Here is a 56,197-nt window from a genome sequence, read left to right on the forward strand (position 1 = left end):
TGCTGATGCGCGACGGCCGGCTCGAGCAGGTGCTCGCGCCCGGACGTCACCGCCTGTTCGATCCCCTGCATCAGCTCAAGGCCGAGCTGTTCAGCGTCGTGCGGACCGAATTCCCCGCGGATCGCTTCGCGGTGATCAAGGCCGCGCGGCCCGATCTGGCCGAACAGCTGTTCGAGGCGATCGAGACCCGCGCGAACGAGATCGCGATCGTCAGCCTCGACGGCCGTCCCGTGCAGCTGATGACGCCCTGGCAGACGCGCGTGTACTGGAAGGTCGCGACGTCGGTCGAGGTCGAGCGCATCGACGTCACCGGCGATCCCAGGGTCACGGCACGCCACCTCGCGATGATCCAGCCCAACCGGGCCGGTGTCATCACCGAGGCGGTGGTCGAGAACCACGAGGCCGGTCTGCTCACGGTCGAGGGCAAGCTGGTCGAGCGGCTCGCGCCCGGCCGGCACGCGTTCTGGATCGCGGGCCGCAAGATCGAGGTCAGGCGCCTCGACCTGCGTCCCCAGGCGGTCGAGATCACGGCGCAGGAGATGCTGACCAAGGATCGCATCGCGCTGCGCGTGACGCTGACCGCGTTCCGCCGGATCGTCGATCCCGAGCGGGTCGTGGCCACGGTGCCCGACGTGGATGCGTGGCTGTACCGCCTGGTGCAGTTCGCGATCCGCGAGGCGGTGGCCGGTCGCACGCTGGACGAGGTGCTGTCTGCGAAGGCGGCGCTCGATACGGAGCTTCGCGACTATGTCCGCGACCGTGTCGCGGACAGCGGTGTCGAGGTCACCGAGCTCGGCGTGAAGGACGTGATCCTGCCCGGCGAGATCCGCGAGCTGGTCAACAAGGTGGTGGAGGCGGAGCGGGTGGCGAAGGCCAACCTGATCCGCCGCCAGGAGGAGACCGCGGCAACGCGTTCGCTCCTGAACACCGCCAGGCTGATGGAGGAGAACCCTCTGCTGCTGCGACTCAAGGAGCTGGAGTCGCTCGAGCGTCTGGTCGAGAAGGTCGGCCGCATCGACCTGCATGCGGGCGAGGGTCAGGGCCTCGATGCGCTCCTGACCAAGCTGGTCCGCCTCAAGACGCCCGAGACCGCGTAAGACAAGAAGGGTCGCCCACGGGCGGCCCTTCGATTTTTTCGCCCGGACGGACCGCCGGCACCCGTACGAATGTTAACGTGCAGACGGCTGTAACGGGGCACCGCCACGGCACAATTCGCATGTCCTGCGCCACGCCGCAAAACAGAGGTGCCTCCCCGGGCAGATTGGGATAACGTTTGCGCACCGTGGTCCATTCGGCCAGCCGTCAACCCGTCGGTGAAGCCAATGCAGCAGATTGCGGAATGGCTCGAGAAGCTGGGACTTGGGCAATACGCGCTGCGTTTTGCCGAGAACGGCATCGACCTTGGCGTTCTTCCCGAATTGACGGATGAAGACTTCGACAGGCTCGGCGTCCTGCTCGGCCATCGTCGCAAGATGCTGCGTGCGATCGCCGACTTCAATCGAGCCGAACTGATCGCCGCGCCGGTTTCGCCGCACGATGCCGAGCGCCGCCACCTCACCGTGATGTTCTGCGACCTGGTCGGCTCGACGGCCTTGTCGGCGCGTCTCGATCCCGAGGACATGTGGGAGGTGATCCGCGCCTATCGCGCAGCCTGTGCGCAGGTGATCACGACATATGACGGCGCCGTTGCCAGATTTATCGGCGACGGCATCCTCGCTTATTTCGGCTATCCCCGTGCCCACGAGGATGATGCGGAGCGCGCGGTGCGTGCCGGCCTCGATGTCATCGCCGCAATCGGCAAGCTCGAGACCCGCGCGAAAGAGGGCGTTGCGGTTCGGATCGCGATCGCGAGCGGGCTCGTCGTGGTCGGCGACCTCGTCTCCGGCAGCGCGTCGGAGGAGCAGGCGCTGGTCGGCGATGCGCCGAACATCGCGGCGCGGCTGCAGAGCCTGGCGGAGCCGGGCGTGGTCGTCGTGGCGGCCTCGACCCGGCGGCTGCTCGGCAATCTGTTCACGCTGCGCAACCTCGGCCGCCGCGAGGTCAAGGGCATCTCCGAGCCGATCGCGGTGTGGGCCGTCGAAGGCGAGCCGGCATCGGAAAGCCGTTTCGAGGCGGTGCGCACCGCGCGCTCGATCGGCTTCGTCGGCCGCAAGGCAGAGATCGAATTTGCGTTGTCGCGCCAGCAACTGGCGTGGCAGGGCCAGGGCCAGGCGGTGCTGGTATCGGGCGAAGCGGGTATCGGCAAATCGCGCATCGTGGCGATGCTCTCCGACAGCCTGGCGCCCGGGACACACCGCCGTGTGCGGTATCAATGCTCGCCCTATCACACCAACAGCGCGCTGCACCCCTTTGTCGCCCAGCTCGAGCGTGCCGCCGGCATCAGGTCGGAGGATGCGCCGGAGCAGAAGCTGGACAAGCTTGAGGCCATGCTGGCGCTCGGCACGCAGCACGTGCCCACCGTGACACCGCTGATCGCAGCGCTGCTGTCGATCCCGACCGGCGAGCGCTATCCGCCGCTCGGCCTCAGCCCGGCGCAGCAGCGGCGGCAGACATTCGCAGCGCTGCTCGACCAGCTCGAGGGCCTCGCCCGGCAGCAGCCGGTGCTTGTCGTCTGCGAAGACGTGCATTGGGCCGATGCCACGTCGCTCGAACTGCTCGACCTCGCGGTCGACCGGATCAGGGGACTGCCGATCCTCATGCTCATGACGTTCAGGCCGGAGTTCGAGCCGCCATGGGCGGGGCTCGCCAATGTCAGCCTGCTGCGGCTCGATCGGCTCGACCGGCAGGACACGCGCGCGCTGATCGAGCAGGTGACCGTCGGCCGGTTGCTGCCCGGCGAGATGATGACGCAGATCGTCGAGCGGACGGACGGTGTCCCGCTGTTCGTCGAGGAGCTGACCAAGATGGTCATGGAGTCGGGGCTGCTGGTCGAGAATGCCGGGCGCTACCGCCTCGACAATCCACTGCCGCCGCTGGCAATCCCGGCGACGCTGCAGGACTCGCTGATGGCCCGGCTCGACCGGCTGGCGCCGGTCAAGGAGGTGGCGCAGATCGGCGCGGCGATCGGCCGTGAGTTCTCATATGCACTGCTGCGCAGCGTGGCCGGGCGCGATGATCTGACGCTTGCCGCGGCGCTTGTCCAGCTCGAAGAGGCCGAGTTGCTGGTGCGCCGGGGCGTGCCGCCGGATGCAAGCTACAGCTTCAAGCATGCGTTGGTTCAGGAAGCGGCTTACGAGAGCTTGCTCAAGAGCCGCCGGCAATTGCTTCACAAGCATATCGGCGATGTGCTGCGCGACAAGTTTGCCGAGATGGCCGAGATCGAGCCGGAAGTCGTTGCCTACCATTTCACCGAGGCAGGGCTCGGCGAGACCGCGCTGGCGTGGTGGCGCAAGGCCGGTCAGCAGGCACTGAAGCGCTCGGCCTATTGCGAGGCGATCGCGCATCTCGGCAAGGCGGTCGCCATCGCCGATGAACTGCCCGACGAGCCGGATCGGATGATCGGCCGGCTCCATCTGCAAATCGCCTACGGCCGCGCGCTGCGGGGCAGTCTTGGGCACAGCGCCCCCGAGACGGTCGCCGCCTGGACGCGCGCCCGGCAGTTCGCCTCTGACATCGATGATCCAATCGAGCTGGCGCCGATCCAGTCGGGCCTCTTCAACGCCTGCTTGACCCACGGCGAGCTCGCGCCGATGCGAGAGTTGGCGGAGGCGATCATGGGCGCAGCGGAGCGGCATCCGGACTCGCCGGTGGCGACAATCGTCGCGCGCTGGGCCAGCGGGGTGACCTCCTGGTTCGCGGGCGAGTACGTGAATGCGGGCATCCATCTCGAGCAGGCCTTCGCGGCCTATGCGACCGAGCCGGATCCGGCAACCTTCAAGGCGTCGACGCTCGACTTGCCGTTCGTCATCATGAGATTTCTCGCCCTGGTGCTTTGGCCGCGTGGCGAGATCGATCGGGCCCTGCAGCTCGCGGGCGCAGCGGTGAACGTCGCCGGGAAACAGCGCGCGCTCGCGCGCGCCAATGCGCTGGTTCACAAGGCCGTCTTCGACGGGTTGTGCGGCAGCAGGTTGCGCCAGACCGAGACGATCCTTGCCCTGGGCCTGGCGCAGGATCATACGATGCCGCTCTATGTCGCCGCCGGCACTTATCTCAATGGTCTGGAGAAGTGGCGTGCCGGCGGCCGGGCCGCAGGTCTCGCGGAGATGCAGCGTGGCTGGACGTTGCTTCACGAGAACGACTGCTACCTCTGTGAACCGTTCTGGGGATTGCAGATTGCCGTGGCGCATGCGGAAGCCGGGCAAGTCGATGCCGGGCTCGACATCATCGACGAGTTGATCGACGCGACGGAGCAGTCCGGGCAGCACTGGCTGGATGCAGAGCTATACCGCGTGCAGGGCGAACTGCGGTCGCGCCGCAACAGCTCTGACATGTCCGGCGCCGAGGACGCCTTCCGCCGCGCCCTCGAGATTGCGCGAAGGCAGCAGACCAGGACGTTCGAGCTGCGCGGTGCGCTGGGACTTGCACGTCTTTACAGCCGCAGCGGCCGGGCAGGGGAGATATCTCAATTGCTGGCGCCGGTGCTCGCCGGCTTCGATCCGGCGCTCGATCTTGCCGAGATCAAAGACGCGCAGGAATTGCTCACGCAGGCGCATCGGTGGCCGGACCGCCACTCGCGCACGTCTTGACGGGTGCCGCCGCAGCGGCGCGGTCACACCGCGTCCGCCCCGCGCCTGCGCAGGTGGTGAAAGAGAAGGTTCGGATGTCGCGCGCGGCGCGAGCGATGCGAAACTGGAACTGTTGAGTTCCCGAAGTTCTACGGTGCGACGATGCGCATTTTGCTATTGCGTCCGGCGGCGCATTTGCATCTAACTTTAAGGACGCTGCTGCGGAGAATTCCGCCTTGCGGTCAATCGTTTGGAATTTGTTTTTGATCCTGTGTTCGAGTGAGTAAGCTGTGCGACCGTTGACGTTCCCGCAGGTGAGCATTTCCAGTGGAACTCGTAATCGCCTTCTCGCGACATTGTCGCCGGCGGATCTGGACCTCCTGAAACCGGAACTTGAGACTGTCGCGCTCGAACAGGATGCAGTCCTGGCGCGCGCCGGTGACGAGATCGACTACGTCTTCTTTCCTCACAGCGGCGCGATCTTGTTGATGATCGACATGGCGGATGGGCAGACGGTCGCGACCGGCGTAGTCGGATGCGAAGGGGCCGTGGGCAGTCTTTCGGTTCTCGGAGCCTCGCCGTCGGGCATTACCGCCGTCGTTCGTGCGGCTGGTACCGCCTCACGGATCCCGGCGGCGCGCTTTCATGCCGCTTTCGGCCGCAGTCCCGGGATTCGACAGGCGATCCAGAAGCACGTCAGGTCGATGCTGATCCAGTTTCAGCTCGGCTCCGCCTGCAATGCGCTCCACCCGGTCGAGGCGCGGATGGCGCGCTGGCTGCTTCAGCTTCGCGACCGCGTCGACAGCGACGTCCTCCCGCTGACCCAGCACGCGCTGTCGCAAATCCTCGGCGTACGACGAACGACGGTGACCTTGCTGATGGGCAATCTGCGCAAGCGCGGTGCGATCAGGTCGGATCAACGAGGCCGGATCGAGATCGACCAGGCGCGGCTCTTGGCCGCGGCGTGCGAATGCCATCGCGTCATGCGTCTCGAGGCCGAGGAGATCTTCTCGGGCGACACGGTTCGAACGCGCGGAATGGCGCCGGCCAACGATCCGCGCATCCCGGAAATCGAGGCTGATGACGCCGTGTAAGCGCGTTCCAGGTGCGATCAGCTTCCCGGCCGCCGATCAAGCTCCCGTGTGGGGGAGGATACCCTTTCGAGCTCCGCAATCTCGCGCAGCACCTTTGCGGTCTCGCGCAACTCATTGCGCTTCGGGCCCGGCTTCAGCCGTCGTGCCTCATCGAGAAAGTCCTTGGCCTGCAGCAGCCAGGCTGACGTTTCCGTCGAGATCTGCACATGCGCCATGGTGTCCCTCCATCGCGGTCGTCAATAGTGGTGGCCATTGTCAGGCCGGCGAACCGCCGCCGCGGCGTCGCCGCACGCGGATGCTCGGCTCGTCGACCCAGGCGTCCCGGGCAAACCAGGCGTGATCCGCGCGGCAAAACGGACAGGGCGTGCGCGCGAAGAACACGGTACTGCGTCGAAAGCTCTCGCGATCGGTTTTGATTCCGGTGGAAATCGCGTGTCCGGTTTGCGGACATCTGACCATCACCATGCCCATGAGCGCCTCCCTCCCATATTGCCTTTTGCTTTTTGCCTTTTGCCTTGCAGAAATAGTCCGGCCGGTTGGATTGGCCCCAGATCGGTGCGCGGGGTAGTTGGGGGGCATCGCGCACCTGCGGCGTTTGACGGAGCATCGGCAGTGGGGGCTGCACGCTCTCGTCACTGGGCTTCTTCCAACCGGCCAGGTCCCTCCTTGAACGAATCCTCGATTTGACTCCAACGCCGCTTCTTCAGGCGGCTTGGCAGAGAACCTCTTCGTTTTCGCCCACCGCACAGCCTCCCTCGCAAGTGAGAGCATTCTCCGCAACGCTTGCCCGCGTCACGGGAGCTGACGCTCCGTGCTCGATTCAGATTTTTGAGAGTGAAGTTCGATCTCGTCCCGAGCTTACTGTGCGGGACGAAGGCGACAGTGTCGGTTCGGTTTGCGACTCTCGCACGAATTTTTTTTTGAGATTGTCAACTCAGACCAACGTATATTTACGGAGAGTGTTGTGCATAACGTGCATGCTGAGAGCCGCCTGAGGCCCCTGCATCAGCGTGAGGTTGTGCAAAGTATCCGCATTGGCCGCGCTGCAGCTCGCCCCAAACAAAAACCCCGGCATCGCTGCCGGGGTTCTGCATTCCGTTTTCGCTGAGCGAGATCCCGGCTCTGCGGTGCACCGCTTTGCGCTGCACCGCGTCCGGGACGACTTCGTCGCCTTAGAAGTCCATGCCGCCCATGCCGCCGCCCGGAGGCATCGCGGGGCCGCCAGCGTTCTTCTTCGGCAGCTCGGCAACCATCGCTTCCGTGGTGATCAGGAGCGCGGCAACCGAGGCAGCGTTCTGGATCGCGGTGCGGACGACCTTGGTCGGGTCGATGATGCCCTTCTTGACGAGGTCGGCATAGTCGCCGGTCTGGGAGTCGAAGCCGTAGTTGTAGGCCTTGTTCTCCAGAATCTTGCCGACGATGACCGAACCGTCTTCACCGGCGTTGATCGCGATCTGGCGAGCGGGAGCCGACAGCGCCTTGCGCACGATCTCGACGCCGGTCTTCTGGTCGTCGTTCTTGGTGCGCAGGCCCTTGAGCTGCTCGGACGCACGGAGCAGGGCGACGCCGCCGCCCGGGACGATGCCTTCCTCGACAGCCGCGCGGGTCGCGTGCATCGCGTCATCAACGCGATCCTTGCGCTCCTTCACCTCGACCTCGGTCGCGCCGCCGACGCGGATCACCGCGACGCCGCCTGCGAGCTTGGCGAGACGCTCCTGCAGCTTCTCACGGTCGTAGTCCGAAGTGGTCTCCTCGATCTGCGCCTTGATCTGGGCAACGCGGGCGTCGATGTCGGCCTTCTTGCCGGCGCCGTTGACGATCGTGGTGTTCTCCTTGTCGATCATCACCTTCTTGGCGCGACCGAGCATCTGCAGCGTGACGTTCTCGAGCTTGATGCCGAGGTCTTCCGAGATGGCCTGGCCGCCGGTCAGGATCGCGATGTCCTGCAGCATGGCCTTGCGGCGATCGCCGAAGCCCGGAGCCTTGACGGCCGCGACCTTCAGGCCGCCACGCAGGCGGTTGACGACGAGGGTGGCGAGGGCTTCGCCTTCGACGTCCTCGGCGACGATGACCAGCGGCTTGCCGGTCTGCACCACGGCCTCGAGCAGCGGCAGCAGCTCGTTCAGCGACGAGAGCTTCTTCTCGTTGATGAGGATGTAGGCGTCGTCCATCTCAACGCGCATCTTGTCGGCGTTGGTGACGAAGTAGGGCGAGATGTAGCCGCGGTCGAACTGCATGCCCTCGACGACGTCGAGTTCGGTCTCGAGCGACTTGGCTTCCTCGACCGTGATCACGCCCTCATTGCCGACCTTCTTCATGGCGTCGGAGAGGAACTTGCCGATCTCGGCATCGCCGTTGGCCGAAATGGTGCCGACCTGGGCGATCTCCTCGTTCGAGGTGACCTTCTTCGAGTTCTTCTGGAGGTCCGCAACGACGGCTTCGACCGCGAGGTCGATACCGCGCTTGAGGTCCATCGGGTTCATGCCGGCGGCGACCGACTTGGCGCCTTCCTTCACGATCGCAGCCGCGAGCACGGTCGCAGTGGTGGTGCCGTCGCCGGCCGCGTCAGCGGACTTGGAGGCGACTTCGCGCACCATCTGGGCGCCCATGTTCTCGAACTTGTCCTCGAGCTCGATCTCCTTGGCGACGGTGACGCCGTCCTTGGTGATGCGGGGAGCGCCGAACGACTTTTCGAGCACCACGTTGCGGCCCTTCGGACCGAGGGTGACCTTCACCGCGTTGGCGAGGATGTCGACGCCGCGCAGCATCTTGTCGCGCGCCTCGACGGAGAATTTGACTTCTTTAGCTGCCATCTGAATTTTTCCTTGAGAGATTTAACCTGGGAGGGAGGGAGGCGCTTAGGCCGCCTTCTTCTTGGAAGCGGGGACGTCGAGGACGCCCATGATGTCGCTTTCCTTCATGATCAGCAGGTCTTCGCCGTCGATCTTGACCTCGGTGCCGGACCACTTGCCGAACAGCACGCGGTCGCCGACCTTGAGGTCGATCGGGATCAGCTTGCCAGCTTCGTCGCGGCCGCCCGGGCCGACGGCGGTCACTTCGCCCTGCGAGGGCTTTTCCTTGGCGCTGTCCGGAATGATGATGCCGCCAGCAGACTTCTCTTCGGCGTCGATACGCTTGACCACGACGCGGTCGTGAAGCGGACGGAATTTCATGCAGTCCTCCTAAACATTTGTAGATGCTGTAGATTTTTGGAGAGTTAGCAGTCCAATCCAGCGAGTGCCAGACTGGCTGGGCAGGAGATAGGCCAAGCCTTGGCGGCGGGCAAGTGCCTCTAGCAGAAAAATTGGCACTCGTGAGTGCCGCCTGCCAAAAGGATGCCGAGATCATTTCGGCATCCTTAATGCCGCCCGGAAGAGGTCGCCGGGGCTATTAGCAGATGCGGTAAGCTGCTGCCAACGCAAGAAATTTCAACAACCTATTAAACATTTGGGCTTGAGATGGGTTAGTCGCGTGCGTCACATTTCTCTCATGTGAGCGCATCCATTGCCGGTGGTCCGGCGGGGGAGGTCGGCCACCACGTGAATGCGCTCCGTCACAGGAGGTTGGCATGGTCTCGCGAGTTGGTGGGGTTGTTTCCGACGATTTCCGGAAGCAGTTGCTGGGGTACGGGCTGACGACGGCGCAAATCCTCTATCGGATGCCGGATCACCCCTCGTTGCTGCAGACCTATGTCTGGCAGAACTACGACCTGTTTCCGAAATTCCCGGCGCTGCAGGATTTCCTCGCGTTCTGGCAGGCGAAGCTCGAAGGCCCGCTGTTTTCGGTGACGGTGGCGCATTCCAAGCTGGTCAAGCCGGCCGAGTTGCGTGCCGTCGACGGCGTGTTCCGGCTGCATTGATCCGCAAAGCGGCGGGGCGCGGCTTGCGCCTTTGCTCGCCTCGCGGCGCGCGACTTGTGTTAGCCTTCGTCTGTCACAAGAAGACGGGAGGCGAACAATGGCCAAGAAGACGGCATCAAGATCGGCAGCCAAGACCGCGGTGAAGAAGAAATGGTCGGGGCTCGGCGCCGGCGCCAAGAAGACGTCCGCGAAATCGTCCGCGCGCAAGACCATCAAGTCGAAAGGCCGCGTCTCGGCGGCCAAGAAGAGCGCGCCGAAAGCTGGAACCAGGGCACGGCCGAAGCAGCGCGTCGCGATCAGTCATCACCGCGAAGAGGACTTCAAGGCCGACGGGCTGCGCGCCTACGCCAAATACCGCGACCTCGGCATCGCCGCCGCCTCGCATGGCCTCGCGCAGGCACACGTCATCCGGCTGCAGGGACCGTGCAATCCCGATGAAGTGTCGAAGCTGCACTTCCACGACGTCGATTTCCAGATGGTCTATGTGCTCAAGGGCTGGGTGAAGACCTACATGGAAGGCGAGGGCGAGACGCTGATGCAGCAAGGTAGCGCCTGGACCCAGCCGCCGCGCATCCGGCACATGATCCTGGACTACTCCGACGACGTCGAACTGCTGGAGGTGATCCTGCCGGCTGAGTTCAAGACGGTGGAGCTGAAAGCGTAGGCTCTAGCGCAGTCGTCATGGCCGGGCTTGACCCGGCCATCCAGCTTGCTTCGAAAGATTCTGCTTGGTCGATGGATGTCCGGGTCAAGTCCGGGCATGACGATTTTCCAGGCCGTGTACCCATAAAACCGTCAGCGTGACTCTACGTCCGCTTTGCCCCGATAGCGACCAAGTTCGTGCGGCAACGCAAGATGTCGCGATGGGCCAGACCCAGACATTCAGGCAGCTTTATTTTCCGCGCGAAAACGTCACAAATCCATTCCGGTTCGGCATTTTCACCTTTTGCAGTGTCTGCGCATCCATGGTGTCGTTGTCTGCAATGATGCCGTTGAGGTTCAGGATATAAGCGACGACCGCATAAACTTCGTCATTGGTCAACGACTTCGATTCGTTATATGGCATCGCTCGCCGCACATAGTCGAAGACTGTCGTGGCATAGGGCCAGAAGCTTCCCACGGTTTTGACCGGAGGCTTGTCACCGGGAAGCGTTCCTTGTCCGCCCACGAGCTGATCGTTGGGCTTCCCGGCTCCTTTCTCGCCATGGCAGGCGGTGCATTTTGCCGCGTACACGGCTTCACCTTGCTTTGGGGTCCCGCTGCCAGGCGGCAAGCCGACGCCGTCTGGACCAATGCTGATGTCCCAAGAGGCAATTTCCTCCGGTGTTGCCGCCCGTCCGAAGTTTGGGCTTTCAGCCGCGAATGCGACGGCCGAAGCCATGGCAAGACCTGAGGCGGCGACGAGGAGAGCGCTACGCGTAGACATGCTTCACCTCGCCTTTGTCGGAAACGGCCCACGTCGTGATGGCGTTGGCGTGATAGATCGTCCGGTTGCCGCGCGCGGCGATCATCTTCTCGCGCGTCGGCTGCACGTAACCAGACTCGTCGGTGGCGCGGCTTTGCAGGACGGCTGGCCCGCCATTCCACCGCCACGGCATGCGGAAGCGCGTCAACGCCTTCGATAGCACTGGCGGCTGCAGCGCCGCGTTTGCCCAGCTTTTGCCGCCGTCAGCCGAGACCTCAACCTTGGTGATCTTGCCATAGCCCGACCAGGCAAGGCCCGAGATTTCATAAAGGCCGGGCTCCTTCATAGTTAGCCCTGGTGAAGGCTGCGTGATCACCGACTTTCCTTCCTGGGGAAGCACAAACTGAAGGGATTTCCCGTCGGGCAAGGTGATCGTGTACTTCGATGTCTCGTCCTTGGTCATCGTCGGTCCTTCGGTCAGCTTGATGCGCCGGAGCCATTTCACATTCATGTTGCCTTCGTATCCCGGCAGCAGGAGTCGCATCGGATAGCCGTTGGATGGCCTCACGCGCTCACCGTTCTGGTAGAGAGCAATCAATGCGTCATCCATCGCTTTCGCCAACGGTATGCTGCGGCTCATGCCGGCAGCATCTGCACCTTCGGCTAAAATCCATTTGGCCTTCGGATCGACGCCTGCTTCCTGCAACAGGACCGCGAGCCTTACGCCCGTCCACTCGGCGCAGGAGACAAGGCCGTGAATCGCCTGGACTCCAACCGCGGCGGCCTCCTTCTGGTACAGCAATTGGCCGTTACCACCACATTCGAGAAATGAGACGCGCGACTCGCGCGGATAGCGTTCTAGGCTTTCCAGCGTGAAGGTCAGCGGGCGCTTGACTAGGCCGTGGATTAACAGCCGGTGGGTATCCGGGTTAATGTCGGGAATGCCGCTATGAGAACGTTCAAAATGCACGCTATTGGGCGTGATCATGCCGTCGAGCAAATGGAGCGGTGTGCGGGCGGCACCTGTGCCGGTCGTGCCTGGCGCGGTGTTCCAAGTTCTGGCGACCTTTTCTTCGTATTTCGCTGGCTGGCCGTAGCCGACGAATCCGGATCCCGGCACCTTCATCCAGGGCTCAACCGGTAACGCGTCGGCGGCAGCTGGATTAGGCAGAGCGGAACTGGCAACGGCGGCCGCAGCCGCCGTACCCGCTGTCAAAAACATACGGCGATGAAGGAGGCCGTTCCCCGCCACGATGTCCAGATCGGACCCGTGAACGGTCGATCGATCAGCAGCCATCAAGTCCTCCTTTTTGACTTTGCCCCAGTTATCAACCCCGCTGTGCGAGCATTGTTCTTCAGCTACAGGTCGAAGCTCGCTTCCTTGGACATTGGGGTCGCCGCAAATTCCGCATCGCAGCGAAATGACGCGGCGGGCACACCGCGCTATGTCCGAGTTGGGTCATTCACCTCGAATCGCATCGGGCGGAGCCGCCGGTCGATGTCCGCAATGCTCCGTTTGCGTCCACGCCGGCACTGCGCGGCAAACGACGCTAGGGGCCAATAGCTGCCCACAATGTTAAGACGGCGGCGCGCACTTCGAAACTAACACCGGCACGTCCAGTCGAATCTTCCGTGCCAACGCGACGCGCTCGTTCCAACCGCAAGTAAAAAGGCGAAAACCCTCTGAGAAATCTGCTACACTCGGCCTATGAAAACCTTTTCAGACAAGGTCCGCGACATCGTGCGCAAGATCCCAAAAGGGAAGACCATGACGTACAAAGGTGTCGCTGCTAAAGCCGGCAATCCGGAAGCTGCACGCGCGGTTGGCGCGATAATGCGCACGAATTACGACCCATCGATCCCCTGTCATCGCGTTATTGCAAGCGGCGGCTCAATGCGCGGCTACGTGCGTCCGCGCCGCCGGCCGGCCCAACAATGATCCGCTTGACAGGAAGCTTCACCGCGTCAGCACCGCCCCGGATTGCGCGGAGCCTGTCATCGGGCGCGCGTTCGCGCGACCCGTTGGCTCCATCCGGGCTACGGTGATGTCAGCATCCCCACGATCGCGCCCATCAGGCAGGTCGTCAGCGTGCCCGAGAGGATCGACTTCAGCCCGAGCGCGTTGATCTCGTCGCGCCGCTCGGGCGCCATGATGCCGAGGCCGCCGATCATGATGCCGAGGCTCGCGAAGTTGGCAAAGCCGCACATCGCGTAGAGCATGATCAGGCGCGAGCGCGGATCGAGTGCGTCGGGGCCGAGCTTCGACAGGTCGACATAGGCGATCAGCTCGTTCAGCACGGTCTTGGTGCCCATCAGGCTTCCCGCCGTGATCGCCTGCGGCCAGGGCAGGCCCATCAGCCAGCACACCGGCGCCATCACGTAACCAAGCAGCCGCTGCAGCGAGATTTTCGCGCCGCCGATCTCCGGCAGCAGGCCGATGATCGCGTTCGCCAGATACACCAGCGCGACCAGCACCAGCAGCATCGCGATGATGTTCATCAAGAGCTCGAGCCCGGCTGCCGTGCCCTTCACGATGGCGTCCATCGTCGACGACACCTGGATATCGGGATTGTCGAGCGATCCGCCGGTGCGCTTGTCCGAGGTTTCCGGCACCATGATCAGGCTCACCAAAATTGCGGCCGGCGCGCCGAGCACCGAGGCGATGACGAAATGCGCGGCCGCATCCGGGATCAGCGGCGCGAGCAGCGTGGCGTACAGCACCAGCACGGTGCCGGCGATCCCGGCCATACCGCCGGTCATCACCAGAAACAATTCGCTGCGGGTGAGCTGCGCCAGATAGGGGCGGATGAAGAGCGGCGCTTCGACCATGCCGAGAAAGATATTGGCTGCGGTCGAGAGCCCGACCGCGCCGCCGACGCCGAGTGTGCGCTCGAGCAGCCAGGCCATGCCGCGCACGACAGGCGGCAGCACGCGCCAATAGAACAACAGCGTCGTCAGCACGCTCATGACCAGCACGATCGGCAGCGCCTGAAAGGCGAGGATGAAGTCCGACCCCGGCGCTTTGGGATCGAATGGCGCCGGGCCGCCGCCGACATAGCCGAATACGAAGGCGGTGCCGGCGCGCGTCGCGGCCGCGATCGTGCCGACGGCGTCATTGATCGCGCCGAAAGCCTGCGTCACCAGCGGCACCTTGATCAGCACCAGCGCCGTGACGATCGTGACGACGAGCCCGATCGCCGCCTGGCGCAGCGACACCTTCAGGCGATTCTCGCTCAGCGCCCAGGCGATCAAGAGCAACGCCACCACGCCGAACGCCGATTGCAACTGCAGCATCACGCCCCCAAAAACCCTCGCGGGATTATGGGCAGGGGCCTCGCGCAGCGCAATGCTGTTGCGCGTTCAGCTCGTCGCCATTGACAAGTTGCAGGCGCTCGGCCACGCAATCATCCATGTCCTCCGCCACGCCGGCCGGCGCCCGCGATCTGCTCGGCCACCGACCGTTCCTGTTCTTCTTGTCGTCGCGCAGCCTGTCGCGCTTCTCCAGCCAGATCGGCGCGGTGGCGATCGGTTGGCAGATCTATGATCTGACCGGCAGCGCATTCGACCTCGGCATGGTCGGACTGGTGCAGTTTCTGCCGACGGCGCTCTTGGTGTTTGTCGCCGGCCACGCCGCCGACCGCTTCGAGCGCAAGCGCGTCGTGCAGGCCTGCCAGATCGCGGAGGCGCTGACCGCATTGTTTCTCGCCGGAAGCACCTTTGCCGGCACCATCTCGGAGACCCAGATCTTCGTCGCGACCTTCGTGCTCGGGATCGCCGGCGCGTTCGAGAGCCCGGCGACCGCCGCGCTGTTGCCGCTGATCGCACCGCAAGGCTCGCTGCAGCTGGCGACCGCGATATCGAGCGGCGCGGCGCAGGTCGCAACCATCACCGGACCCGCGCTCGGCGGCTTCGCCTATGCCCTGATGCCGAGCGCGCCCTACGGCATCATGATGGTGTTTTGGCTGTTCGGCGCCCTCCTGACCGGCGGCATCGGCCGGCTGCAGCAGGCGCCGGTGAAGAACGGCGGGTCGTCGGACGATCTGTTTGCCGGCGTCACCTTCGTTCGCAGCAATCCGGCGATCCTCGGCACCATCTCGCTCGACTTGTTCGCGGTGCTGTTCGGCGGCGTCACCGCGCTGCTGCCGATCTATGCGCGCGATATCCTGCAAGCCGGCCCGCTCGGCCTCGGCATCCTGCGCGCCGCGCCCGCGGTCGGCGCGCTCTTGATGACGATGGTGCTGGCGCGGCACACCATCAACCGCCGCGTCGGCATGCGGATGTTCCAGGCGGTGATCGTGTTCGGCGTCGCGACGGTGGTGTTCGCGCTGTCGCACTGGATGTGGCTGTCGGCGCTGGCGCTCGCGGTGCTCGGCGCCGCCGACACGATCAGCGTCGTGATCCGCTTCTCGCTGGTGCAGCTTGCCACCCCCGACGAGATGCGCGGCCGCGTCGGCGCGGTGAACTTCCTGTTCATCAATGCGTCGAACCAACTCGGCCAGTTTGAGAGCGGCGTCACCGCGGCGCTGCTCGGCACCGTGCCATCGGCCGTGCTCGGCGGCGTCGCCACCGTCGCGGTCGCGCTGCTCTGGATGAAGCTGTTCCCGACGCTGCGCGACGTCGAGAAGCTGGAGTAGGGGCGTTCTCTCCACCCGTCATTGCGAGCGAAGCGAAGCAATCCATCTCACCGCATGCGGATATGGATTGCTTCGTCGCTGACGCTCCTCGCAATGACGGAATTGGCTCCGGCTGCAACAGATGTGATAGCCCCCGGGCAAGGGGGCTTGCAGGATTTCGGAATAATGGAAAAGTATCGCTGATTTGCCCGACGTGTCAAGTTGCCGTGTCGAACGCCGCTAGCTGCCGGCTACTTTGCATGGGGTTGTTTTCGATATTTTGGCAGTGTGCCCCGGCGACGCCCGGCCGGGACAAGCCGGCCGGGCGTCGCGATAGTCTGCCGCAAGCAGGAGGGGAAGATCAGCCCCGGCCCACGAACGGCATCTTGGTCGCCATCACAGTCATGAACAGCACGTTGGCGTCGAGCGGCAGGCCGGCCATGTAGGCGACGGCGTCGCCGACCGCCTTGGCGTCCATGCGCGGCTCGTGCTTGGTGGTGCCGTCCGGCTGCAGCACGCCGGGGCCGTTGACCATGCGGTCGGTCATCGGGGTCGCGGCATTGCCGATATCGACCTGGCCGACCGCGATGTCATACATGCGGCCATCGAGGTTGGAGGCTTTTGTCAGGCCGGTGATGGCGTGCTTGGTCGAGGTGTAGGCGGCAGAGAACGGCCGCGGCGCGTGCGCCGAGATCGAGCCGTTGTTGATGATGCGGCCGCCGCGCGGCTTCTGGTCCTTCATGATGCGGAAGGCGTGCTGGGTGCACAGGAACGGCGCGGTGAGGTTGGTGTTGACCACGGCCTGCCACTGCTCGAGGGCTAAGTCCTCGAAGTTCACCGGCGGCGCGCCCATGCCGGCGTTGTTGAACAGCACGTCGAGCCGGCCATAGGTCGCCTTCACCTTGTCGAACAGCGCGGCGATCGCGGCGGGGTTGGCCATGTCGGCCGACACGCACAGGCTCTTGCCGGCGGGGCCGAGCTTGGCGGTCTCTTCCAGCATCTCCATGCGGCGCCCGGCGAGCACCACGGTGTAGCCCTTGTCCATCAAAGCGAGCGATGCCGCGCGTCCGACGCCGGTGCCGGCGCCGGTCACGAGTGCGATCTTGCTGGTTGCCTCAGTCATCCGAGTTTCCTCTTACTTGGTTTTTGCTTCGGTTTCGTTCTTGTAGGGTGGGCGTGGAATGTTCTGGTGCGCCGCGCGCAGCGCCGCCGACCAGCGCGAGCGCAGGTCGTGGAAATAGGGCTCGCCGGCCTCGATGCGGTGGTTGAGGTCGGCCTCGCAGGCATCGGTGCGCACCACCAGCACGTCGATCGGCAGGCCGACGCCGAGATTGGAGCGCATCGTCGAATCCATCGAGATCAGCCCCGTTTTGAGCGCCTCGTAGAGCTCGACGTCGTAATGCATGGCGCGGTCGAGCACCGGCTTGCCGTATTTGTGCTCGCCGATCTGCAGGTATGGCGTGTCGGTGGTGCATTCGATGAAGTTGCCGGCGGTGTAGACCATGAACAGGCGCATCCGTGAGCCCTTGATCTGGCCGCCGAACAGGAACGAGACGTCGAAGGAGATGTCCTCGGAACGCAGTGCGTCGCCCTCGGTCGCATGCACCGACCGGATGGCGCGGCCGATCCGCTGCGCCGCCTGGAACATGGTCGGGGCATTCATCAGCGTCTCGAGCTCGCCGGTGTCCGGATTTTCCATGCCCTCGGTCAGGGTCGACAGCACCGACTGGCTGATCGCCAGATTCCCGGCGCTGGCGATCGCCATGATGCGCTCGCCGGGCTTTTCGAAGATGTGCAGCTTGCGGAAGGTCGAGACATTGTCGAGGCCGGCATTGGTGCGGGTATCGGCGATCATGACGAGCCCGTCGCGCACCAGAATTCCGCAGCAATAGGTCATTTCAAGTCCTCAGACGGTCCGAGTTTCTCGGCCGGAAACTAGTAGCCAATTTCGCGGATGCATCCAACCCCAATTCCCCGTGACGGGAGATGCCGTGCCCCGTCAAAGAGGGGCGGGACGACCGAGCGATGGCCGGGCGCCTGTTCCAGCCGTCCAGGTTGCGGGGCGCATCCCGGTCTCGCTCTGCGTTGCGCGCAGCCGGCAATGATCTTGGCCCTGTGTCGTTGCGAGGGGCGGGGTGTTGTGCTCGACTGCCTGCAACCGACGACAACAAGAAATTTCGGGAGGCGGGAATGTCGTTCAAACTGGCCGCGTGCATCGTGGCATTGGGTTTCGCGGCGCTCGCCGCGAGCCCTGCATCGGCGCAGAAGAAGGGCAGCACGCTGCGGCTCTATCACAACGACAATCCGCCCTCGACCTCGCTGCTCGAGGAATCCACCATCGCCTCGGTGATGCCGTTCGCGGCCGTCTTCAACAACCTCGTGGTGTTCGATCCGGCCAAGGTGCACGAAAGCATCGACACCGTGATCCCCGATCTCGCCGAGAGCTGGTCGTGGGACCAGACCAACACAAAGCTCACCTTCAAGCTGCGTCACGGCGTGAAGTGGCATGACGGCCGGCCGTTCACCGCCAAGGACGTGCAGTGCACCTGGCGGATGCTGATCGGCAAGAGCGAGACCCAGGACTTCAAGCGCAACCCGCGCAAGGTCTGGTACTCGAAGCTCAAGGACGTCAGCATCAATGGCGACGATGAGGCGACCTTCGAGCTGACCGAGCCGCAGCCCGGCCTGCTGGCGCTGCTCGCCAGCGCCTTCTCGGTGGTCTATCCCTGCCACGTGCCGCAGCAGGTGATGCGCACCAAACCGGTCGGCACCGGGCCGTTCAAGTTCGTCGAGTTCCGGCGCGGTGACTCCATCCGTCTGATCCGCAACCCCGATTACTTCAAGAAGGACCGGCCGTATCTCGACGAGATCACGGTGCGCTCGATCGACAGCCGCGCCACGCGCATGCTGGCGTTCGCGACCGGCGACTATGACATCACCTTTCCGTCCGACGTCAGCATTCCCCTGATGAAGGACGTCAAGGCGCGGGCGCCGAACGCGATCTGCGAGATGACGTCGACCAATCTGCAGATCAATCTTCTGGTCAACCGCGTCAATCCGCCGTTCGACAATCCGGATATCCGCAAGGCGATGTCGCTGGCGCTGGATCGCAAGGCCTTCAACAGCATCCTGTTCGAAGGCACCGGACGGCTCGGCGGCGCGATGCAGGCCAAGCCGGAAGGCGAGTGGGGCATGCCGCCGGATATCCTGTCGACGCTGATGGGATACGGCCCAGATGCCGAGAAGAACCTCGCCGAGGCGCAGGCGATCATGCAGAAGCTCGGCTACAGCGACGCCAAGCCGCTGTCGATCAAGATCCAGACCCGCAATCTGCCGACCTATCGCGACCCGGCGGTGATCCTCGCCGACCAGCTCAAGAAGATCTACATCACAGCGGAGCTCGACATTCTGGATACGCCGCGCTGGTACTCGCGATTGCAGCGCAAGGACTACACCATCGGCCTCAATGTCACCGGCGTCAGCGTCGACGATCCCGATGGCAATCTGGTGGAGAACTATTCCTGCAACTCCGAGCGCAACTATACCCAGTACTGCAATGCCGAGGTCGACAAGCTGCTGGCGGCGCAGTCGCGCGAGGTCGACAAGGACACGCGCCGCAAGATCGTGTTCGACATCGAGCGCCTGCTGGTCGACGACGCCGCGCGGCCGGTCATCCTGCACTCATCGGCCGGCAATTGCTGGCAGCCCTACGTGAAGAATTTCCATCCGCACGACAACAGCCAGTACAACAATCTGCGTTTCGAGGATGTCTGGCTGGATAAATAACGCGTGGTGGCCCGCTGGCGACGACGTGCGCCGTCGCCCTCGTGCGCTTCGTATCCTTATTTATTCACACGACCAGAGCGGTGGCTGGTCCTGCGCACGCGCGCACTCCCCGCGCCGATCGCCGGGTGTCAAGATCGACGGCGCCCGTCAGTCAGACCGCGCAGAGATCCATAGGGACATCCCGAAGCCGCTACGGAAGCTCGGATATCAGCTTGGTCCACTCGGCCTCGGGCCAGGCCCGTGATGTGCAGGTCCGTATGTTTCCCAGAGAACTGAGGGCCAGCGCGAGTTTTGTGATGTTGTCGCCGAGAGGCGCCTCGGCGAGAAGAAGGATGTCGTGCTCGCCGGAGGTGAGATAGACCTCCTTGATTTCGACACCTAGCGTCTTGGCGAGTTCTTTCGCCGCTCGGCTGCGCTTGGGAGCTTCCTTGACATTACGAATTCCCTGGTCGGTCCAGTCGATCCTCAAGATGAATGTCGCCATGTCGTCCTCCAAGGGTTACGCACCGCCCTTGTCTGCCGCGCGCGCGGCAGGCCAACGTGCTTCATGTTGAAGTTGAGGGAGCGCCACATAAGGCAGGCGCTGCTTTCAGACTGCGATGCCTGCCGACGGCCTGACCGCTGCCCGTTCCTTCAAACGGCGACGTCGGCCCGTCCCGTCTAAGGGCAGCTCGCTGCAGATTACGCCATGTCCCTTGCTCGAGAAAGAGGGCTCCCCGCGTTGTGATCGGGAGCGCGGTGGCCTCGCGCAAGCGAGGGCGCCGCGTCAAGATCACACCCTCTGCGCAAGGATGCGGCCGCAGGCCTTCGCGCGCCGGACAGCTATCCGGTGCAAGTCAGGTGTGGGTGTAGTCACCGGGTTTCAACCCGAGCGCCTTGACAGCTGCTTCGGGAAGCGGCCCCCACGCTTCGATCGTTTCATTCGGGGCCATCATGTCCGCAATAATTGCCGTGGCCTTTGCCGCGTCTCCTTCAGCCACGAAGAAGACCGAGCGAACAGGCGGGCCGCCGTCCAACGGCGCAGTTGTTACGAGGACAACCTGACCATTTGCCATGCTCTCTTATACCGCAGTTGCGGCGCTGTGCCACGGATCCTGTCGATCGATCCTCACGACCCGGCCGCTGACGCTTGCGCCAAGAGCGATGCTGCCGCGGTATTGCATCGTCGCGGCTCGAACACCAAATAGCTAAACGTGGGAGGCAGAACCGCTCCAGGAATGAGCGCGTGGCCAGCAAAAGAGCAAACGAAGAGCTCCCCGTCATTGCGCGCTTTGAGGTGCGCCGCCGCAATTATCTCGCGCCCGACGGCTCGATAGAGCGGCCGCTTCCTGCCTTTCTCCACCGATGCCAGGCTGCTCGCCGAACTTTACCGGTCGATGGTGCTCTTGCGCCTGTTTGACCGAAAGGCGGTTGCATTGCAGCGCACTGGTCGACTGGGAACCTATGCCGTTTCGCTCGGCCAGGAGGCGGTGTCGGTCGGCATCGCGAGTGCGATGCGGGAGGATGACGTTCTGCTGCCCTCCTATCGCGATAATGGTGCGTTGCTTTGGCGTGGCGTCAAGCTGGAGGAGATCCTGCTGTTCTGGGGCGGCGATGAACGCGGCAATCAATTCTCCGGTCCGGTGCACGATTTCCCGTTCTGCGTTCCCGTCGGATCACAGGCGCCGCACGCCGCCGGCGTTGCCTATGCCCTGAAGCTGCGCAAGGAGCCGCGCGTGGCCGTCTGCATGTTCGGCGACGGCGCCACCTCGAAAGGCGATGTCTACGAGGCCATGAATTTCGCCGGCGTTCACAAATTGCCGCTCGTGTTCGTCGCCACCAACAATCAATGGGCCATATCGGTGCCGCTGCGGCTGCAGACGGGGTCCGAGACGCTGGCGCAGAAGGCCATCGGCGCAGGGTTCAGCGGCGAGCAGGTGGACGGGAGTGACGTGGTGGCGATGCGCGCCGCGGCCGAGGAGGCCATTGCCGCTGCCCGCGACGGCAAGGGCCCTCACTTCATCGAAGCGGTCACCTACCGGCTCGGCGATCACACGACGTCAGATGATGCATTGCGCTATCGTTCGGCCGAAGAAGTCCAGGCCCACTGGAAGGAAGAGCCGATCGCGCGCCTCAGGTCCTATCTTGTGGGTCAGAAGATGTGGACCAAGGCGGACGAGGAGCAGCTCGCCGCCGAGTGCCATGAGCGCATCGAAGCGGCGGTGGAGCGCTATCTGAAGACGCCGCCGCGCCGAGCCGAAACCATGTTCGACAACCTCTATGCCGAGCTGCCCGAGGCGTATGCCGAGCAGCGCCGCGAACTCGCGGGAGAGGACGATGCCTGAAGTCACGTTGGTCGAAGCCATCAATCTGGCTCTCGGCCGCGCCATGGCGGATGATCCCGATGTGGTCGTGCTCGGCGAGGATGTCGGCGTCAATGGCGGCGTCTTCCGCGCGACCGTCGGCTTGCAGGAGCGCTTCGGTCCGGAGCGCGTTCTTGATACGCCGCTTGCCGAACTCCTGATCAGCGGGCTCTGCGTCGGCATGGCCGCGCAGGGATTGAAGCCGGTCGGCGAAATCCAGTTCATGGGATTTATTTATCCCTGTCTCGATCAGCTGGTGAACCACGCATCACGGCTGCGCAACCGTACCCAGGGACGACTGACCTGTCCGATGGTCCTGCGGACGCCGCATGGTGCCGGCATTCGTGCGCCCGGGCATCATTCCGAAAGCACCGAGGCGATGCTGGCCCACATTCCGGGCTTGCGTGTCGTAATGCCTTCGTCGCCGGAGCGCGCCTATGGACTTCTCCTCGCCGCGATCCGCGATCCAGATCCGGTGGTGTTCCTGGAGCCGACGCGGTTGTACCGCGCCGTGAAAGGCGAGGTCGAGGACAACGGCGAAGCCTTGCCGATGGATCGCGCCTTTGTCGAGAGGGAAGGTCGCGACGTCACGCTGATCAGCTGGGGTGGGATGCTGAAGGAAACGATGGCCGCAGCGGACGCGCTCGCCGACGAGAGCATCGCTGCCGAGGTTATCGACCTCGCCACGCTCAAGCCCTACGATGAAAACACCGTGCTCAGGTCGGTCGCAAAGACCGGGCGCTGCGTCATCGTGCACGAGGCCGCGCACACCGGCGGATTTGGCGCGGAGATCGCAGCCATGATCGCCGAGCGCGGACTATCCTCGCTGCTCGCACCCGTGACCCGCGTCACCGGCTACGACACGATCATTCCGATGGCCCGCCTCGAGCAACGCTACATGCCGTCGGTCGGACGCATCGTGACCGCAGCGCGAAAGGCGTGCCAGTACAACTGAACACCAACGGACCTTGTGCCATGCGCCAGTTTACGTTGCCGGACCTTGGTGAAGGTCTTGAAGAAGCGGAGATCGTCACCTGGTACGTCAACGAGGGCGATCACGTCGTGACCGATCAGCCGCTCGTTTCGGTCGAGACCGACAAGGCGGTGGTCGAGATACCGGCGCCGTCGAGCGGACGCATCGCGCGCCTGTTCGGTGCCAAGGGCGATATCGTGAAGGTCGGCGCGCCGCTCGTCGAGTTTGCCGAGGACGCCGGGCAGGACACCGGCACGATTGTGGGCGAACTCGACACCGGCGAGCAGCGGCCGGCGCCAGCAACTGCTTCGCCGCCCAGCGGGCAGGGAGCCCAAGTGTTTCCGGCAGTGCGCGCCCTTGCGCGCAAGCTTGACGTCGCGCTCGATCTCGTCGAGGCGACCGGGCCCGGCGGCACCATCACGCGGGCCGATGTCGAGAGGGCGGCGAAGCGGATGTCTCACAGCGGACCCGCCGAGCCGCTGCGCGGCTTGCGCCGCGCGATGGCCCAACGCATGACGGCAGCGCATGCGGAAATCGTCCCCGCGACGGTCACCGATGAAGCCGACATCGACGATTGGCGGCAGGGCGAGGACGTGACAATCCGCCTGGCGCGGGCGATCGCCGCCGCCTGCAAGGCAGAGCCCGCGCTCAATGCCTGGTATCATTCCGGTACGGGAGAACGGCGCCTGATCGAGCGCATCGATCTCGGCATCGCCGTCGACACCGGCGGCGGCCTGATCGTTCCCGTGCTGCGCAATGTCGCGGAGCGGAGCGTATCGGATCTGCGGGCCGGACTCGACCGTTTGCGAGCCGACGCAATCGCGCGCGCGATACCCCCGGAGGAGCTGCGCGGTGCGACGATCACGTTGTCGAACTTCGGCATGATCGGAGGCCGGTTTGCTAACCTAATCATCGTGCCGCCGCAGACGGCGATCGTCGGCGCCGGGCGGATTTCGGAGCGCGTGGTCGCGCTTCGGGGGCAGGTTGCGGTCCGGCGCACGCTGCCGCTATCGCTGACCTTCGATCATCGGGTGGTGACGGGCGGCGAAGCTGCCCGTTTCCTGGTTGTCCTCAAATCCGACGTTGAGAGCATTTCGTGACATCACTCATTCGCGAGACAGGCAGGAGCGTCACGGCTCCTGCCTCTGTCCCGCCGGTGCGTCGACGAGGAAGGCCTCGTCGACGGGTACGCCGAGCGCCGTGACCAGCCGGTTGGTTTCGGCGGCCATGCCGACGATCGCCAGCATTTCCTGATATTCGGCGTCGGTCATGCCCTTGGCGCGGGCGCTCGCGGTGTGCGAGTGAATGCAATAGCTGCAGCCGTGTGCCACCGAGACGGCGACGTAGAGCATCTCCTTGACCTTCGGATCGAGCGCGCCCGGTGCCATCACCTCCTTGATGCTCTCCCAGGTCCGCCGCAGGGTCTTCGGATCATGCGCCAGCGCGCGCCAGAAATTGTTGACGAAGTCCGAGTTCCGCGTCTTGCGGATGTCGTCGAAGACGGCGCGTGCCTCCGCCGAGAGTTCGTCGTCGGAAAGCAGTTTTACGGTGGCCATGGCTTGTCTCGCCGGTTCGGTTTGCAGCAGCGATCATATCACGGCCGGTCGGCCCGTCCGGTCACGATCGGGAAACGAGACGAACGTGGGTGGTGCACCGCCTACGATTGCGTCTGGCTCTGCCACTGTCCGGGGCGGCCGGCCTGATCGACCTTGACCGCGACCGTCAGCGTCTCGTTGCCGCCGCCATAGCGGGTGCCGCGGACCGGGGCGGCGCCGAGATAGTCGAGGCCGATCGCGACGCGGGCATGGGCGTCGGTGGTGCAAATGCCGTTGGCGGCGTCGAAGCCGACCCAGCCGAGATCGGGCACGAAGGCCTCGGCCCAGGCGTGGCCGGCCTGCTGGTTGACCATGCCATCGGAGCGCAGGAAGTGGCCGGAGACGAACCGCGCCGGAACGCCACCGGCGCGCGCGCAGGCGATCAGGATGTGCGCGTAGTCCTGGCAGACGCCGCGCTTCAGCGCGAACGCCTCGGCGGCCGAGGTGGCGCTGTTGGTCGGGTCCTCGTCGAAGGTCATGTGCTCGTAGATCTGCGCCATCAGCGCGTGCAGGAAGCCGAGCACGTCGCCGCCGGCCTCGGTGCGCAGCTCGCGCACGATGACCGTCATCGCCGGGTTGAGGTCGGTCAGCGATGTGGCGCGAAGGAACAGGCTCGGCGGAAACCGCTCGTCGGTGCCCTTCAGGACGCCGCCGGTGTCGTGGGTCTCGACCAGGCCTTCGCAATGGATCGTGAGGTCACTGATCGAACCATGCGTCAGCACATGGGTGACGTTGCCGAAAGCGTCCTCATGGGTGTCGAGCCGGGAATCGGTCGAGACGTCGATCTGCCAGTCCGCGACATATTGGCCATCATGGCTGCCGGGCGTCATCCGCAGAATCTGGATCACGCCCGAGGCCGCCGGCTCGTAGCGATACGTGGTGGTATGGGCTATCCGCAGGCGCATGGCTCAACCGGAGTTCAGTCGGTTTTTCGGGGCATGACGTCTTTCGTCCTAATTGGCCGCGAAAGCAAGACGTCGATGGCCGGGACACCCATGCGAAGACGCGCTTCGCGCTTTTGGCCCCGCCATGACGACAATTTGAGCGTTTTTCGGCCGTATCGGTTAGATCAGGTACTGCTTGGTGATGATCTCACCCAGCCGTGAGTTGTCCGCGATGAACTCCTGGATGAATTCGTGCACGCCGTGCTGGAAGATATCGTCCATGTTGCTGTGCTCGAGCCGGTTCCTGATGCCGCGGGCATGGCGTTGCGAGGCGCCCTGGCGGCCATAGGCGACGCCGATCTGGTCGAGGTTGCGCACGAGGTTGCTGTAGCAGCTGGCAAGCGAGCGCGGCAGCGTATCGTTGAGGATCAGGAGGTCGGCGATCAGCCAGGGCTTCAGGGTTTCCCGGTAGACCCAGTGATAGGCGGTCGTTGCCGACACCGAGCGCAGGATCGAGGTCCACTGGTAGTAATCCAGCGGGCCGCCGACATGCTCCTCCTCGGGCAACAGCATGTGATACTTCACGTCGAGAATCCGCGCGGTGTTGTCGGCGCGCTCGAGATGGACCCCGAGCCGCGAGAACCAGTAGGCGTCGTTGCGCAGCATGGTGCGGTAGGCCGAGCCGTCGAAGCGCAGCGAGGTCTCCTGCACGAAGCGCAGGAATTTGGCCAGCTCCTCGCGGTTGGCGGGACCCTTGTTCCAGACCGCCTGCAGCTCGATCCAGGCCGAATTGATGGTGTCCCACATCTCGGATGTCAGCGCGGTGCGCACCGAGCGTGAATTGAGCCGCGCCGCCTCGATGCAGTTCTTGATCGAGGACGCATTTTCCGACGAGAAGGAGAGATATTCGATGACGTTCCGCTCGTTGGCTTCCTCATAGTGAACGTAGAAGCTCGCGCCGACGCCGGCGGTGAGCAGTGCGGAATCCCACTCATTGGTCTTGCCGACATAGGCCGCGGGCAGCGCGGTGACGCGCAACGTCGCATCGATGGTGCGCGCCAGATATTCGGCGCGTTCGACGTAACGGGCCAGCCAGAACAGGTTTTCGGCGGTGCGCGACAGCATGCTTTCAACTACTCGCTCAGTATCCAGGTGTCCTTGGTGCCGCCGCCCTGGCTCGAATTGACGACGAGCGAGCCTTCCTTCAGCGCGACGCGGGTCAGCCCGCCGGGCACGATGGTGGTGTGGCTAGAGCCGGTCAGCACGAACGGGCGGAGGTCGACATGGCGCGGCGCAAGCCCCTTGTCGGTGCAGGTCGGGCAGGTCGACAGCGCCAGCGTCGGCTGGGCGATGAAGCCCTCGGGCTCGCGCTTGAGCTTGTCGCGGAACGCCTCGATCGTCGCCTTGGTGGCGGCGGGACCGATCAGCATGCCGTAGCCGCCCGAGCCGTGCACTTCCTTGACGACGAGGTCGGCGAGGTTGTCGAGCACGTAGGACAGGTCCTGCGGTTCGCGGCAGCGCCAGGTCTGCACGTTCTTAAGGATCGGCTCTTCGCTGAGGTAGAACTTCACGATGTCAGGCATGTAGGAATAGATCGCCTTGTCGTCGGCGATGCCGGTGCCAACCGCATTGGCGAGCGTGATGTTGCCGGCGGCGTAGGCCGACATCAGTCCGGGGACGCCGAGCGCGGAATCCGGACGGAAGGTGAGGGGATCGAGGAAATCGTCGTCGACGCGGCGATAGATCACGTCGACCCGCTTCAGGCCCTCGGTGGTGCGCATGAACACCTCGTCGTTCTTGACGATGAGGTCGCGCCCCTCGACCAGCTCGATGCCGAGCTTGTCGGCGAGAAAGGAGTGCTCGTAATAGGCCGAGTTGTAGACACCGGGTGTCATCAGCGCCACCGTCGGCTCGGCGGACGCGCTGTGCGGCGCGACCGAGCGCAGCGCCGACAGCAACTCGTCCGGATAACGCTCCACGGGCGCGACGCGGTGCCGCGCGAACAGGTCCGGAAACAGCCGCATCATGATCTCGCGGTTTTCCAGCATGTAGGACACGCCGGACGGCGTGCGCGCATTGTCCTCCAGCACGATGAAATTGTCGGGATCGGTGCGGATGATGTCGATGCCGGCGATGTGGACGTAGATGTCGTGCGGCACGTCCTGGCCGTTCATCTCCGGACGGAACACCGGGTTCTGGAAGATCAGGTCCTCGGGGATGACGTTGGCGCGCAGGATGTCGCGCCCGTGATAGATGTCCTTCAAGAACATGTTGAGCGCGAGCACGCGCTGCTTGAGGCCCTTCTCCAGCAGCGTCCACTCGGTCGCCGACATGATGCGGGGGATGACGTCGAAGGGGATCAGCCGCTCCTGGGCCTCGGCATCGCCATAGACCGCGAAGGTGATGCCGATCCGGCGGAACAGCAGCTCCGCTTCCTGGCGTCGATATTCGAGCGCATCCGGCGGCGTCTCTTTGAGCCAGCGGGAGAGCTCCTGGTAGGCCGGGCGGAGATCCTCGCCGAGGCCATTCATCTCATCGAACGCGACTGCCATATAGCCCGACTGCCCTCCCAAGCCATGTGACACAGTGCATGACTTGATGGGATGGTAGCAAGGGGCGGGCCAGCGCGATATGCATTGGCTTGCGGCATTTGCTATGGGTGAGGTGGAAGGCCTGCCCGAAAAACCGGCTGAGGTCTGCTTAATTCGGCGGCAAAACCCCGTGACATCAAGGCATTGGATCGGCAATGTCAGGGGATCAAGTTAGGGAATGAGACCATGAGCGAGATCGTCACGGCGGGGATATTGGTGATCGGCGACGAGATCCTGTCCGGCCGGACCAAGGACAAGAATATCGGCTTCATCGCCGAATACCTGACCAACATCGGCATCGACCTGAAGGAGGTCCGCGTCGTCGCCGATGACGAGGCCGACATCGTCTCCGCCCTTGATGCGCTGCGGCATAGGTACACTTACGTGTTCACCACCGGCGGCATCGGGCCGACCCATGACGACATCACCGCCGACAGCGTGGCGAAGGCGTTCGGGGTCGATATCCACCATCACCCCGAGGTGGTGGCGCGGTTCAGGGAGCGCTGGAGCGAGCAGGACCTCAACGAGGCCCGGCTCCGCATGGCCCGGGTGCCTGACGGCGCCGAACTGATCCAGAGCGCGACCATCCTGGCGCCGGGCTTCAAGCTCGGCAATGTCATCGTGATGGCCGGCATCCCCACCATCATGCAGGCGATGATGGATATCGTGGCGCCGACCCTGAAGTCCGGCGTGCGGATGCTGTCGGACTCGGTTCGCGCCGACGCAAGGGAAGGCGATATCGGCGGCCCACTGCGGGCGATCGCGGAAGCCAATCCCGACACCATCATCGGCAGCTATCCGTTCCAGGACGAGAACCAGAAGCCGAACACCAATCTCGTGGTCCGCTCGCGCGATCCGGAAAAGCTCGCCGCGGCGATGATCGCGGTGAAGGAGATGCTGAAGCAAGTGCAGGCCGCGCAGAAGAAGCCGGCGGGTTGAGACGATATGGTTGAAAGAAATTCCGAACCGAGTGCACAGGATCGGGCCGGCAGGCCGTTTCCGGTCTCGTGGGATCAATTCCACCGGGATTGCCGGGCGCTGACCTGGCGGCTCAACGAGGTCGGCCCGTTCCATGCGGTGATCGCCATCACCCGCGGCGGGCTGGTGCCGGCGGCGATCGTGGCGCGCGAGCTCGGCCTGCGGGTGATCGATACCGTCTGCGTCGCCAGCTACGACCACGACAAGCAGGGCGACCTGAAGGTGCTCAAGGGCATTTCGGAGCAGACCGCCAAGCTCGGCGGCGGCACCGGCAAGGGACTGTTGATCGTCGACGACCTCGTCGATACCGGCAAGACCGGCAGGCTGGTGCGCGAGCTTCTGCCGGACGCGCATTTCGCGACCGTCTATGCCAAGCCGAAGGGCCGGCCGCTGGTCGACACCTACATCACCGAGGTGTCGCAGGACACCTGGATCTTCTTCCCTTGGGATACCGCGCTGTCGTTCCAGCCGCCGCTCCGCGACGGGGCGGCGTGACGTCGTCGTCATTCCGGGGCGCGTCGAAGACGCGAACCTCAGGTGCGCTGTTGCGCACCGGGGAATCTCGAGATTCCGGGTTCGATGCTTTGCATCGCCCCGGAATGACAGCGACGAACGGTCGGATTTGCCATGCCCCTGCAAAACCGCGTCACGCCCACCGGCGACATCGTCGCCTCAGAACATCGCGGCACCTTCACCGGCAATCGCGGCATCATCCACGATCCCGCGACGCGCACGCTTCTGAACAAGCGCTGGTCGAGCCCGGCGTGGCTCACCTGCGTCTGCGAGTTCAGGGGACGGCGGCGCAAGGTGATGAGCCGGCAGAGCTGGACCGAGCTGTTCTTCCTCGATGAGGCCACCGCGTTTGCGGCCGGACACCGGCCCTGCTTCTACTGCCGCCGTGACGATGCCAAGCGGTTTCGCGGCTGCTGGGAGCAGGGCAACGGCGTGAGCGATCTCAGCGCCAAGGCGATGGACGCGGTGCTGCACGCCGAGCGGCTCGACCGCGGCAAGAAGCGGCTGCATCCGCTGCCGATGCGATTGCGCGACTTGCCCGACGGGACGATGGTGCAGGCGAGCGGGGACAGCTACCTCGTCGCCGACGGCGCCGCGTTGCACTGGTCGTTCGCCGGTTACAGCCGGGCCGACGTACCCGAGCCGGCCATGCTGCTGACGCCGCCATCGACGGTGCGCGCCTTCCAGGCCGGCTACCGGCCGGTGCTGCATCCGAGCGCGATAGCCGTTCTGGGTTGATCGGCCGGCGTCATCCTTACGCCAGCCGCTGCCGCGCCAGCTTGGCACCGGCGCCCAGCGCGATCAGCTTGGCTTCCGCGATGTCCCGCCGCATCGGCGCCATGCCGCAATTGGTGGTCGCGATGATGTTGCCCTTCGGCACGTGCTTGGCGACCGCCTCGATCACCTTGACGACGTCCTCAGCGGTCTCGATCTCGTCGCTGGCGACGTCGATCACGCCGGCCTGCACGATCTTGCCGGGGAGCGCCGCCAGCAATTCGATCGGCACCTTCGAGTTGCGGCATTCGATCGCGACCTGCTGGATCGTACTCTTGTCGATGACCGGGAAGGTCTCCTCGTATTGCCGCCACTCGCCGCCAAGCGTCTGCTTCCAGTCGGTGTTGGCCTTGATGCCGTAGCCGTAGCAGATGTGCACGGCGGTGGCGCAGGTCAGGCCTTCGGCGGCGCGCTCCAGGGCCTTGATGCCCCAGTCGCGCACTTGGTCCATGTAGACGTTGAAGGCGGGCTCGTCGAACTGGATCATGTCGACGCCGTCGGCCTGCAACGCCTTCGCCTCCTGATTCAAAAGCTCGGCGAAAGCGAAGGCCATCTTTACGCGGTCGCCGTAATATTTGTCGGCGATGGTATCGATGATCGTCATCGGGCCGGGCAGGGTGAATTTCAGCCGGTTCCTGGTGTGCGCGCGGGCCGCACGGGCCTCGCCCTCGTGGACGCGTCCCTTGAGCTGCAGCGGTGCGACCACCTGCGGCACCATCGCCTTATAGCGGTCCTTGCGGATGCCCATCTCGACCTTGTGCGCGAAGTCGATGCCCTCGATCCGCTCCAGGAAGCCGTGCACGAAATGCTGGCGCGCCTGCTCGCCCTCGGTGACGATGTCGACGCCGGCATCTTCCTGCAGCTTGACCGCGAGCACCGTGGCATCGCGCTTGGCGCGGGCGAGCTCGGCGCCCTCCGACTTCCAGGGTGCCCACAGCATGTTCGGCTCCGCCAGCCATTCCGGCTTCGGCAGCGAGCCTGCGATCGTGGTTGGAAACAGCATGGGTGCCTCCTGTTGGGTTCTGATTGAGCGCCTGTGTGCCATGTCCTAAGGTGGAGGTACAGAACAACAAAAGTCTTTGTGACGGGGAATAGAACGCCGATGATCGACCTGCACTACGCGCCGACGCCGAACGGCTGGAAGATCTCGATCATGCTGGAGGAACTGGGGCTGCCCTATAAGGTGATCCCGGTGAACATCCGCGCCGGCGAGCAGTTTCGACCCGAATTCCTGGCGATCAGCCCGAACAACCGGATCCCCGCCATCGTCGACCATGCGCCCGCCGACGGCGGCGGGCCGTTCCCGGTGTTCGAGACCGGCGCGATCCTGATCTATCTCGCCGACAAGGCCGGCCGTTTCCTGTCGCGGGAGCTGCGTGCGCGGTCGAACGTCATCCAATGGGTGATGTGGCAGATGGGCGGCCTCGGGCCGATGCTCGGCCAGCACGGCCATTTCGCGCTCTATGCGGCCGAGAAGATTCCCTACGCGATCGAGCGCTACCGCGACGAGACGGCGCGGCTCTACGGCGTGCTCGACCGCCAGCTCGGCAACACCGGCGCCTATATCGCCGGCGACGACTATTCGATCGCCGACATCGCCTGCTTTCCCTGGACCATGACCCACAAGGCGCAGGGCTTCACCCTCGACGATTTCCCGAACATCAAGCGCTGGTACGCGACGGTGCGCGCCCGGCCGCAGGTGCAGGCAGGGCTTGCGATCGGAAAATTCGTCAAGGAGCCGTTTGACGAGGAATCACGCAAGAACATGTTCGGCCAGCGTGCGAAGGAATTGGTCGAGAAGAAATGATGCCCGTTATTCCGTGGCGCGACACAGTCGCGAGCTCTGCGCCTTGCGGCGTATCCCGGAATGACGAGAATGAATGCGGAAAAGACAAAGGGAAACGCCATGATCGAATTCTTCTTCGACTGCTCCAGCCCGTGGACCTATCTCGCCTGGCACAACATCCAGCCGATCGCGAAGGAGTTCGACGCGCCGATCACCTGGCGGCCGATCCTGGTCGGCGGCATCTTCAACACCGTCAATCCGTCGGTCTACGCTCAGCGCGAGAAGCCGGTGCCGCTGAAGGCGCGCTACATGAAGAAGGATCTCACCGACTGGGCGCGCTCGGCCGGCCTTGCGATCAAGATGCCGCCGACCGTGTTCCCGGTGAACAGCGTCAAGGCGATGCGCGGCTGCATCCTTCTCGGCAACGAGAAGATGGTGCCGTTCGCCCGCGCGGTGTTCGAGGCCTATTGGGGCGACGACAAGGACATCTCGCAGGATGCGGTGCTGACCGAGATCTGCACCAAGCTCGGGATCGATCCGGCGCAGTTCCTTGCCGGCATCGGCGACCAGGCGATCAAGGATCAGCTCAAGGCCAACACCGAGGAGGTGATGGCGCGTGGCGGCTTCGGCTCGCCGACGATCTATCTCGACAAGACCGACATGTATTTCGGCAACGATCGCTTGCCGCTGATCCGCGAGGCGCTGGCGCGCCTCAAGGCGCGGGCTGCCTGATGCCGAAAGCCGTCGTTTGCCGCGAGCTCGGGCCGCCCGAGCGCCTGCAGCTCGAGAACTTTGCCTCGGTGCCTTTGCAGCCGGGCCAGGTGCGCGTTGCGATCCGCGCCGCCGGGATCAATTTCCCCGACATCCTGATGGCCGCCGGCGAGTACCAGCTCAAGCCGCCGCTGCCGTTCACGCCGGGCTCGGAAGCCGCCGGCGATGTCGTCGAGGTCAATGGCGCATCCGGTGTCGCCGTCGGCGACAAGGTGATCGTCAAGATGCGTTTCGGCGCCTATTGCGACGAGACGGTTGCAACGCCGTCGCAGCTCGTGCCGGTGCCGTCGACTTTCGACTACGCAGAAGGCGCGACCTTCCTGGCCGCGCACGGCACCGCCTATCATGCGCTGATCGATCGCGGGCAGATCAGGCCGGGCGAGGCGCTGCTGGTGCACGGCGCCGGCGGCGGTGTCGGGCTTGCCGCGGTCGAGATCGGCAAGCTGCTCGGCGCCACCGTGATCGCCGCGGCCTCGAGCGAGGAGAAGCTTGCGATCGCCAAGGCGCGCGGCGCGGATCATCTCGTGCTCTATGCGCGCGAGCCGTTCCGCGATGCGGTCAAGCGCCTCACCGACGGTCGCGGCGCCGATGTCGTGTTCGATCCTGTCGGCGGCGAGGTGTTCGAGAACTCGATGCGCTGCATCAACTGGGGCGCGCGGATTCTCGTCGTCGGCTTCACCGGCGGCATCGGTCTTGCCCGCACCAATCTGTTGATGATCAAGGGCGCGAGCGTGCTCGGCGTTCGCGCCGGCGAGGCGGTGCGCAAGGATCCCGCGCTCGGCGAGGTCAGGTTCAAGGCGCTGAGCGAATGGGCCGAGGCCGGCCGGGTGCGGCCGAACATCTCGCACCGGCTGCCGCTGGAAGACTATGCGAAAGCGATGCGGCTGTTGATCGAGCGCAAGGCGATCGGGCGTGTGGCGCTGCTGACGAGGCCGTGAAACCACAGAGCTGTCGGGCAGGCGGCTTGCCAGTGTCCGCCGTGCACCGATAGCGCTCAAATTCTGCAGTGCAGCCAAATGACGCGATGGGCCTGGCGTTCAAGGAATCGAACCCGGGTCCGCCGCGTGATATCCTCTGCCGGCTGAGTGTCGTTGCAGGGGGAGGATGACATGCGTATCGCTGTGATGGCGGCCGGTGCCCTCGGCGGTTATTTCGGAGCACGTATGGCTGCGGCAGGGCACGACGTGTTCTTTATCGCACGCGGCTCCAACCTCGAGGCGATCAGGAAAAACGGTCTCAAGGTCGAGAGTGTGCTTGGCAATCTTCATTTGCCTGAGCCCAACGCGACCGATGACCCTGCCACGGTCGGCCCGGTCGATATCGTTCTGTTCGCGGTCAAGCTTTGGGACAGCGAGACGGCAGCCAGGTCGTCTCTCCCTCTGGTCGGACCCCGCACCCGGGTGATCCCATTGCAAAACGGGGTCGATAGTGCGGAGAGGATCGCCCCGATTCTCGGCGCCGACAACGTGGTCGCCGGAAGTGCCTATATTGCTACGGTGCTGTCCGCGCCTGGCGTCGTCACCCACACGAGCCAGTTCGCGCGCATGGTCTGCGGCCGAACCGACGGCAAGCCCGATGAGGGCCTCAAAGCCTTTGCCGACGCCGCTCAGGCGGCCGGGATCGACATCTCGGTGTCCGACGGGATCGACCGGGAGCGCTGGCAGAAATTCGTATTTCTCGTCGGACTATCAGGCGCGACCGCAACGACTCGCCAGCCGCTGGGGCCGATCCTGGCCGACCCGGATACGCGGGCGTTCTTTTACAGCCTGATGAGCGAGGTGGTAGCGGTCGGTCGTGCCAGGGGCGTTCCGATTCCGGAGAATTTTGCCGAGGACCGAATGAAATTCGCGGAAGCCTCGCCGCCCACCTTCAAGGCTTCCATGCTGCACGATCTCGAACGCGGCAACCGGCTCGAACTCGACTGGCTCGCCGGAAAGGTGGTGGAGTTCGCCCGCCCGCTTGGCATTCCGACGCCGGCCAACAATGCGGTCTATGCCATGCTCAAGCTGCACAGGATGGGTAACGCCGACGCCTAGTCCACCTGACGATTTGTGCTGAATTTGCCTTCCTGCAAGAACGCGATGGTCTGCGCGATCGCATCGGCGTTGCGCACCAGCCAGGGATGCGAGGTGCGGATCACAATGTGATCGGCCATACCCTCGAGCCTGGTGTTGGCGACCGACACCCGGCCGTCATGCGGCCGCGGCAAGCCGATGGAGGTGATCGGATAGACCGAGCGGTTGCCGGCGATGATGCCGGCGGAATAATCGATCGGCGGCAGCAGCGCGCTGGTCGCGGCATCGCGGCGGGTGACGAGCTGCTGGCCGGCCGGGCCGAAATAGGCGCGATAAGCCGCGATGTTCTTCAGGCGGTCGGCGATCTCGCTGCCGCCGTTCGGCGTGCCCAGCATCACGACGCGGCCGAGCCGCGCCGGGCGATGCCTTGCCAGATAGACGCGTGCCAGAAGCCCGCCCATGGAATGGCAGGCGAAATGCACGGAGCCATGGAGGTTGCGCGCGAATTGATCAAGCGAAGGATGGATGTCCTCGGCCAGCGCGTCGAGTGGCTTGCGCCGGCTGTCATAGTCGAGATTGAGGGTGGCAAAGCCGACAGCCCTCAGCGCCAGCTCCATCCTGCGAAACGAGCGCGCCGTCCTGCTGATGCCGTGCAACAGGACGACGCCGTCAAGCGTGGACGCCGCTTGACGCCGTTCGCTCACTTATAGTCGCGCTCTTGCCACCACGGGAAATAGTCGGGCATGTCCGACGACACCTTGTTCTTGAACTGCGCGGGGCGCTTTTCCAGGAACGACACCACGCCTTCCTTGACGTCGTCGGAGCGGCCGCGGGCATAGATGCCGCGGCTGTCGACCTTGTGCGCCTCCATCGGATCGTCGGCTCCCATCATGCGCCACATCATCTGGCGGATCAGCGCCACCGATACCGGCGCGGTCTTGGCCGCGAACTCCTTGGCGAGCGCACGCGCGGTGGGCAACAGATCGTCCGGCGGCACCACCTTGCTGACGAGCCGGCCGGTGAGCGCTTCCTGCGCCGGGAAGACGCGTCCGGAGTAGCACCATTCCAGCGCCTGCGAGATGCCGACGATGCGCGGCAGGAACCAGCTCGATGCGGCTTCCGGCACGATGCCGCGCTGGGAGAACACGAAGCCGAACCGCGCGGCGTCGGAGGCGATGCGGATATCCATCGCAAGCTGCATGGTGACGCCGATGCCGACTGCCGGGCCGTTCACAGCGGCGATCACCGGCTTCAGGCACTTGAAGATCCGCAGCGTCACTTGCCCGCCGCCGTCGCGCACCTGCGGATCGCTGTAGTCGACGCTGCCGTCGGCATTGCGCTTGACCGGACCGCGCCGTGCATCGCGGTCGAACGTGTTGGCACCGGAGGAGAGATCGGCGCCGGCGCAGAAACCGCGGCCCGCACCTGTCACGATGATGGCCCTGACGTCGTCGTCCTTGTCGGCTTTGTCGAACGCGTCGATCAGCTCCTGCTGCATCGTGGCGTTGAAGGCGTTGAGCTTGTCGGGCCGGTTCAGCGTGATGGTCAGGATCTGCTCGGCGACCTCGTACTTGATCGTCTCATACGCCATGGGGATGATTTCCTCTCGGTTTTCTTGAATGAACGGCGCTGGCGCGCGTCTCCATCCAGTTAACCCGGCAATCATCCCTTGTGAAGAAGAGGGATGCGCGGGCCTGGCTCCGCGCATCCCGACTTGCGTTGAGGCGCTGCTTTACTTCTTCGGCGGCGCGGGCCACGGCTTCTGCGGGCCGCGCAGGCCTTCGAACGCCTTGCCCATGCCGAGCACGCCGATGTCGTCGAAGCGGCGACCGATGATCTGGACGCCGATCGGAAAGCCCTTCTTGTCGTAGCCGGCGTTGATCGCGGTCTGCAGTTCGGATTGCGCCAGCAGGAAGTTGCGCTTGGCGTCGATCGCCGCGCGCAGCGAGGCGAAGTCGGAGGCCAAGCGGTCTTAGGAAGACAAATATGTCTGGCAACTCCTTGGCTCACAGAACGACATGGCTACGATCCGACTTCAATTTCGCGGCGGCCGCGCGGATCGCCATCGTCTGGTTGAAGCCGCGCACCACATCGACGCCGGAGAGCTTTGCGCCGGCCTCTGCCCAGTTGAGGATGTAGGGCAGGGTCTTGCCGCGGTTGGCCTGCGACAGTTTCGAAAGCTCATCCCAGGTCCGGGCGCGCCAGAAATTGTCGAGCCCCTCAAGCATCTCGGGCCTCAGGATGCCGTCGATCTCGGTGATGACGGCGCCGGCGGATTCGAACGCCTTCGCCGCCTTGACGACCACCTCGCGAACCTCCTTCTCGACCTTCTGGCCGGAGCCGGCATCGAGCATCAGCCCGATGCGCAGCTTGCGCGGCGACTTCTCCAGCGCCTTCCAGTTCACTTCCAGCGCCGGCAGGCTCATGCCGTCGCGGCGATCGGGACGCGACAGCACGCTCATCATCAGCGCAGCGTCATCGACGGTGCGGGTCATCGGACCGGCGACGCGGCCGACATAGGGCGGGTCGACCGGCACGCGGCCGAGGCTCGGCTTCAATGCGACGAGGCCGCACCAGTTGGCCGGCAGTCGCACCGAGCCGCCGATATCGGTGCCGAGATGCAAGGGACCATAGCCGGCGGCACCTGCCGCGCCCGCGCCGGCGCTCGAGCCGCCGGGGTTCCTGCTGACATCCCAGGGATTGCGGGTCAGGGGATGGAACGACGACAGGCCCGACGACAGCATGCCGTAGTCCGGCATCGTGGTCTTGGAGAAGATCACGCAGCCGGCCTCGCGCAGCCGCGCCGCAGGCGGTGCATCCTTCTCCGCGGGCGCCAGCGTGACGCTCGCCGCGCCCAGCGGCACCGGCTGGCCTTTGGTGGCGACATTGTCCTTGATGGTGGCGGGAACGCCATCGAGCGTGCCGGCCGGCTCGGCTTGCTGCCAGCGCTCGGTCGAGGTCTTGGCGACCTTCCGCGCCCCTTCCGGGTCGTACAGATACAGCGCCTTGATGTGCGGCTCCCAGGTCGCGACCTGGGAGATGATTTCCTCCAGCACCTCGGACGGCGAGAACTGCTTGGCACGATAGCCGGCGAGCAGGTCGACGGCGGAGAGATCGTGCAGCGACGTGATGGCGTCCCCTTTGGGCTTATGCATGCGCACCTGCCGGCATGCGTTTCTCGATGATGCGGGCGAACATGCTGGCGCCGATCGGCAGGATCTTGTCGTCGAGAACGTAACCGGGATTGTGAACGGGCACGGAGCCGTCATGGCCGACCCAGAAATACGCGCCGGGAATGGCCTGCATCATGTCGGCGAAATCCTCGCTGCCCATCTTGGGCGTCGAGCGCGTGATCACCTTGGCGGGGTCGACGACGGTGCGCGCGACTTCCTCGACGACGCGGGACTGCTCTTCCTGATTCACCAGTACGCTGAAGCCGTCGCGGATCTCGACCGAGATTTCGGCGCCATATGCCGCCGCAAAGCCGGCGGCGATTTCGCGCATGCGCTTGCGGATCAGCTCACGGATCTCGTCGGAGAAGCAGCGCACCGTGCCGCACATCCAGGCTTCGCCGGGAATGACGTTGTACGCCGACCCGGAATGGATCTGCGTGATCGACAGCACCGCAGCCTGCAGCGGATCGACGTTGCGGCTGACGATCGACTGCAACGCCTGTCCGAGCGTCATGGCGATCACGACGGCGTCCTTGGAGCGCTCCGGCATCGCGCCATGCGCGCCGTAGCCCTGGATCTTGATGTCGAAGAAGTCGGCTGCCGCCATTGCCGGGCCCGGCAGGATGGCGATCTCGCCATGGTTCAGGTCGGGTGCGTTGTGCAGGCCATAGACCTCGTCGCAGGGGAACTGCTTGAACAGGCCGTCCTTGATCATGGCGCGGGCGCCGCCGAGGCCTTCCTCGGCCGGCTGGAAGATGAAGTGCACGGTGCCGTCGAAATTGCGGGTCTCGGCGAGATAGCGCGCCGAGCCGAGCAGCATCGTGGTGTGGCCGTCATGGCCGCAGCCGTGGAAGCGGCCGGGGATGGTCGAACGCCACTTCAGATTGGTGTTCTCCTCCATCGGCAGCGCGTCCATGTCGGCGCGCAGGCCGATCTTCTTGGAGCCGCTGCCCTTGCCCTTGAGCACACCGACCACGCCGGTGCCGCCGAGGCCGCGATGCACCTCGATGCCCCAACTCGTCAGCTTGTCGGCGACGATGCCTGAGGTGCGGACCTCCTCGAAGCCGATCTCGGGATGCGCATGCAGATCCCGTCTGATGGCGGTGAGTTCGTCGGCAAAACTGTCGATGCGCTCAATGGTCGGCATGATCTCTCTATCCGTTTGTGCGTGATGGGGAGGTGGGTGTGAAAGCAGGGCCGTTCGGCTTGATACGAATGCCGGGACGCAGATGTTTCCACGGCAGCGTGGCGGTATCGGCGGGCATCGCGCCGGGAGCGGCGCAAATCAGCAGTTTCTCGGCGATCGGCTCGAAATCGGCGCGGAAGTGCACCGAGCTCTTGTTGACCAGGATCTTCTGTGCCGTCGGCTCGATGCCGACATACCGGTACATCGCCTGGTCGGCAAGCTGGGCCTTGTAGGAGCCGACCACGACGCGGACGTCGCCGACCCGCAGGCAGGCCGAGGGACCCATATCCATGTCGCGGCCGCCGAAATAGGGACCGGGAGCCACGAATTTGCCATCCGAGAGCTGTTCGACGACAAAAGTCTCCCGGTATGGCGCGTCGCCGGGAATGCCGGACTTGCCGCCGAGCTCGAGCGTGACTGATGCCCCGACACCGGCGGTGTGCGCGGCCTTCGCGGACTGCGGATCATAGATCACGCCGGTTGCGGCACTCGCTCTGTTGCGCACCAGCGCGCGCAGCATGCCTGTGGTGTCGGAATCGCCGCCGGCGCCGGGATTGTCCTGGGTGTCGGCGATGATGATCGGCTTGCTGGACGATTTCGCCAGTTCCATCGCCAGCCGCACGCCGTCGTCGGGCGAATAGATCCGGCCGTCGAAATCATCCTCATGGCTCTCGACCAGGGCGACGACCTTGTCGGCGGCTGCATCCGCTTCGGCCTGGGTCCGGCCATAGGCGAACACGCTCGGTCCGCAATCCCTGAAATCGGCGGCCGGAAAGCCCGGCGCAAACGACAACGTCGGCACGGCGTCGCTCTCGAGCGCGGCGAGCTTTTGATAGATGCCTTTTGTGGGCTGGTCGTTGGTGCATTGCCAGCTGATCGGGATCAGGAACGGCAATTGCCGGAATGCCTTGGCGAAGCGCTGCCTGGACTTGAGCATCAGCGCCAGATGCCGGGCGCAGGCGCGGCCGGTTTCGGCCATGTCGACATGCGGATAGGTACGGTAGGCAATCAGCGCATCGGCATGTTCGATCATCTTCGGTGAGACATTCGCATGCAGATCGAGGCTCGCCACCAGCGGCAGGTCGTTGCCGATCGCCTTGCGCACGCGGGCCAGCGTCTCGCCTTCACCGTCGTCATGATGCTCGGTGACCATGGCGCCGTGCAGGTCGAGATAGACGGCGTCGATCGGTCCGGCCGCGGCGATGCCGTCGACCATTTCGGTCACGATCCGCTCGAACGCATCCTTGCTGACATGGGCCGACGGGCTCGCCGCAGCGAAGATCGTCGGCACCAGCTCCCAGCCATTGGCTTCCGCCGCCTCGACAAACCCGGCAAGGCCGACATTGATCTTGCGCATGACCTTGAGCACGTCTGCGCCACGTGTCATCGACGGCCAGCCGCCGCCATGCACGAAATCGTCATAGGTTGCCTTCGTCGGTGCGAAGGTATTGGTCTCGTGCAGGAAGCCGCCAACGGCAATGCGGGTCATCAAGTTGGTCTCGATACGTTTCTTCGATCATGATGCGATCACAACGACGCGCGTCATGATCTCATCGCGTTGGTTGGAGCGTGATCTCTGGGGAAGACCGGTGTCCACCGTCAGGGCCACGCTCTAGCGCGCGACGTTAAGCGTGTCGTCGCGCCAAGCGCAAGCCGTGGAGCACTTCCGGATTTGCATGCCCTATGGGCGTATTGAGGGCCCAAAGGTACGTCGTGAGGCTAAGGCTAAAGACTTAGGCCGTTGCCACGAGGCCTTCCGAAACCGGGCGGAAATTCGCAAAATCCCAGCCGCGTCCGGGCGCCGCATCGAGCAGCGCGCGGGTATAGGCCTGCTGCGGATTGGTCAGCACCTCAGCGGCCGGTCCCTGTTCCACGACGCGGCCATGCTGCATCACGGCGACGTCGTCGCAGATTTGTGCGGCGACGCGCAAATCATGCGTGATGAACAGCAGCGCGATGCCCAGTCGCCGCTGGATTTCGTCAAGCAGGTCCAGCACCTGCGCCTGCACCGAGACGTCGAGCGCGGACACCGCCTCATCCGCGACGAGCACGTCGGGATCGAGCGCCAGCGCGCGCGCGATCGCGATGCGCTGGCGCTGGCCGCCGGAGAACTGGTGCGGATAGCGCGAGATCGCGTCGGGCGGCAAATGGACGAGCTCGAGCAGCTCGCGCGCCCGCGCCAGCGCATCCTTGCGCGGCATGCCGTAATTGACCGGGCCTTCCGCGATGCTCTCGCCGACGGTGACGCGGGGATTGAGCGAACGGTAGGGATCCTGGAAGATGATCTGGATCTTCTGGCGATGCGGCTGCAGCAGCCGGCGCGACAGGTCGGAGATCTCGCGGCCGGCGAGGCGCACCCCGCCCGAGGTCGGATCGATCAGGCGGACGATGCAGCGCGCGACCGTCGACTTGCCGGAACCGCTTTCGCCGACGATGCCGAGCGTGCGGCCCTTGCGCAAGGTGAGGGTAACGTTACTGGCGGCGGCGACCTCGCGGGCTTTGCCGTACAGCGACCGCTCCCGGTAGACCTTGCTGAGCTCGTTGGCTTCCAGCACCACGGGCTCGGTCGTCTCCGGGCGCGGCGCGCGCGGCACCAGGCTCGGCACCGAGGACAAGAGGTTGCGGGTGTACTCCATCTTCGGATTGCGCAGCACGTCCTGCAACGGGCCGGTTTCGACAAGGCGGCCGTGTCGCATCACCGCGACGCGGTCGGCGATCTCGGCCACCACGCCCATGTCGTGGGTGATGAACAGAACAGCGGTGCCGTGATCGCGTTGCAGATCGCGGATCAAGGTGAGGATCTGCTTCTGCGTGGTGACGTCGAGCGCGGTAGTCGGCTCATCGGCGATCAGGAGTTTCGGCTCCAGAACCAATGCCATCGCGATCATGATGCGCTGGCGCTGACCGCCCGACAGGCGATGCGGGTAGGAGGAGAAGATGCGCTCGACGTCCGGCAGCCGGACATGCTCCATCATCGCCAAAATCTTCTGGCGCCGCGCGCGGGCGTCGAGATCAGTGTGGGCGCGCAGCACCTCGTCGATCTGGCGGCCGACCGGCACGACGGGATTGAGCGCGGTCATCGGCTCCTGGAAGATCATCGCCATCCGCGTGGCGCGGAGCTGGCGCAGCCGCCGGTCGCTGGCGGTGAGCAGTTCCTCGCCGACCAGTTTGACGCTGCCGCCGGACGGCACCAGCGTGCCCTTTTGCAGCAGGCCCATCACGGTGAGCGATGTCACCGACTTGCCCGAGCCGCTTTCGCCGACCAGGCAGAGCGTCTCGCTTTCACGGACCTGTAGCGACAGGTCGTCGATGATGCGATGCGCATCCGCCTTGCGGCCGAGACCGACGACGAGATTGTTGATGTCGAGGACGACGTTGGTCATGTCAGGTTCTCTTGGCGCGGCGACGGAATTTGTCCACTGTCATTCCGGGGCGATGCGAAGCATCGAACCCGGAATCTCGAGATCCCGGGTTCGGTGCTTCGCACCGCCCCGGGATGACGGCTTCAATTGGCATTGAAGCCGTCACTTGCCCTCACGCTGCTTCATGCGGGGATCGAGCGCGTCGCGCGCGGCGTCGCCGATCAGGTTGACGCTGAGAATCGCGATCGAGAGCAGCAGCCCCGGCCAGAAGATCAGCGACGGCTTGACCTGGAAATAGGCGCGGCCCTCGGCCATGATGTTGCCCCAGGTCGGCGTTTCCGGCGAGATGCCGGCGCCGAGGAACGACAGGATCGCCTCGGTCAGGATCGCGGACGCGCAGACATAGGTGCCTTGCACGATCAGCGGCGCGATGGTGTTCGGCATCAGATGCCGCCACATGATCTTCGGCAGGCTGGTGCCGAGCGAGATCGCGGCCTCGACATAAGGCTCCTCGCGTGCGGTCAGCACCACCGAGCGCACCAGCCGCGCCACGCGTGGGATCTCGGGGATGGTGATCGCAACCATCACGGTCCAGATGCTGGCACCCGACAGCGACACCACGGCGATCGCGAGCAGGATGGCGGGGATCGCCATCAAGCCGTCCATCACGCGCATCAGCACCGCATCGACCCAGCGGAAGAAGCCGGCGACGAGGCCGATCAGGAGGCCGATGGCGATCGAGCAGACGGCGGCGCCGAGCCCGATCACCAGCGAGATCCGTGCGCCGTAGATGATGCGCGACAACAGGTCGCGCCCATAGGCGTCGGTGCCGAGCAGATATTGCGCGCTCGACGGCTTCAGCCGCTGCGACGGCGTCAACAGCAGGGGATCGTGCGGCGCAAGGAGCGGCGCGAAGATCGCCATCAGGATGATGAGGGCGAGGCTGATCGTCGCAATCGCGATGATCGGCGTCGACGTCAGGAAGCCGAACTTGACGCGGAACGGCCGGGTGACGGGAATAGAGGATTCGGGAAGGGTTTCGATCGCCATTGCTCAGTACCGGATACGAGGATCGAGCAGGGTGTAGGCGAGGTCGATCAACAGATTGACCGCGACGTAGATACCCGACGTCAACAGGATCATCGCCTGGATCACCGGATAGTCGCGCGCCAGCACCGCATCGACGGTGAGGCGGCCGATGCCGGGCAGGTTGAACACGCTTTCGGTGACGACGACCCCGGAGATCAACAGCGCGAAGCCGGAACCGATCACGGTGATGACCGGCACGGCCGCGTTGCGCAGCGCATGGCGCAGCAGCACGCCGGTCTCGCCGATGCCCTTGGCCCGCGCCGTGCGCACGTAATCCTCGCCGAGCACATCGAGCATCGAGGCCCGCGTCATGCGCGCGATCAGGGCGACGTAGATGAAGGAGAGGGTGCAGGTCGGCAAGATGATGCGCTCAAAGAACGGGCCGAAGCCGGCCGAGATGCTCTTGAAGCCCTGCACTGGAACCCAGCGCAGATCGATCGCAAAGATCTGGATCAGTACATAGCCGATCACGAACACCGGCACCGAGAAGCCGAGCACCGACAGTCCCATCACGAAGCGGTCGATCCAGGTGCCGTGTTTCCACGCCGCGATCACGCCGAGCGGCACCGCGACCAGGATCGAGAGGATGATGGTGGCCAGCGCGACCGAGATCGACGGCTCGAGGCGCGGGCCGATCATCTCGAGGATCGGCTTGTTCGAGATCAGGGAGACGCCGAGGTCGCCGTGCAGCAACTTGGCGACCCAGGTATAGAACTGGATGTAGATCGGCTCGTTCAGACCAAGCGAGGTCCGAATGCGTTCAAGCTGTTCGGGCGTCGCGTTGTCGCCGGCGAGGATGGCGGCCGGGTCGCCCGGCGTCAGCCGCAGCAACAGGAACACGAAAAGAGCCACCACGCCCATCACGGGAATGGCGGCGAGGATGCGGCGAAGCAGATATCCGAGCAAATTTGATCCGTTGGGTTGTGGTCGATGAAGTCCCCAGCGGGACCGTTGCACACCAGACCGTAGCACAGATGGTAGCAGACTCACGGTAGAACTTGAGCAAGTCCCATGCCATCGGTGCTGCGGTTTTTGCGGTGCAGCTAATCAGTCCTGTTGGCCGCGATTATTCCTCCGGTGAAGTTCGAAGCAGTCCACTGGAAGGTGGATTGATTTCAGCTTTGCGCGCGTCGGCGGGCACATCGAGCCCGGCACCGAACGACGGCGCCATCGGCGGCGTGTCGAGGTCGCGCCAATCGTCGATCGCCTGGGCTACCATCTGCGCCGTCGCCGCCGACAGCGTCCAGCCGAGATGACCGTGGCCCGTGTTGTAGAACACGCCCGGAATCCGTCCGGCGCGAACCACCGGCATCATGTTCGGCATCATCGGGCGCAGGCCTGCCCAGGGCATGACTTTCGACGTATCGATCTTTGGGAAATGATGTCGCACCCAGTCCACCAGCGGTTGAATGCGATCGGCGCGAATGTCCCGGTTGAAGCCGTTGAACTCGGCGGTGCCGGCGACGCGGAAACGGTCGGCGCCGAGCCGGCTGGTGACGATCTTCGCAGCTTCATCGAGCAGGCTGACGGTTGGGGCCGCATTCCGGCTTTGCGGCGCATCGAGCTGCACCGTGATCGAATAACCCTTCACCGGATAGACGTTGACGCGGTCGTTGAGCAGGCTGGCGAAGTGGCGGCTCGCCACGCCGGCGCAAATCACGATCCCGTCCGCTTGCAATTGATGCCGCGTCGCGACCGCAGCATCATCTGAAGCAACTTCGTTCCAGCCGATGCGGAAGCCGTCATCGCCGCGTGCGATTGTGTCGACGTCGGCTTCATGGACAAAGCTCGCGCCACGGCGGATGCAGGCGTCGGCAAGCCCACGCGTGAATTTGTGGATATCGCCGGTCGCGTCCGACGGCGTGAAGAAGCCGCCATAGCAGGTTGTCTGCAGCGCGGGTTCGATGACGCGGATTTCGTCCGGGGTCACAGGTCGGCGGTCGAGCCCGCCTTGCTGCAGCAGCGTGTTGACCTTGAGGCCGGCCTCGAAGCCGGCCTTGTCGTGATAGACGTGCAGGATGCCGCGGCGCTCGAGATCGAAGGCGATGTTCTCGCGCTGTGCGATCGAGAACAGGTGCTTGCGCGCTTCGATTGCGAGCCGCGTGGTCTCGATGGTGTTGCTGCGATAGCGGCCGATGTGGCCGACGAACTCGCCGATCCAGGAATATTTGTGCCAGCTCGGCTTCGGGTTCATCAGCAGCGGCGCGTCGCTTCTGAGCATCCAGCGCAGACCCTTGAGGATGGTCGCAGCACTGTTCCAGACTTCGGCGTTGCTGGCGGAAAGCTGTCCGCCATTGGCGAACGAGGTTTCCATCGCGGCGTAGCGATGCCTGTCGAGGACAGTCACCTTGTAGCCGCGTTCAAGCAGGGCATAGGCCGTCGTTACGCCGGTGATGCCGGCGCCGATAATCGCGATATGTGGCATGATGGTCTTCAGGCTCCCGTGGGTTAGAGTCGCCGAACCACCGGTGAAACCGGCATTCGGCGCCCCATCTGTCACGGTACCTGAGAGCTTGATCCGCATCGGGCCGGGGCCAGAAGCGAACTATCCCCTTCGGTGGACGTCATGGCCCTTGATGTGCGGCCATGTTCGTCTCTCTCCAGATCGTCCTGACGATACGGTCCTTTTGCCTGAGAGTTTCCGGGGCGGTTGCTCCGTCGGCGCCGAAGGCAACAACACGAATGTTGTCGCTTCGATCTCTCCCGCATCGTCGCGTTGGACGGCCGGACCGTAGGCGAAGCCTTAAAAATGGACAAGGCTAAATTTCGATCCGGCAGTGCCAACGTGTTGTGCAGTGCAATCGATGTCAGTCCAGCGTCGCCAGCAGCGCCGCCATCAGGCGGCCGCGTTCGGCGAGGCTGTCGACCTCGATGTGCTCGTTGAGCGTATGTGCGTCGGCGCCGCGAACGCCGAGGCCGTCGAGCGTGGGGATGCCCATCGCGCCGGTGAAGTTGCCGTCCGAGCCGCCGCCGGCGCTGCCGTGTGGCAGATCGAGACCCATCGCCGCCGCAAGGCCTTCTGCCTTTTCATACAGCGCCATGGTGCCCGCATCGGGCTCCCACACCGGGCGGGTGACGCCGCGCGTCACCTTGAAGGTCACGTCGTTGGCGGTGCCCGACAGTGCCAGCATGCGCTCGACGCCACGGTCGAGATCGGCCTGGCGCTTGGCCATGCTGAGCGCTTCGCCGGTGCAGGTCGTCGCGACGCAATTGACCCACTGGCCGCCATGCACGATGCCGACCGAGAAGGTGCAGTCCTCGGTGGTCATGCCGTCGATGGCGATGATCTGCCGCGCCATCTCGCGGATCGCGGAACGCCCGGAAGACAGCGTCGCGCCGGCATGGCTGGGCTTGCCGGTAGCTTCCAGATTGAAGCGCGCGATCGCGTAGCGGCCGGTGACGACGCCGTTGTTCGGCCGACCGGGCTCCGGCACCAGCACGTATTTGTTGCGCGCGGCTTCCGCCTCGATGATGTCGCGCGTCGACGGCGTGCCGACCTCTTCATCGGGGGTGAACAGCACGGTAATCGGCAGCGGTGTCGTGAAGGAGGCGCGCGCCAACTGCCTGATCGCCTCGATCGACAGATAGTTGCCGCCCTTCATGTCGAAGATGCCCGGCCCGAAGCACTTGTTGCCCTCGCGCCGCCACTTCAGCTTTTCGATGGTGCCGACCGGGTGCACGGTGTCCAGATGGCCGGCGATCAGGATGCCGGGCTGGCCTTGTTTCGGATGGGGGAAACGGGCGCGGACGCAGCCCGCGAAGCCCTGGCGTCCGGCGATGCGCTCGATCGTCGCACCCATGATCGCCATCTCGCGGGCGGCGAGATCGAGCATGCGCTCGACCGCGGCCGCGTTCCAGGTCGGGCTTTCGCATTCCACCCAGTTGCGCAGGCCCTGCAGCATCGTTTCGGAATCAAAGGGGAGATTGGCGGGGTTCATCGTTGTTCTCTCTTGTTGTTCTGACGGCGCCGGCATCGCGCGCGCGTTACGAAAATCTCAGCCGACGATTTTGTAAAGCCAGAATCTGGCGTGCGGCCTCATTCGTTTGTGTACGTCCGATGCGACCTGAAACCGATTGACGCGCTTGGCGCTTGGTGCAAGTCTCGATTTCACAAGCCATACAGCATGTTAGTTCGCCTAAATAACGAACCGCATGCATAACGAATAAGCCGGCTTTGACCAGTTACACGTCAGGAGAGATTGCATGTTCCCTATCTCGCGTTGGAAACACCGCACGCTAGCGGCTGCGTTGACGGCGCTCGCGCTGTCGTTCGCACCGCAGGAATTGTCTTTCGCACCGCAGGCGATGGCCGCGGGCAAGACCATCACCGCGGTGATGCACTCGGATCTGCGCGTCATCGATCCGATCATGACCACGGCCTACATCACCCGCGATCATGGCTACATGATCTATGACACGCTGCTGGCGACGGATTCCAATTTCAAGATCCAGCCGCAGATGGCGGACTGGAAGGTTTCCGACGACAAGCTGACCTATACGTTCACGCTGCGCGACGGCCTGAAGTGGCACGACGGCGCGCCGGTCACCGCGGAAGACTGCGTCGCCTCGCTGCAGCGTTGGGGCAAGGTCGACGGCATGGGCCAGAAGCTGATGGACTTCGTCGCGAGCCTGGAGGCGACCGACGCCAAGACCATCACGCTGAAGCTGAAGGAACCCTACGGCCTCGTGCTGGAATCGATAGGCAAGCCGTCGTCGCGCGTGCCGTTCATGATGCCGAAGCGTCTTGCCGAGACGCCGCCGGACAAGCCGATCCCGGAACAGATCGGCTCCGGACCGTTCAAATTCGTGCAGGCGGAATTCCAGCCGGGCGTGAAGGCGGTCTATGAGAAGAACAAGGACTACGTGCCGCGCAAGGAGCCGGCGAGCTGGACCGCGGGCGGCAAGGTCGTCAAGGTCGACCGCGTCGAGTGGGTCACGATGGCCGATGCCCAGACCGCGGTGAATGCGTTGCAATCCGGCGACATCGATTTCATGGAGAACCTTCCGTTCGACATGCTGCCGGTGCTCGAAGCCAATCCGGATCTCAAGATCGACGTCCTGAACAAGTTCGGCTTCCAGACCCTCGGACGCATGAACTTCCTCTATCCGCCGTTCGACAATCCGAAGGTGCGCCGGGCTGCGTTCCTGGCGATGAACCAGAAGGACGTGCTCGACGCGCTGGTCGGCAACGCCAAGTACCAGAAGATCTGCGGCGCCTTCTTCGTCTGCGGCACGCCGCTCGAGACCGACGTCGGGGCCGAAACGCTGGTGAAGGGCAACGGCCTGGCGGAAGCCAAGAAGGCGCTCGCCGCGTCCGGCTATGACGGCACCCCCGTGGTGATCATGGCGCCGGGCGACGTCACGACGTTGAAGGCCCAGCCTGTCGTGGCCGCGCAGCAGTTGCGCGAGGCCGGCTTCAAGGTCGACCTGCAGGCCACCGACTGGCAGACCGTGGTGACCCGCCGCGCCAGCCAGAAGTCGCCGAAGGAAGGCGGCTGGAACATGTTCTTCACCAACTGGGTCGCGGCCGACGTCTCCGATCCGATCGTCAACGCGTCGATCACCGGGCGCGGCAAGAATGGCGGCTGGTTCGGCTGGGCCGAAGACCCGAAGATCGAGGAGCTGCGTGACAAGTTCGCACGCGCCGGCTCGGCTGAGGAAAAGAAGAAGATCGCCGCGGAAATCCAGACCGAGGCCTACGATCAGGTGATCTACATTCCGCTCGGCCAGTACACCATTCCGAGCGCGTGGCGGAAGTCGCTCACCGGTGTGCTCGACGGTCCGGCGACGCCGATCTTCTGGAATATCGACAAGTCCGAGTAGGCGCGGCTCAACGCAAAACGAATGGCCGGGACCTCGTCCCGGCCATTTTTCTTTCTTTCGCTGTCGCTTGTCAGGTGTGGCTGTCGCGAAGCTGCTCCAGTCCGTCGCTAAGCGGTGGCCCGCCTGGTGGCGCGCTGTGCGGCGGGGAGGGGCGCTCCTTGCGCTGATCGCATTGTTCGGTTGCGCGCTGCGCGGATGGATCGTCGTTCGGCATCGTCATGCTCCAATTGCGGCATGACAACGAATACCCAGTGCATGAGTTCCGAACCGGCGACCGCTAATCGCCGTGGTCTGGTCTCATACTGCTCGGGCTCGACAAGCTCGTGAGCTGCGTCGGTCCAATACCGGTCGCAATCCGATTGCAGTTTGCAATCCGATTGCAGTTTGCAATCGCCATCGCCGATCTCCGACCAAATTGATTTCACAATGCGACGGCCGCGAAATGAGCGGCCGGAATTCCAATGCGGGAAGACTACGATGGTCAGCGATCGCGGCGTGTGAACCACGCCACAGCCGGAAAACACGAGGCGGCGAGCATCGCGATGCTGGCCCGCCTGGTGGGTCCGTGCACGGCATGCGAAGGCTGGTGCGGGCGGTGGGACTCGAACCCACACGACGTTGCCATCGAGGGATTTTAAGTCCCTTGCGTCTACCAGTTCCGCCACGTCCGCGTTGCGCCAGGCGCGCCGATTTCTAGCGCGTTTGGGCGCGGAGTGGAATTGTCATTATCCAGTGCTAACAGGTGAGCTTTCAAAGGCTTAAGCGGCCGCCCGCAATTCCATTTGCCTCGGCGGCCGAGCATTGGGATAAGCAGCGCGCCGCCGCGATTGAGCCTCAATCCGGACACCGGTGGCTGCTTTAGGCAATCTCAACACTGTCCGGTTAAGAAAGCTGAATGTCTGTTCGTTTCCCACGCCGCCCGAAGCTGCCGCGCGCGGCGGCCGTCATTGCGTTGCTCGTCTCGGCCGCGGGCGTTTCCGGCTGCGCGCAGATCGGCGACAGCGTGCCGTCGGCATTCGCCGATCCCGCCAAATATGAGCTCTATGATTGCAAGCAGCTCGAGAACGAGCGCAGCAATCTCAAGACCCGCGCGGCGGATCAGGAAAAATTGATGGCCAAGGCGGAGACCGGCGTCGGCGGTACCGTCGTCTCCGAGATGGTCTATCGCAACGAGCTGATCTCGATCCACTCCCAGCAGAAGCTGGCGGATGAGGCATGGCGCAAGGGCAAGTGCCATGAAAGCCCGCCGGACACCCCTGTGGCCGCGGCACCCGCTGCCCCGACGCCGGCGGCGAAGGGCCCGCGCGCGCCACGAGGCCTCGTCCACTAAGCCGGCGTTTCCGGACGAGCCGGTCGTGATTGGCCGAACTCAGGCGCGCCAGTCGTAAATCCAGTCCTGCCGCGCCAGCATGCGCTCCGGACCGATGGCGCGGATCGCCAGATCGCGCGCGATCGCCGCCGGCCCGCCCAAATGATAGATGCGGCCCTGCTGCCGCGCCAGGCGCTGCACTTTCAGCACGCGCCCGCGCCGCACCCGTGCGTAGCGCTTCAGCGCGGCGGGAATGCCCGCGGTGTTTTCCCCGGTGCTGTCGCTCAGGGCCCTGGCGAGCACGGCCGCATCCTCGATCGCCATGCCGGCGCCTTGTGCGGCAAACGGCAACATCGCATGCGCGGCATCGCCGAGCAGCGTCACCGCGCCTTCGCTCCAGCGGCCGATGTCGGGCAGGGTGAACAGCGCCCATTTGCGCCAGCCGTCGACCGCGCCGATGAGCATCCGCACCGTCGCGGGCCAGCGCGCGGTGGCGAATGCACCCTTGATCTCGTTGATGTCGCCGGGCTCGCTCCAGCCCGGCCGGTTCCAGGTGCCCGATACGATCGCGACCACGTTGATCTGGCGTCCGGCCGAGATGGGGTAGGCGACGAGATGCGCGTCCGGTCCCATCCAGAGCTGCACGCGCGGTGCGGTGTATTCATGCGGCAGGGCGGTGGCGTCCAGCGTGCCGCGCCAGGCGATCAGGCCGGAGAATTGCGGCTGTACATCCGGAAACAAATGCCCACGCACCGACGACCAGATGCCGTCGGCACCGATCAGCGCGACGGCCAATTCCTCCTGCCGTGAATTGCCGCGGCGTTGGACGACGGTGAGGCCTCGCGCATGTTTGGTCACATCCTCGAACTGGCAGCCGAGCCGCAGATCGATATCGGGATGGTCGCTCGCGGCGGCCTGCAGCGCGGCCTGCAAATCGGCGCGGTGGATCACCCAATAGGGTGCGCCGGCGCGGAACTCGGCGGCCTGGCCAAGCGGCATCCGTGCGATCTCGCCACCGGCCCGCGCGCTCAGGATGTTGACGCATTCAGGCGTGACCGCGCGCCGCGCAAGCGGTTCCTTGAGCCCGAGCTCGACCAGGATGCGGCTGGCGTTGGGAGAGAGCTGGATGCCGGCGCCGGCTTCCTCGAGCCGTTCGGCCTTCTCCAGCACGACGACGCGAAAACCCTGTGCCGCCAGTGTCAGCGACGCCGTCAGTCCTCCGATCCCGGCGCCTGCAACGATGACGGTTCGCGTCAGCGCCACGGAGCGGTCAGGCGACCTTGTCTTTCAGCACGCATTCCGGCGGCCGCGCTTCGCCGGCCGCGAGGTCGGCCGCGAAGCGATAAAGCGTCGAGCAGTACGGACAGATGATCTCGCTGTCATTGCCGAGGTCGAGGAACACGTGCGGGTGGTCGAACGGCGGGTTGGCGCCGACGCACATGAACTCCTGCGATCCGATTTCGATCACCGAGACACCGGCATCGTTATGGAAGTGCGGGACGACGTGGTCGGACATATTCTCACCTTGATGGCAACGATGGGCGGACGCAATCAACAGCATGCGGCATCGCGAAATGCCGCGCACCATACTGACGGGAACAGTTGATTCCTAGAGCCCCGATGGCTCATTTGCTCATGCAAATTCGACACAATCTTGTCGTCCCAGAGAAGCCCTCCTTTGGTCGGAGCCGTTGTGTCGCAAAAACGGCACACTATCTCCAAGGCGAATAAAACTAGAGGTTTTAGCGGGATGAATCGGGTGCGCGTCAGCTTGGCGGTGGTCGGCGTGGCAGCAAGTGCTGCCGTGGGCGCGGCTATTTGGCCGCACGCCCGTGACGCCGGCACCGTACTGGCGGCGCGGGACGATCCCGCAGCGCTCGCCGACATCAGGCTCAATTCCGTGCTGCGCAACAACCCGGCGTTGATCTCCGACAATATCGAGGCGGCGCTGGCCTCCGGCGATGCCGACCTTGCGGCCAGCTTTGTCGAACTCGCCGGCGAGAAGAACATCGCGCTCGGTGATGATCTCACCAAGCGCGTCGATGACGCGCGCGCCGAGCAATCATCCACCATGCATTTCGCCAAAGGCTTCGCCACCGGCCTGGTGACCGGCAATGCCGACGATGTCGCAAGCCTGTCCGGCACGGTCGCCGGCGACCTCTTCGTATTCGGCGATGTCAGGGATGTCGTGCGCGAGGGCAAGCACCTCGTGATGGGCGAGGATACCGACCAGCTGGTGCTCGGCCTCGCGGCCGCCGGGCTCGCCGTGACCGCGGCCACCTATGTGTCGGTCGGCGGCGCCGGGCCGCTGCGCGCCGGGCTGACGCTGGTCAAGGATACGCGCAAGGCCGGACGGCTGAGCGAGGGGATGATCGAATGGGCCGGGCGTTCGACCCGCGAGGTGGTCGACCAGCCGGCGCTGCGCCAGGCGCTCGTCTCCGGCTCGGTGCTGCGGCCGGTGCAAACCGCAACCGCGATCCGCGCGGCCTTCCGCGCCGAGAAGGCCGGCGCGCTGGTGCGCGTCGCCAAGGACGTCGGGCGCATCGGCGAGGCGGCCGGAGTTCGCGCTGCGCGGGATACGCTGAAGGTCGCCGAGAACCCGAAGGAGATCGCGCGGGCGGCGCGGATCGCCGAGGCGAAGGGCGGCCAGACCCGTGCGATCCTGAAGCTGCTCGGCCGCGGCGCGCTGCTGCTGGCCGCCGGCGCATTCAATCTCACCATGTGGCTGTTCGGCGCGCTGCTGGCGCTGTTCGGCTTCCTGTCGTCGATCAAGGCCACCACCGAACGGGCCACCGCCTGGTGGCTCAGACGAAGCAAGGCGCTGCGCCTGAAGCGGCAGATGGCCGCTCAGGCTACCTTGGCGAGTATGCCCGCCCAGGGTTAGGCTTGCGGTCGCCTGTCGATCGCCAATCGCAAATCCCAAGAAGAAACGGAATGGATGATGCCGAGTTTCCATCACGGCGATGTTGAAATTGCCTATATCGACGAAGGCGCGGGCGAACCGATCGTGCTGGTGCACGGCTTTGCCTCGAGCAAGAACGTCAACTGGATCTACCCGACCTGGGTGTCGGATCTGGTCAAGGCCGGCCGTCGCGTGATTGCGCTCGACAATCGCGGCCACGGCGAATCCGCCAAGCTCTACGATGCCGCGCAGTACGAGATCGCGACCATGGCCAGCGACGTGATCGCACTGATGGACCATCTCGGAATCACGCGCGCCGACATCATGGGCTATTCGCTGGGCTCGCGGATGACGGCGATCCTGGCGCGAGAGAATCCCGATCGGGTGCGCTCGGCGATCCTTGGCGGGATCGGCATCGGACTGATCGAGGGCGGCGGCCCCGGCGAGACGGTCGCGCTGGCGCTGGAGGCGCCGTCGCTCGACGATGTCACCGACCCGGTCGGCCGTACCTTCCGCGCCTTTGCCGACCAGACCCGCTCCGACCGCCGCGCGCTCGCCGCCTGCCTGCGCGGTTCGCGCCGCCTGATGACGCGCGAGGAGGCGGCCGGCATCCGTGTGCCGGTGTTGATCGCGGTCGGCAGCAAGGACGAGATCGCGGGCTCGGCGTCAGCGCTCGGCCGGATCATTCCGGGTTCGGAGGTGCTCGACATTCCGAACCGCGATCACATGCGGGCGGTCGGCGACAAGGTCTACAAGACCGGGGTCATCGACTTCCTGTCGCGGCGAAAATAGATCGTCGGCTTCATCCCTGGCGAAGGCGCGCGCGGCCGCGATCAGCACCACGAAGGTCGCGACCCACGCCATGCGCGCGCCGTAGCGGTCATGCGGTCCCGAGATCACGCCGCAGACGAAGGCATTGCCGAGCAGGGCAAGCGTGACCGTGCCCGCCAGCAGCGTCAGATCGTCGAGCCGCCGCTGCCACAGGCCGCGGCCGAACAGGATCACGACCAGCAGCATCGAGCCCAGCGCGACCGGCACGTGGATGCGGTTGATCGCGGTGAAGTCGAGGTGCCAGCGTTGCTGCCGCGCCGCGCGCATTGGCGCGACCTGCTTGGGAATGTAGCGCTCGATGATCCCGTAGGTATGCGGGATCCAGCCATTGGTGCCTTCACCGGTCGCGACATGCATGAGCTGGTCTGCGGTTGCGGTCAGCGCCGCCTTGGCCTGCCATTCCGGATATTCGGCCAGCGAGCGCAGCACGATGTAGCCCATCTCGTCATTCAGTCCCTTGAAGCGGCCGAGCGTGTTGAACATGCTGTGGCCCCACAGGAAGTCGTCGGCGGTCGGCGGCAACTCGTCGCGATAGGGGCAGAGCTTCAGCTTCTCCGTCGCGCAATGATCGCGCAGATATTGCGCGACGATGCCATCCTGCAGCATGCGGCCGAAGGCGACGCCATAGCCGCCGGGCGTCCAGGCCAGCTGTCCGGACAGCGCAAAGTTCGCTGCCAGCAGCATCGCCGCGCCGGCGACGGTGGTCAGGCTGCCTTGTACGAGGCCCGCGACCGGGATGCGCCGTCCGAGCCACGGACGCAGCATCCAGCCGACGCAGCACAGGCCGAGCAGCACCGCCAGCGTCGCGCTGTGCGTGGCGGCGGAAAACGCGATGAAGGCGAACAGCACCGCCTTCTCCAGCGTCGAGATCCGTTCGCCGTGCAGGATGAGGATGAAGAGCGCGAGCACCGAAAGGCCGGCGAAGATGTCGGTCAGCAGCATGCTGTCCAGCCAGGGCAAAGCGGTGGTCGCGATCAGTGCGAGGCTGACCGCAATCAGCCGGACCGGCCGGGCGAGGCCGAGCACGCGCAGCGTCAGCTGCAGGATCCATAGCGTCGCCAGGGTCTGGATGCCGAGGTTGAGCCAGAAATCCGATGTCTCGCCGACATGGAGGTAGATGCCGAACACCGTCGACCGGCTCGGCACCAGGTAGCCCTCATACCAGCGCGCTAGATAGCCGCCGGTATCCCATTGGAGCAGCGGATAGCCGTTCCAGAAGGCAGGGGCGAGCAGGAGGAGGGGGATGGCAATGGTCGCGATCCAGACCGACCGTGCATCGGTCAGGCGGGCACCTAAACTCTGGGTATTGATGATGTTTCCCCCTTTTATTGGGGCCGACCATGCCCAAAACCACACTGGGGACGAAATCCGCCAATAGTTGCAGAAGCACGGCTTGATTTCGGCAAAATCCCGACCAATTCCCCTAGACGCCGGCCCGGGGGTGTTCGGCTGGGGTTTACCGTACTGAGCCATCCCGGGACGCGCTGGGTCCATCGTGCTATAACGCACATCAGAACAACCGAATTGCGAGAGCAGCTATGGCAGTTCATCAGGTCAATCCGCAGGGGAGCAAGCTGGCGGCGCTCGATCCGATCTGGGATCGAATCCGCGGCGAGGCGGAGGACATCCTGCGGCGCGAGCCGGAGCTCGCATCCTTCATCTATGCGACCGTGCTGCATCATGAGCGGCTGGAAGATTCGGTGGTCCATCGCATTGCCGAGCGGCTCGATCACGCCGCGCTGTCGGGCGATTTGATCCGCCAGACCTATGGCGAGGCACTGCGCGACGAGCCCGATATCGGCAACGCGTTCCGCGCCGATCTCGTCGCCGTCTATGACCGCGATCCCGCGACCTCGCGCTTCATCGATCCCTTGCTCTA

At 64.7% G+C, this 56,197-nt stretch carries 50 protein-coding genes, 1 tRNA gene, 3 pseudogenes and 2 riboswitches (2 of these 56 only partly in view); of the genes and pseudogenes, 23 read left to right on the forward strand and 31 right to left on the reverse strand.

Going from position 1 to position 56,197, the window contains the following annotated elements; all coding sequences use genetic code 11:
• The 3 genes from QJT82_RS22680 to QJT82_RS22690 all read left to right on the forward strand — a co-directional run.
• Positions 1-1,097, forward strand: partial view of a slipin family protein gene (locus QJT82_RS22680; protein WP_028339952.1) — the 3' portion only. Its footprint begins 55 nt before the window's first position; 1,097 of the gene's 1,152 nt are visible here — the last part of the coding sequence; its start codon lies off the left edge, out of view; it ends in the stop codon at positions 1,095-1,097.
• Between the two features lie 225 nt (positions 1,098-1,322).
• Positions 1,323-4,685, forward strand: a complete 3,363-nt coding sequence (locus tag QJT82_RS22685; protein WP_028339953.1) for an adenylate/guanylate cyclase domain-containing protein — start codon at positions 1,323-1,325, stop codon at positions 4,683-4,685.
• Positions 4,686-4,978: 293 nt separating this feature from the next.
• The gene (locus tag QJT82_RS22690; RefSeq protein ID WP_051447786.1) at positions 4,979-5,758 is read left to right on the forward strand and encodes a Crp/Fnr family transcriptional regulator; all 780 of its coding nucleotides are present in this window, start codon (positions 4,979-4,981) and stop codon (positions 5,756-5,758) included.
• Between the two features lie 17 nt (positions 5,759-5,775).
• On the opposite strand, the gene QJT82_RS22695 is transcribed toward QJT82_RS22690, so the two are convergent.
• The 4 genes from QJT82_RS22695 to QJT82_RS22710 form a co-directional block, all read right to left on the reverse strand.
• A complete protein-coding gene (locus QJT82_RS22695; protein WP_028339954.1) occupies positions 5,776-5,973 on the reverse strand; it encodes a hypothetical protein in 198 nt (65 codons plus the stop codon).
• A gap of 40 nt (positions 5,974-6,013) precedes the next feature.
• Positions 6,014-6,229, reverse strand: coding sequence for a hypothetical protein (locus QJT82_RS22700; RefSeq protein WP_016840464.1), 216 nt, complete (start codon positions 6,227-6,229; stop codon positions 6,014-6,016).
• 701 nt (positions 6,230-6,930) lie between these two features.
• Complete coding sequence (groL, locus tag QJT82_RS22705; RefSeq protein ID WP_018272374.1) at positions 6,931-8,571, reverse strand: chaperonin GroEL; 1,641 nt, start codon at positions 8,569-8,571, stop codon at positions 6,931-6,933.
• A 45-nt stretch (positions 8,572-8,616) separates the two neighbouring features.
• On the reverse strand, positions 8,617-8,931 hold the full coding sequence (locus QJT82_RS22710; RefSeq protein WP_223976313.1) for a co-chaperone GroES: 315 nt from the start codon (positions 8,929-8,931) through the stop codon (positions 8,617-8,619).
• A 395-nt stretch (positions 8,932-9,326) separates the two neighbouring features.
• Between QJT82_RS22710 and QJT82_RS22715 the strand changes: the two genes are divergently transcribed.
• Together QJT82_RS22715 and QJT82_RS22720 are read left to right on the forward strand one after the other, a co-directional pair.
• Positions 9,327-9,617: an usg protein gene (locus QJT82_RS22715; RefSeq protein ID WP_026192965.1), complete on the forward strand. Its 291-nt coding sequence runs from the start codon at positions 9,327-9,329 to the stop codon at positions 9,615-9,617.
• 97 nt (positions 9,618-9,714) lie between these two features.
• Complete coding sequence (locus QJT82_RS22720; RefSeq protein ID WP_028342892.1) at positions 9,715-10,281, forward strand: cupin domain-containing protein; 567 nt, start codon at positions 9,715-9,717, stop codon at positions 10,279-10,281.
• A 228-nt stretch (positions 10,282-10,509) separates the two neighbouring features.
• Here the strand turns inward: QJT82_RS22720 and QJT82_RS22725 are convergent, their stop codons facing one another.
• Together QJT82_RS22725 and soxC are read right to left on the reverse strand one after the other, a co-directional pair.
• The gene (locus QJT82_RS22725; protein WP_028342893.1) at positions 10,510-11,043 is read right to left on the reverse strand and encodes a cytochrome c; all 534 of its coding nucleotides are present in this window, start codon (positions 11,041-11,043) and stop codon (positions 10,510-10,512) included.
• Positions 11,030-12,319, reverse strand: coding sequence for a sulfite dehydrogenase (gene soxC / locus QJT82_RS22730; protein ID WP_051448035.1), 1,290 nt, complete (start codon positions 12,317-12,319; stop codon positions 11,030-11,032). The genes QJT82_RS22725 and soxC overlap by 14 nt, the downstream gene beginning before the upstream one ends.
• Positions 12,320-12,730: 411 nt before the next feature.
• Here soxC and QJT82_RS22735 point away from each other — a divergent pair, with 411 nt between their 5' ends.
• On the forward strand, positions 12,731-12,961 hold the full coding sequence (locus QJT82_RS22735) for an MGMT family protein (RefSeq protein ID WP_080686874.1): 231 nt from the start codon (positions 12,731-12,733) through the stop codon (positions 12,959-12,961).
• 98 nt (positions 12,962-13,059) lie between these two features.
• Here QJT82_RS22735 and QJT82_RS22740 read toward each other — a convergent pair whose 3' ends face one another.
• Entirely contained in the window at positions 13,060-14,316 is a 1,257-nt protein-coding gene (locus tag QJT82_RS22740; RefSeq protein ID WP_028342895.1) for a nucleoside transporter C-terminal domain-containing protein, read from the reverse strand.
• Positions 14,317-14,432: 116 nt separating this feature from the next.
• Between QJT82_RS22740 and QJT82_RS22745 the strand changes: the two genes are divergently transcribed.
• Entirely contained in the window at positions 14,433-15,656 is a 1,224-nt protein-coding gene (locus tag QJT82_RS22745; protein ID WP_028342896.1) for an MFS transporter, read from the forward strand.
• Between the two features lie 340 nt (positions 15,657-15,996).
• Here QJT82_RS22745 and QJT82_RS22750 read toward each other — a convergent pair whose 3' ends face one another.
• Both QJT82_RS22750 and QJT82_RS22755 read right to left on the reverse strand, forming a co-directional pair.
• Positions 15,997-16,758, reverse strand: a complete 762-nt coding sequence (locus QJT82_RS22750) for an SDR family oxidoreductase (protein ID WP_028342897.1) — start codon at positions 16,756-16,758, stop codon at positions 15,997-15,999.
• A gap of 12 nt (positions 16,759-16,770) precedes the next feature.
• Positions 16,771-17,532: a proteasome-type protease gene (locus tag QJT82_RS22755; RefSeq protein ID WP_028342898.1), complete on the reverse strand. Its 762-nt coding sequence runs from the start codon at positions 17,530-17,532 to the stop codon at positions 16,771-16,773.
• Between the two features lie 293 nt (positions 17,533-17,825).
• Between QJT82_RS22755 and QJT82_RS22760 the strand changes: the two genes are divergently transcribed.
• Complete coding sequence (locus tag QJT82_RS22760; RefSeq protein WP_028342899.1) at positions 17,826-19,421, forward strand: ABC transporter substrate-binding protein; 1,596 nt, start codon at positions 17,826-17,828, stop codon at positions 19,419-19,421.
• 190 nt (positions 19,422-19,611) lie between these two features.
• On the opposite strand, the gene QJT82_RS22765 is transcribed toward QJT82_RS22760, so the two are convergent.
• A complete protein-coding gene (locus QJT82_RS22765; protein ID WP_026192964.1) occupies positions 19,612-19,905 on the reverse strand; it encodes a GYD domain-containing protein in 294 nt (97 codons plus the stop codon).
• Between the two features lie 352 nt (positions 19,906-20,257).
• On the reverse strand, positions 20,258-20,476 hold the full coding sequence (locus tag QJT82_RS22770) for a hypothetical protein (RefSeq protein ID WP_028342900.1): 219 nt from the start codon (positions 20,474-20,476) through the stop codon (positions 20,258-20,260).
• Positions 20,477-20,797: 321 nt separating this feature from the next.
• On the opposite strand from QJT82_RS22770, the gene pdhA reads away from it, so the two are divergent.
• Genes pdhA through QJT82_RS22785 form a run of 3 tightly spaced genes read left to right on the forward strand, consistent with a single transcriptional unit; the run spans position 20,798 to position 23,836 of the window.
• Positions 20,798-21,745 (forward strand): pyruvate dehydrogenase (acetyl-transferring) E1 component subunit alpha, encoded by a 948-nt coding sequence (pdhA, locus tag QJT82_RS22775; protein WP_245288823.1) that lies wholly within the window; start codon positions 20,798-20,800, stop codon positions 21,743-21,745.
• Positions 21,738-22,718 carry an alpha-ketoacid dehydrogenase subunit beta gene (locus QJT82_RS22780; protein WP_028342901.1) on the forward strand — a complete coding sequence of 327 codons (981 nt, stop codon included), beginning with the start codon at positions 21,738-21,740 and terminating at the stop codon, positions 22,716-22,718. Before pdhA ends, QJT82_RS22780 begins: the two co-directional genes overlap by 8 nt.
• Positions 22,719-22,738: 20 nt before the next feature.
• Positions 22,739-23,836 (forward strand): dihydrolipoamide acetyltransferase family protein, encoded by a 1,098-nt coding sequence (locus QJT82_RS22785; protein ID WP_028342902.1) that lies wholly within the window; start codon positions 22,739-22,741, stop codon positions 23,834-23,836.
• Positions 23,837-23,866: 30 nt separating this feature from the next.
• Here QJT82_RS22785 and QJT82_RS22790 read toward each other — a convergent pair whose 3' ends face one another.
• The 4 genes from QJT82_RS22790 to QJT82_RS22805 form a co-directional block, all read right to left on the reverse strand.
• A complete protein-coding gene (locus QJT82_RS22790) occupies positions 23,867-24,292 on the reverse strand; it encodes a carboxymuconolactone decarboxylase family protein (protein WP_028342903.1) in 426 nt (141 codons plus the stop codon).
• A 101-nt stretch (positions 24,293-24,393) separates the two neighbouring features.
• A complete protein-coding gene (locus QJT82_RS22795) occupies positions 24,394-25,236 on the reverse strand; it encodes a transglutaminase family protein (protein WP_028342904.1) in 843 nt (280 codons plus the stop codon).
• Positions 25,237-25,395: 159 nt separating this feature from the next.
• Positions 25,396-26,340, reverse strand: a complete 945-nt coding sequence (locus QJT82_RS22800; protein ID WP_028342905.1) for an alpha-E domain-containing protein — start codon at positions 26,338-26,340, stop codon at positions 25,396-25,398.
• A gap of 8 nt (positions 26,341-26,348) precedes the next feature.
• A complete protein-coding gene (locus QJT82_RS22805) occupies positions 26,349-27,767 on the reverse strand; it encodes a circularly permuted type 2 ATP-grasp protein (protein ID WP_028342906.1) in 1,419 nt (472 codons plus the stop codon).
• Between the two features lie 225 nt (positions 27,768-27,992).
• Here QJT82_RS22805 and QJT82_RS22810 point away from each other — a divergent pair, with 225 nt between their 5' ends.
• From QJT82_RS22810 to QJT82_RS22820, 3 genes are all read left to right on the forward strand, one after another.
• On the forward strand, positions 27,993-28,745 hold the full coding sequence (locus QJT82_RS22810) for a molybdopterin-binding protein (RefSeq protein WP_028342907.1): 753 nt from the start codon (positions 27,993-27,995) through the stop codon (positions 28,743-28,745).
• A gap of 6 nt (positions 28,746-28,751) precedes the next feature.
• Positions 28,752-29,279 carry a xanthine phosphoribosyltransferase gene (gene gpt / locus QJT82_RS22815; RefSeq protein WP_028342908.1) on the forward strand — a complete coding sequence of 176 codons (528 nt, stop codon included), beginning with the start codon at positions 28,752-28,754 and terminating at the stop codon, positions 29,277-29,279.
• A 132-nt stretch (positions 29,280-29,411) separates the two neighbouring features.
• Positions 29,412-30,035 (forward strand): hypothetical protein, encoded by a 624-nt coding sequence (locus QJT82_RS22820; protein WP_028342909.1) that lies wholly within the window; start codon positions 29,412-29,414, stop codon positions 30,033-30,035.
• 16 nt (positions 30,036-30,051) lie between these two features.
• Here QJT82_RS22820 and QJT82_RS22825 read toward each other — a convergent pair whose 3' ends face one another.
• Positions 30,052-31,074 carry a methionine synthase gene (locus QJT82_RS22825; RefSeq protein WP_035632434.1) on the reverse strand — a complete coding sequence of 341 codons (1,023 nt, stop codon included), beginning with the start codon at positions 31,072-31,074 and terminating at the stop codon, positions 30,052-30,054.
• Between the two features lie 99 nt (positions 31,075-31,173).
• On the opposite strand from QJT82_RS22825, the gene QJT82_RS22830 reads away from it, so the two are divergent.
• From QJT82_RS22830 to QJT82_RS22845, 4 genes are all read left to right on the forward strand, one after another.
• A complete protein-coding gene (locus QJT82_RS22830; protein ID WP_028342911.1) occupies positions 31,174-31,878 on the forward strand; it encodes a glutathione binding-like protein in 705 nt (234 codons plus the stop codon).
• 99 nt (positions 31,879-31,977) lie between these two features.
• A complete protein-coding gene (locus QJT82_RS22835) occupies positions 31,978-32,589 on the forward strand; it encodes a 2-hydroxychromene-2-carboxylate isomerase (protein ID WP_028342912.1) in 612 nt (203 codons plus the stop codon).
• Positions 32,589-33,566 carry an NADPH:quinone oxidoreductase family protein gene (locus QJT82_RS22840; RefSeq protein WP_028342913.1) on the forward strand — a complete coding sequence of 326 codons (978 nt, stop codon included), beginning with the start codon at positions 32,589-32,591 and terminating at the stop codon, positions 33,564-33,566. Before QJT82_RS22835 ends, QJT82_RS22840 begins: the two co-directional genes overlap by 1 nt.
• 171 nt (positions 33,567-33,737) lie before the next feature.
• Positions 33,738-34,664, forward strand: coding sequence for a 2-dehydropantoate 2-reductase (locus tag QJT82_RS22845; RefSeq protein ID WP_028342914.1), 927 nt, complete (start codon positions 33,738-33,740; stop codon positions 34,662-34,664).
• Here the strand turns inward: QJT82_RS22845 and QJT82_RS22850 are convergent.
• The 11 genes and pseudogenes from QJT82_RS22850 to QJT82_RS22900 all read right to left on the reverse strand — a co-directional run bounded on the left by QJT82_RS22850 (position 34,661) and on the right by QJT82_RS22900 (position 47,391).
• Entirely contained in the window at positions 34,661-35,347 is a 687-nt protein-coding gene (locus QJT82_RS22850; RefSeq protein WP_028342915.1) for an alpha/beta fold hydrolase, read from the reverse strand. The genes QJT82_RS22845 and QJT82_RS22850 overlap by 4 nt on opposite strands.
• Positions 35,344-36,234: a crotonase/enoyl-CoA hydratase family protein gene (locus QJT82_RS22855; RefSeq protein WP_028342916.1), complete on the reverse strand. Its 891-nt coding sequence runs from the start codon at positions 36,232-36,234 to the stop codon at positions 35,344-35,346. The genes QJT82_RS22850 and QJT82_RS22855 overlap by 4 nt, the downstream gene beginning before the upstream one ends.
• A 141-nt stretch (positions 36,235-36,375) precedes the next feature.
• Positions 36,376-36,528 (reverse strand): annotated as a pseudogene (locus QJT82_RS22860) (amidase); the annotation flags it as partial.
• Positions 36,529-36,655: 127 nt separating this feature from the next.
• Positions 36,656-37,798: pseudogene (locus QJT82_RS22865) on the reverse strand (amidase); the annotation flags it as partial.
• Entirely contained in the window at positions 37,791-38,963 is a 1,173-nt protein-coding gene (locus QJT82_RS22870; protein ID WP_028342918.1) for a M20 aminoacylase family protein, read from the reverse strand. The gene QJT82_RS22870 and the pseudogene QJT82_RS22865, both read right to left, overlap by 8 nt.
• A 7-nt stretch (positions 38,964-38,970) precedes the next feature.
• Positions 38,971-40,491: a M81 family metallopeptidase gene (locus tag QJT82_RS22875; protein WP_028342919.1), complete on the reverse strand. Its 1,521-nt coding sequence runs from the start codon at positions 40,489-40,491 to the stop codon at positions 38,971-38,973.
• A 244-nt stretch (positions 40,492-40,735) separates the two neighbouring features.
• On the reverse strand, positions 40,736-42,385 hold the full coding sequence (locus QJT82_RS22880) for an ABC transporter ATP-binding protein (RefSeq protein ID WP_028342920.1): 1,650 nt from the start codon (positions 42,383-42,385) through the stop codon (positions 40,736-40,738).
• Positions 42,386-42,526: 141 nt separating this feature from the next.
• Positions 42,527-43,414 (reverse strand): ABC transporter permease, encoded by an 888-nt coding sequence (locus QJT82_RS22885; RefSeq protein WP_028342921.1) that lies wholly within the window; start codon positions 43,412-43,414, stop codon positions 42,527-42,529.
• A gap of 3 nt (positions 43,415-43,417) precedes the next feature.
• A complete protein-coding gene (locus tag QJT82_RS22890) occupies positions 43,418-44,359 on the reverse strand; it encodes an ABC transporter permease (RefSeq protein ID WP_018272343.1) in 942 nt (313 codons plus the stop codon).
• Positions 44,360-44,519: 160 nt separating this feature from the next.
• The gene (locus QJT82_RS22895) at positions 44,520-45,878 is read right to left on the reverse strand and encodes a D-amino acid dehydrogenase (RefSeq protein WP_028342922.1); all 1,359 of its coding nucleotides are present in this window, start codon (positions 45,876-45,878) and stop codon (positions 44,520-44,522) included.
• A 66-nt stretch (positions 45,879-45,944) separates the two neighbouring features.
• Positions 45,945-46,059: riboswitch (glycine riboswitch) on the reverse strand.
• A gap of 3 nt (positions 46,060-46,062) precedes the next feature.
• A riboswitch (glycine riboswitch) is annotated at positions 46,063-46,169 on the reverse strand.
• A 91-nt stretch (positions 46,170-46,260) separates the two neighbouring features.
• Complete coding sequence (locus QJT82_RS22900) at positions 46,261-47,391, reverse strand: M20/M25/M40 family metallo-hydrolase (RefSeq protein WP_028342923.1); 1,131 nt, start codon at positions 47,389-47,391, stop codon at positions 46,261-46,263.
• A gap of 265 nt (positions 47,392-47,656) precedes the next feature.
• Between QJT82_RS22900 and QJT82_RS22905 the strand changes: the two genes are divergently transcribed.
• Complete coding sequence (locus QJT82_RS22905) at positions 47,657-49,276, forward strand: ABC transporter substrate-binding protein (RefSeq protein WP_028342924.1); 1,620 nt, start codon at positions 47,657-47,659, stop codon at positions 49,274-49,276.
• A 584-nt stretch (positions 49,277-49,860) separates the two neighbouring features.
• Here the strand turns inward: QJT82_RS22905 and QJT82_RS22910 are convergent.
• Positions 49,861-49,947 (reverse strand) — tRNA-Leu (locus QJT82_RS22910).
• A gap of 224 nt (positions 49,948-50,171) precedes the next feature.
• Here QJT82_RS22910 and QJT82_RS22915 point away from each other — a divergent pair.
• The gene (locus QJT82_RS22915) at positions 50,172-50,606 is read left to right on the forward strand and encodes a hypothetical protein (protein WP_028342925.1); all 435 of its coding nucleotides are present in this window, start codon (positions 50,172-50,174) and stop codon (positions 50,604-50,606) included.
• Positions 50,607-50,645: 39 nt separating this feature from the next.
• Here the strand turns inward: QJT82_RS22915 and QJT82_RS22920 are convergent, their stop codons facing one another.
• Together QJT82_RS22920 and QJT82_RS22925 are read right to left on the reverse strand one after the other, a co-directional pair.
• Positions 50,646-51,848, reverse strand: coding sequence for an FAD-dependent monooxygenase (locus QJT82_RS22920; protein WP_028342926.1), 1,203 nt, complete (start codon positions 51,846-51,848; stop codon positions 50,646-50,648).
• Positions 51,849-51,855: 7 nt separating this feature from the next.
• Positions 51,856-52,101: a zinc-finger domain-containing protein gene (locus QJT82_RS22925; protein WP_028342927.1), complete on the reverse strand. Its 246-nt coding sequence runs from the start codon at positions 52,099-52,101 to the stop codon at positions 51,856-51,858.
• Positions 52,102-52,335: 234 nt separating this feature from the next.
• Here QJT82_RS22925 and QJT82_RS22930 point away from each other — a divergent pair, with 234 nt between their 5' ends.
• Both QJT82_RS22930 and QJT82_RS22935 read left to right on the forward strand, forming a co-directional pair.
• Positions 52,336-53,469: a hypothetical protein gene (locus tag QJT82_RS22930; protein ID WP_028342928.1), complete on the forward strand. Its 1,134-nt coding sequence runs from the start codon at positions 52,336-52,338 to the stop codon at positions 53,467-53,469.
• Between the two features lie 57 nt (positions 53,470-53,526).
• Positions 53,527-54,279, forward strand: a complete 753-nt coding sequence (locus QJT82_RS22935; RefSeq protein WP_028342929.1) for an alpha/beta hydrolase — start codon at positions 53,527-53,529, stop codon at positions 54,277-54,279.
• A 21-nt stretch (positions 54,280-54,300) separates the two neighbouring features.
• Here QJT82_RS22935 and QJT82_RS22940 read toward each other — a convergent pair.
• Positions 54,301-55,674 (reverse strand): annotated as a pseudogene (locus tag QJT82_RS22940) (hypothetical protein); the annotation flags it as partial.
• Between the two features lie 182 nt (positions 55,675-55,856).
• On the opposite strand from QJT82_RS22940, the gene cysE reads away from it, so the two are divergent.
• Positions 55,857-56,197, forward strand: partial view of a serine O-acetyltransferase gene (gene cysE, locus QJT82_RS22945; protein ID WP_028342930.1) — the start only. It continues 487 nt past the right edge of the window; only the first 341 of its 828 coding nucleotides appear in the window; the start codon lies at positions 55,857-55,859; the stop codon falls past the right edge of the window.

This window comes from Bradyrhizobium sp. Mp19, assembly GCF_029952935.1.
Taxonomy (GTDB): domain Bacteria; phylum Pseudomonadota; class Alphaproteobacteria; order Rhizobiales; family Xanthobacteraceae; genus Bradyrhizobium; species Bradyrhizobium elkanii.

Bases quoted from the DNA above. Each gene is read 5' to 3' on its own strand.
- QJT82_RS22685 (WP_028339953.1), top strand. From the start codon at position 1,323: ATGCAGCAGATTGCGGAATGGCTCGAGAAGCTGGGACTTGGGCAATAC.
- QJT82_RS22695 (WP_028339954.1), bottom strand. From the start codon at position 5,973: ATGGCGCATGTGCAGATCTCGACGGAAACGTCAGCCTGGCTGCTGCAG.
- QJT82_RS22700 (WP_016840464.1), bottom strand. From the start codon at position 6,229: ATGGGCATGGTGATGGTCAGATGTCCGCAAACCGGACACGCGATTTCC.
- groL (WP_018272374.1), bottom strand. From the start codon at position 8,571: ATGGCAGCTAAAGAAGTCAAATTCTCCGTCGAGGCGCGCGACAAGATG.
- QJT82_RS22710 (WP_223976313.1), bottom strand. From the start codon at position 8,931: ATGAAATTCCGTCCGCTTCACGACCGCGTCGTGGTCAAGCGTATCGAC.
- QJT82_RS22715 (WP_026192965.1), top strand. From the start codon at position 9,327: ATGGTCTCGCGAGTTGGTGGGGTTGTTTCCGACGATTTCCGGAAGCAG.
- QJT82_RS22720 (WP_028342892.1), top strand. From the start codon at position 9,715: ATGGCCAAGAAGACGGCATCAAGATCGGCAGCCAAGACCGCGGTGAAG.
- QJT82_RS22725 (WP_028342893.1), bottom strand. From the start codon at position 11,043: ATGTCTACGCGTAGCGCTCTCCTCGTCGCCGCCTCAGGTCTTGCCATG.
- soxC (WP_051448035.1), bottom strand. From the start codon at position 12,319: ATGGCTGCTGATCGATCGACCGTTCACGGGTCCGATCTGGACATCGTG.
- QJT82_RS22735 (WP_080686874.1), top strand. From the start codon at position 12,731: ATGAAAACCTTTTCAGACAAGGTCCGCGACATCGTGCGCAAGATCCCA.
- QJT82_RS22740 (WP_028342895.1), bottom strand. From the start codon at position 14,316: ATGCTGCAGTTGCAATCGGCGTTCGGCGTGGTGGCGTTGCTCTTGATC.
- QJT82_RS22745 (WP_028342896.1), top strand. From the start codon at position 14,433: ATGTCCTCCGCCACGCCGGCCGGCGCCCGCGATCTGCTCGGCCACCGA.
- QJT82_RS22750 (WP_028342897.1), bottom strand. From the start codon at position 16,758: ATGACTGAGGCAACCAGCAAGATCGCACTCGTGACCGGCGCCGGCACC.
- QJT82_RS22755 (WP_028342898.1), bottom strand. From the start codon at position 17,532: ATGACCTATTGCTGCGGAATTCTGGTGCGCGACGGGCTCGTCATGATC.
- QJT82_RS22760 (WP_028342899.1), top strand. From the start codon at position 17,826: ATGTCGTTCAAACTGGCCGCGTGCATCGTGGCATTGGGTTTCGCGGCG.
- QJT82_RS22765 (WP_026192964.1), bottom strand. From the start codon at position 19,905: ATGGCGACATTCATCTTGAGGATCGACTGGACCGACCAGGGAATTCGT.
- QJT82_RS22770 (WP_028342900.1), bottom strand. From the start codon at position 20,476: ATGGCAAATGGTCAGGTTGTCCTCGTAACAACTGCGCCGTTGGACGGC.
- pdhA (WP_245288823.1), top strand. From the start codon at position 20,798: ATGGTGCTCTTGCGCCTGTTTGACCGAAAGGCGGTTGCATTGCAGCGC.
- QJT82_RS22780 (WP_028342901.1), top strand. From the start codon at position 21,738: ATGCCTGAAGTCACGTTGGTCGAAGCCATCAATCTGGCTCTCGGCCGC.
- QJT82_RS22785 (WP_028342902.1), top strand. From the start codon at position 22,739: ATGCGCCAGTTTACGTTGCCGGACCTTGGTGAAGGTCTTGAAGAAGCG.
- QJT82_RS22790 (WP_028342903.1), bottom strand. From the start codon at position 24,292: ATGGCCACCGTAAAACTGCTTTCCGACGACGAACTCTCGGCGGAGGCA.
- QJT82_RS22795 (WP_028342904.1), bottom strand. From the start codon at position 25,236: ATGCGCCTGCGGATAGCCCATACCACCACGTATCGCTACGAGCCGGCG.
- QJT82_RS22800 (WP_028342905.1), bottom strand. From the start codon at position 26,340: ATGCTGTCGCGCACCGCCGAAAACCTGTTCTGGCTGGCCCGTTACGTC.
- QJT82_RS22805 (WP_028342906.1), bottom strand. From the start codon at position 27,767: ATGGCAGTCGCGTTCGATGAGATGAATGGCCTCGGCGAGGATCTCCGC.
- QJT82_RS22810 (WP_028342907.1), top strand. From the start codon at position 27,993: ATGAGCGAGATCGTCACGGCGGGGATATTGGTGATCGGCGACGAGATC.
- gpt (WP_028342908.1), top strand. From the start codon at position 28,752: ATGGTTGAAAGAAATTCCGAACCGAGTGCACAGGATCGGGCCGGCAGG.
- QJT82_RS22820 (WP_028342909.1), top strand. From the start codon at position 29,412: ATGCCCCTGCAAAACCGCGTCACGCCCACCGGCGACATCGTCGCCTCA.
- QJT82_RS22825 (WP_035632434.1), bottom strand. From the start codon at position 31,074: ATGCTGTTTCCAACCACGATCGCAGGCTCGCTGCCGAAGCCGGAATGG.
- QJT82_RS22830 (WP_028342911.1), top strand. From the start codon at position 31,174: ATGATCGACCTGCACTACGCGCCGACGCCGAACGGCTGGAAGATCTCG.
- QJT82_RS22835 (WP_028342912.1), top strand. From the start codon at position 31,978: ATGATCGAATTCTTCTTCGACTGCTCCAGCCCGTGGACCTATCTCGCC.
- QJT82_RS22840 (WP_028342913.1), top strand. From the start codon at position 32,589: ATGCCGAAAGCCGTCGTTTGCCGCGAGCTCGGGCCGCCCGAGCGCCTG.
- QJT82_RS22845 (WP_028342914.1), top strand. From the start codon at position 33,738: ATGCGTATCGCTGTGATGGCGGCCGGTGCCCTCGGCGGTTATTTCGGA.
- QJT82_RS22855 (WP_028342916.1), bottom strand. From the start codon at position 36,234: ATGGCGTATGAGACGATCAAGTACGAGGTCGCCGAGCAGATCCTGACC.
- QJT82_RS22870 (WP_028342918.1), bottom strand. From the start codon at position 38,963: ATGCCGACCATTGAGCGCATCGACAGTTTTGCCGACGAACTCACCGCC.
- QJT82_RS22875 (WP_028342919.1), bottom strand. From the start codon at position 40,491: ATGACCCGCATTGCCGTTGGCGGCTTCCTGCACGAGACCAATACCTTC.
- QJT82_RS22880 (WP_028342920.1), bottom strand. From the start codon at position 42,385: ATGACCAACGTCGTCCTCGACATCAACAATCTCGTCGTCGGTCTCGGC.
- QJT82_RS22885 (WP_028342921.1), bottom strand. From the start codon at position 43,414: ATGGCGATCGAAACCCTTCCCGAATCCTCTATTCCCGTCACCCGGCCG.
- QJT82_RS22895 (WP_028342922.1), bottom strand. From the start codon at position 45,878: ATGCCACATATCGCGATTATCGGCGCCGGCATCACCGGCGTAACGACG.
- QJT82_RS22900 (WP_028342923.1), bottom strand. From the start codon at position 47,391: ATGAACCCCGCCAATCTCCCCTTTGATTCCGAAACGATGCTGCAGGGC.
- QJT82_RS22905 (WP_028342924.1), top strand. From the start codon at position 47,657: ATGTTCCCTATCTCGCGTTGGAAACACCGCACGCTAGCGGCTGCGTTG.
- QJT82_RS22915 (WP_028342925.1), top strand. From the start codon at position 50,172: ATGTCTGTTCGTTTCCCACGCCGCCCGAAGCTGCCGCGCGCGGCGGCC.
- QJT82_RS22925 (WP_028342927.1), bottom strand. From the start codon at position 52,101: ATGTCCGACCACGTCGTCCCGCACTTCCATAACGATGCCGGTGTCTCG.
- QJT82_RS22930 (WP_028342928.1), top strand. From the start codon at position 52,336: ATGAATCGGGTGCGCGTCAGCTTGGCGGTGGTCGGCGTGGCAGCAAGT.
- QJT82_RS22935 (WP_028342929.1), top strand. From the start codon at position 53,527: ATGCCGAGTTTCCATCACGGCGATGTTGAAATTGCCTATATCGACGAA.